Origin of the sequence: Asanoa iriomotensis (assembly GCF_016862515.1) — a bacterium.
GTDB lineage: Bacteria > Actinomycetota > Actinomycetes > Mycobacteriales > Micromonosporaceae > Asanoa > Asanoa iriomotensis.
In genome coordinates this window covers 55,799-111,647 of the sequence record NZ_BONC01000014.1, presented here as the reverse complement: position 1 = coordinate 111,647, position 55,849 = coordinate 55,799, and the positions used below count along the sequence as shown (strand labels likewise).

At 70.3% G+C, this 55,849-nt stretch carries 58 protein-coding genes (2 of these 58 cut by a window edge); 35 read left to right on the top strand and 23 right to left on the bottom strand.

Features of this window, described 5'->3' with window-relative positions; translation table 11 throughout:
• From Air01nite_RS12710 to Air01nite_RS12635, 16 genes are all read left to right on the top strand, one after another.
• Positions 1–913: the 3' portion of a peptide MFS transporter gene (locus Air01nite_RS12710; protein WP_203702220.1), read on the top strand. The gene continues 605 nt to the left of window position 1, outside the view; 913 of the gene's 1,518 nt are visible here — the last part of the coding sequence; its start codon lies beyond the left edge, outside the window; it ends in the stop codon at positions 911–913.
• A 111-nt stretch (positions 914–1,024) separates the two neighbouring features.
• On the top strand, positions 1,025–1,363 hold the full coding sequence (locus Air01nite_RS12705; protein WP_203702219.1) for a TcmI family type II polyketide cyclase: 339 nt from the start codon (positions 1,025–1,027) through the stop codon (positions 1,361–1,363).
• On the top strand, positions 1,356–1,781 hold the full coding sequence (locus Air01nite_RS12700; RefSeq protein WP_203702218.1) for a cupin domain-containing protein: 426 nt from the start codon (positions 1,356–1,358) through the stop codon (positions 1,779–1,781). Before Air01nite_RS12705 ends, Air01nite_RS12700 begins: the two co-directional genes overlap by 8 nt.
• Positions 1,778–3,049 carry a beta-ketoacyl-[acyl-carrier-protein] synthase family protein gene (locus tag Air01nite_RS12695; RefSeq protein WP_203702217.1) on the top strand — a complete coding sequence of 424 codons (1,272 nt, stop codon included), beginning with the start codon at positions 1,778–1,780 and terminating at the stop codon, positions 3,047–3,049. Before Air01nite_RS12700 ends, Air01nite_RS12695 begins: the two co-directional genes overlap by 4 nt.
• Entirely contained in the window at positions 3,049–4,320 is a 1,272-nt protein-coding gene (locus Air01nite_RS12690) for a ketosynthase chain-length factor (RefSeq protein ID WP_203702216.1), read from the top strand. Before Air01nite_RS12695 ends, Air01nite_RS12690 begins: the two co-directional genes overlap by 1 nt.
• The gene (locus Air01nite_RS12685) at positions 4,301–4,555 is read left to right on the top strand and encodes an acyl carrier protein (protein WP_203702215.1); all 255 of its coding nucleotides are present in this window, start codon (positions 4,301–4,303) and stop codon (positions 4,553–4,555) included. Before Air01nite_RS12690 ends, Air01nite_RS12685 begins: the two co-directional genes overlap by 20 nt.
• A 2-nt stretch (positions 4,556–4,557) precedes the next feature.
• Positions 4,558–5,031 carry an SRPBCC family protein gene (locus Air01nite_RS12680; RefSeq protein WP_203702214.1) on the top strand — a complete coding sequence of 158 codons (474 nt, stop codon included), beginning with the start codon at positions 4,558–4,560 and terminating at the stop codon, positions 5,029–5,031.
• A 6-nt stretch (positions 5,032–5,037) separates the two neighbouring features.
• The gene (locus Air01nite_RS12675; RefSeq protein ID WP_203702213.1) at positions 5,038–5,499 is read left to right on the top strand and encodes an anthrone oxygenase family protein; all 462 of its coding nucleotides are present in this window, start codon (positions 5,038–5,040) and stop codon (positions 5,497–5,499) included.
• A 58-nt stretch (positions 5,500–5,557) separates the two neighbouring features.
• A complete protein-coding gene (locus Air01nite_RS12670; protein ID WP_203702212.1) occupies positions 5,558–6,283 on the top strand; it encodes an SDR family NAD(P)-dependent oxidoreductase in 726 nt (241 codons plus the stop codon).
• Positions 6,283–6,630 carry an antibiotic biosynthesis monooxygenase family protein gene (locus Air01nite_RS12665; RefSeq protein ID WP_203702211.1) on the top strand — a complete coding sequence of 116 codons (348 nt, stop codon included), beginning with the start codon at positions 6,283–6,285 and terminating at the stop codon, positions 6,628–6,630. Before Air01nite_RS12670 ends, Air01nite_RS12665 begins: the two co-directional genes overlap by 1 nt.
• Positions 6,627–6,968 carry an antibiotic biosynthesis monooxygenase family protein gene (locus tag Air01nite_RS12660; protein ID WP_203702210.1) on the top strand — a complete coding sequence of 114 codons (342 nt, stop codon included), beginning with the start codon at positions 6,627–6,629 and terminating at the stop codon, positions 6,966–6,968. The genes Air01nite_RS12665 and Air01nite_RS12660 overlap by 4 nt, the downstream gene beginning before the upstream one ends.
• Positions 6,969–7,026: 58 nt before the next feature.
• Entirely contained in the window at positions 7,027–7,770 is a 744-nt protein-coding gene (locus Air01nite_RS12655) for an SDR family NAD(P)-dependent oxidoreductase (RefSeq protein ID WP_203702209.1), read from the top strand.
• On the top strand, positions 7,770–8,159 hold the full coding sequence (locus Air01nite_RS12650) for a SchA/CurD-like domain-containing protein (RefSeq protein WP_203702208.1): 390 nt from the start codon (positions 7,770–7,772) through the stop codon (positions 8,157–8,159). Before Air01nite_RS12655 ends, Air01nite_RS12650 begins: the two co-directional genes overlap by 1 nt.
• Positions 8,156–9,070 (top strand): NAD(P)-dependent oxidoreductase, encoded by a 915-nt coding sequence (locus Air01nite_RS12645; protein WP_239090669.1) that lies wholly within the window; start codon positions 8,156–8,158, stop codon positions 9,068–9,070. Before Air01nite_RS12650 ends, Air01nite_RS12645 begins: the two co-directional genes overlap by 4 nt.
• A gap of 18 nt (positions 9,071–9,088) precedes the next feature.
• Entirely contained in the window at positions 9,089–9,940 is an 852-nt protein-coding gene (locus tag Air01nite_RS12640) for an LLM class flavin-dependent oxidoreductase (protein ID WP_239090668.1), read from the top strand.
• Position 9,941: 1 nt separating this feature from the next.
• A complete protein-coding gene (locus tag Air01nite_RS12635) occupies positions 9,942–10,403 on the top strand; it encodes an anthrone oxygenase family protein (protein WP_203702207.1) in 462 nt (153 codons plus the stop codon).
• Positions 10,404–10,485: 82 nt separating this feature from the next.
• Here Air01nite_RS12635 and Air01nite_RS12630 read toward each other — a convergent pair whose 3' ends face one another.
• The 4 genes from Air01nite_RS12630 to Air01nite_RS12615 form a co-directional block, all read right to left on the bottom strand.
• Entirely contained in the window at positions 10,486–11,262 is a 777-nt protein-coding gene (locus Air01nite_RS12630; protein WP_203702206.1) for an ABC transporter permease, read from the bottom strand.
• Complete coding sequence (locus Air01nite_RS12625; RefSeq protein ID WP_203702205.1) at positions 11,259–12,245, bottom strand: ATP-binding cassette domain-containing protein; 987 nt, start codon at positions 12,243–12,245, stop codon at positions 11,259–11,261. Before Air01nite_RS12625 ends, Air01nite_RS12630 begins: the two co-directional genes overlap by 4 nt.
• 154 nt (positions 12,246–12,399) lie before the next feature.
• The gene (locus tag Air01nite_RS12620) at positions 12,400–13,071 is read right to left on the bottom strand and encodes a PadR family transcriptional regulator (RefSeq protein ID WP_203702204.1); all 672 of its coding nucleotides are present in this window, start codon (positions 13,069–13,071) and stop codon (positions 12,400–12,402) included.
• Between the two features lie 55 nt (positions 13,072–13,126).
• A complete protein-coding gene (locus Air01nite_RS12615) occupies positions 13,127–13,924 on the bottom strand; it encodes an SDR family NAD(P)-dependent oxidoreductase (protein WP_203702203.1) in 798 nt (265 codons plus the stop codon).
• Positions 13,925–14,100: 176 nt separating this feature from the next.
• On the opposite strand from Air01nite_RS12615, the gene Air01nite_RS12610 reads away from it, so the two are divergent.
• The 3 genes from Air01nite_RS12610 to Air01nite_RS12600 all read left to right on the top strand — a co-directional run bounded on the left by Air01nite_RS12610 (position 14,101) and on the right by Air01nite_RS12600 (position 18,396).
• Positions 14,101–15,165 (top strand): methyltransferase, encoded by a 1,065-nt coding sequence (locus Air01nite_RS12610; protein WP_203702202.1) that lies wholly within the window; start codon positions 14,101–14,103, stop codon positions 15,163–15,165.
• Positions 15,166–15,198: 33 nt separating this feature from the next.
• Entirely contained in the window at positions 15,199–16,227 is a 1,029-nt protein-coding gene (locus Air01nite_RS12605; RefSeq protein ID WP_203702201.1) for a methyltransferase, read from the top strand.
• A gap of 126 nt (positions 16,228–16,353) precedes the next feature.
• Positions 16,354–18,396: a multicopper oxidase family protein gene (locus Air01nite_RS12600; RefSeq protein ID WP_203702200.1), complete on the top strand. Its 2,043-nt coding sequence runs from the start codon at positions 16,354–16,356 to the stop codon at positions 18,394–18,396.
• A 16-nt stretch (positions 18,397–18,412) separates the two neighbouring features.
• Here the strand turns inward: Air01nite_RS12600 and Air01nite_RS12595 are convergent, their stop codons facing one another.
• From Air01nite_RS12595 to Air01nite_RS12585, 3 genes are all read right to left on the bottom strand, one after another.
• On the bottom strand, positions 18,413–19,204 hold the full coding sequence (locus Air01nite_RS12595; RefSeq protein ID WP_203702199.1) for a response regulator transcription factor: 792 nt from the start codon (positions 19,202–19,204) through the stop codon (positions 18,413–18,415).
• A gap of 187 nt (positions 19,205–19,391) precedes the next feature.
• The gene (locus Air01nite_RS12590; RefSeq protein ID WP_239090667.1) at positions 19,392–20,606 is read right to left on the bottom strand and encodes a cytochrome P450; all 1,215 of its coding nucleotides are present in this window, start codon (positions 20,604–20,606) and stop codon (positions 19,392–19,394) included.
• A gap of 172 nt (positions 20,607–20,778) precedes the next feature.
• Positions 20,779–22,893, bottom strand: coding sequence for an MMPL family transporter (locus tag Air01nite_RS12585; RefSeq protein ID WP_203702198.1), 2,115 nt, complete (start codon positions 22,891–22,893; stop codon positions 20,779–20,781).
• Positions 22,894–23,684: 791 nt separating this feature from the next.
• Here Air01nite_RS12585 and Air01nite_RS12580 point away from each other — a divergent pair.
• The 3 genes from Air01nite_RS12580 (at position 23,685) to Air01nite_RS12570 (ending at position 26,740) form a co-directional block, all read left to right on the top strand.
• Entirely contained in the window at positions 23,685–24,368 is a 684-nt protein-coding gene (locus Air01nite_RS12580) for an AfsR/SARP family transcriptional regulator (RefSeq protein WP_239090666.1), read from the top strand.
• A gap of 55 nt (positions 24,369–24,423) precedes the next feature.
• Positions 24,424–25,470: a methyltransferase gene (locus tag Air01nite_RS12575; RefSeq protein ID WP_203702196.1), complete on the top strand. Its 1,047-nt coding sequence runs from the start codon at positions 24,424–24,426 to the stop codon at positions 25,468–25,470.
• Between the two features lie 73 nt (positions 25,471–25,543).
• Entirely contained in the window at positions 25,544–26,740 is a 1,197-nt protein-coding gene (locus Air01nite_RS12570) for a glycosyltransferase (protein WP_203702195.1), read from the top strand.
• A gap of 75 nt (positions 26,741–26,815) precedes the next feature.
• Here Air01nite_RS12570 and Air01nite_RS12565 read toward each other — a convergent pair whose 3' ends face one another.
• Positions 26,816–28,777 carry a KedN5 family methylcobalamin-dependent radical SAM C-methyltransferase gene (locus Air01nite_RS12565; RefSeq protein ID WP_203702194.1) on the bottom strand — a complete coding sequence of 654 codons (1,962 nt, stop codon included), beginning with the start codon at positions 28,775–28,777 and terminating at the stop codon, positions 26,816–26,818.
• A 154-nt stretch (positions 28,778–28,931) separates the two neighbouring features.
• Here Air01nite_RS12565 and Air01nite_RS12560 point away from each other — a divergent pair, with 154 nt between their 5' ends.
• The 6 genes from Air01nite_RS12560 (at position 28,932) to Air01nite_RS12535 (ending at position 35,267) form a co-directional block, all read left to right on the top strand.
• Positions 28,932–30,035 carry an LLM class flavin-dependent oxidoreductase gene (locus Air01nite_RS12560; protein ID WP_203702193.1) on the top strand — a complete coding sequence of 368 codons (1,104 nt, stop codon included), beginning with the start codon at positions 28,932–28,934 and terminating at the stop codon, positions 30,033–30,035.
• A gap of 71 nt (positions 30,036–30,106) precedes the next feature.
• A complete protein-coding gene (locus tag Air01nite_RS12555; protein WP_203702192.1) occupies positions 30,107–31,213 on the top strand; it encodes a cytochrome P450 in 1,107 nt (368 codons plus the stop codon).
• The gene (locus Air01nite_RS12550; RefSeq protein ID WP_203702191.1) at positions 31,210–31,452 is read left to right on the top strand and encodes a ferredoxin; all 243 of its coding nucleotides are present in this window, start codon (positions 31,210–31,212) and stop codon (positions 31,450–31,452) included. Before Air01nite_RS12555 ends, Air01nite_RS12550 begins: the two co-directional genes overlap by 4 nt.
• 24 nt (positions 31,453–31,476) lie before the next feature.
• Positions 31,477–33,300 carry an asparagine synthase (glutamine-hydrolyzing) gene (asnB, locus tag Air01nite_RS12545; RefSeq protein ID WP_203702190.1) on the top strand — a complete coding sequence of 608 codons (1,824 nt, stop codon included), beginning with the start codon at positions 31,477–31,479 and terminating at the stop codon, positions 33,298–33,300.
• 10 nt (positions 33,301–33,310) lie between these two features.
• Positions 33,311–34,222 (top strand): NAD(P)-binding domain-containing protein, encoded by a 912-nt coding sequence (locus tag Air01nite_RS12540; RefSeq protein WP_203702189.1) that lies wholly within the window; start codon positions 33,311–33,313, stop codon positions 34,220–34,222.
• On the top strand, positions 34,197–35,267 hold the full coding sequence (locus Air01nite_RS12535; RefSeq protein ID WP_203702188.1) for a methyltransferase: 1,071 nt from the start codon (positions 34,197–34,199) through the stop codon (positions 35,265–35,267). Before Air01nite_RS12540 ends, Air01nite_RS12535 begins: the two co-directional genes overlap by 26 nt.
• A gap of 55 nt (positions 35,268–35,322) precedes the next feature.
• Here the strand turns inward: Air01nite_RS12535 and Air01nite_RS12530 are convergent, their stop codons facing one another.
• The 4 genes from Air01nite_RS12530 to Air01nite_RS12515 are packed head-to-tail and all read right to left on the bottom strand — an operon-like array spanning position 35,323 to position 40,668.
• A complete protein-coding gene (locus Air01nite_RS12530; protein WP_203702187.1) occupies positions 35,323–36,672 on the bottom strand; it encodes an acetyl-CoA carboxylase biotin carboxylase subunit in 1,350 nt (449 codons plus the stop codon).
• A 1-nt stretch (position 36,673) separates the two neighbouring features.
• Positions 36,674–37,135 (bottom strand): acetyl-CoA carboxylase biotin carboxyl carrier protein, encoded by a 462-nt coding sequence (locus Air01nite_RS12525; RefSeq protein WP_203702186.1) that lies wholly within the window; start codon positions 37,133–37,135, stop codon positions 36,674–36,676.
• Positions 37,132–38,991, bottom strand: coding sequence for an acetyl-CoA carboxylase carboxyltransferase subunit alpha (locus Air01nite_RS12520; protein ID WP_203702185.1), 1,860 nt, complete (start codon positions 38,989–38,991; stop codon positions 37,132–37,134). Before Air01nite_RS12520 ends, Air01nite_RS12525 begins: the two co-directional genes overlap by 4 nt.
• A gap of 57 nt (positions 38,992–39,048) precedes the next feature.
• Positions 39,049–40,668, bottom strand: coding sequence for an FAD-dependent monooxygenase (locus tag Air01nite_RS12515; RefSeq protein WP_203702184.1), 1,620 nt, complete (start codon positions 40,666–40,668; stop codon positions 39,049–39,051).
• A gap of 240 nt (positions 40,669–40,908) precedes the next feature.
• Between Air01nite_RS12515 and Air01nite_RS12510 the strand changes: the two genes are divergently transcribed.
• Positions 40,909–41,898, top strand: coding sequence for a hypothetical protein (locus Air01nite_RS12510; RefSeq protein WP_203702183.1), 990 nt, complete (start codon positions 40,909–40,911; stop codon positions 41,896–41,898).
• Here Air01nite_RS12510 and Air01nite_RS12505 read toward each other — a convergent pair.
• Together Air01nite_RS12505 and Air01nite_RS12500 are read right to left on the bottom strand one after the other, a co-directional pair.
• Complete coding sequence (locus Air01nite_RS12505) at positions 41,889–42,692, bottom strand: alpha/beta hydrolase (RefSeq protein WP_203702182.1); 804 nt, start codon at positions 42,690–42,692, stop codon at positions 41,889–41,891. The genes Air01nite_RS12510 and Air01nite_RS12505 overlap by 10 nt on opposite strands.
• Before the next feature lie 16 nt (positions 42,693–42,708).
• Positions 42,709–43,257 (bottom strand): TetR/AcrR family transcriptional regulator, encoded by a 549-nt coding sequence (locus Air01nite_RS12500; RefSeq protein WP_203702181.1) that lies wholly within the window; start codon positions 43,255–43,257, stop codon positions 42,709–42,711.
• A gap of 69 nt (positions 43,258–43,326) precedes the next feature.
• Here Air01nite_RS12500 and Air01nite_RS12495 point away from each other — a divergent pair, with 69 nt between their 5' ends.
• Complete coding sequence (locus Air01nite_RS12495) at positions 43,327–44,274, top strand: alpha/beta hydrolase (protein ID WP_203702180.1); 948 nt, start codon at positions 43,327–43,329, stop codon at positions 44,272–44,274.
• Here the strand turns inward: Air01nite_RS12495 and Air01nite_RS12490 are convergent.
• The 5 genes from Air01nite_RS12490 to Air01nite_RS12470 are packed head-to-tail and all read right to left on the bottom strand — an operon-like array spanning position 44,246 to position 47,663.
• Positions 44,246–45,193 carry a phosphatase PAP2 family protein gene (locus Air01nite_RS12490; RefSeq protein WP_203702179.1) on the bottom strand — a complete coding sequence of 316 codons (948 nt, stop codon included), beginning with the start codon at positions 45,191–45,193 and terminating at the stop codon, positions 44,246–44,248. The two genes, Air01nite_RS12495 and Air01nite_RS12490, sit on opposite strands and share 29 nt — an antisense overlap.
• A gap of 31 nt (positions 45,194–45,224) precedes the next feature.
• A complete protein-coding gene (locus Air01nite_RS12485) occupies positions 45,225–45,725 on the bottom strand; it encodes a DUF2716 domain-containing protein (RefSeq protein ID WP_203702178.1) in 501 nt (166 codons plus the stop codon).
• 31 nt (positions 45,726–45,756) lie between these two features.
• Positions 45,757–46,368 carry a DedA family protein gene (locus Air01nite_RS12480; protein WP_239090665.1) on the bottom strand — a complete coding sequence of 204 codons (612 nt, stop codon included), beginning with the start codon at positions 46,366–46,368 and terminating at the stop codon, positions 45,757–45,759.
• Positions 46,365–46,898 (bottom strand): phosphatase PAP2 family protein, encoded by a 534-nt coding sequence (locus Air01nite_RS12475; protein WP_203702177.1) that lies wholly within the window; start codon positions 46,896–46,898, stop codon positions 46,365–46,367. The genes Air01nite_RS12480 and Air01nite_RS12475 overlap by 4 nt, the downstream gene beginning before the upstream one ends.
• A 12-nt stretch (positions 46,899–46,910) precedes the next feature.
• On the bottom strand, positions 46,911–47,663 hold the full coding sequence (locus Air01nite_RS12470) for a class I SAM-dependent methyltransferase (protein ID WP_239090664.1): 753 nt from the start codon (positions 47,661–47,663) through the stop codon (positions 46,911–46,913).
• A gap of 77 nt (positions 47,664–47,740) precedes the next feature.
• Here Air01nite_RS12470 and Air01nite_RS12465 point away from each other — a divergent pair, with 77 nt between their 5' ends.
• Together Air01nite_RS12465 and Air01nite_RS12460 are read left to right on the top strand one after the other, a co-directional pair.
• Positions 47,741–48,112, top strand: a complete 372-nt coding sequence (locus Air01nite_RS12465; protein ID WP_203702176.1) for a BlaI/MecI/CopY family transcriptional regulator — start codon at positions 47,741–47,743, stop codon at positions 48,110–48,112.
• Positions 48,109–48,981: a M48 family metalloprotease gene (locus Air01nite_RS12460; protein ID WP_203702175.1), complete on the top strand. Its 873-nt coding sequence runs from the start codon at positions 48,109–48,111 to the stop codon at positions 48,979–48,981. Before Air01nite_RS12465 ends, Air01nite_RS12460 begins: the two co-directional genes overlap by 4 nt.
• Here Air01nite_RS12460 and Air01nite_RS12455 read toward each other — a convergent pair.
• Genes Air01nite_RS12455 through Air01nite_RS12445 form a run of 3 tightly spaced genes read right to left on the bottom strand, consistent with a single transcriptional unit; the run spans position 48,967 to position 52,549 of the window.
• Positions 48,967–49,980 carry an ABC transporter ATP-binding protein gene (locus Air01nite_RS12455; RefSeq protein ID WP_203702174.1) on the bottom strand — a complete coding sequence of 338 codons (1,014 nt, stop codon included), beginning with the start codon at positions 49,978–49,980 and terminating at the stop codon, positions 48,967–48,969. The genes Air01nite_RS12460 and Air01nite_RS12455 overlap by 15 nt on opposite strands.
• A complete protein-coding gene (locus Air01nite_RS12450) occupies positions 49,977–51,509 on the bottom strand; it encodes an ABC transporter permease (protein WP_203702173.1) in 1,533 nt (510 codons plus the stop codon). The genes Air01nite_RS12455 and Air01nite_RS12450 overlap by 4 nt, the downstream gene beginning before the upstream one ends.
• On the bottom strand, positions 51,506–52,549 hold the full coding sequence (locus tag Air01nite_RS12445) for an iron ABC transporter substrate-binding protein (RefSeq protein WP_203702172.1): 1,044 nt from the start codon (positions 52,547–52,549) through the stop codon (positions 51,506–51,508). Before Air01nite_RS12445 ends, Air01nite_RS12450 begins: the two co-directional genes overlap by 4 nt.
• Positions 52,550–52,612: 63 nt before the next feature.
• Here Air01nite_RS12445 and Air01nite_RS12440 point away from each other — a divergent pair, with 63 nt between their 5' ends.
• From Air01nite_RS12440 to Air01nite_RS12430, 3 genes are read left to right on the top strand one after another with little or no spacing between them, the layout of a single operon-like run.
• Complete coding sequence (locus Air01nite_RS12440; RefSeq protein ID WP_203702171.1) at positions 52,613–53,236, top strand: response regulator transcription factor; 624 nt, start codon at positions 52,613–52,615, stop codon at positions 53,234–53,236.
• Positions 53,237–53,238: 2 nt separating this feature from the next.
• Positions 53,239–54,450, top strand: a complete 1,212-nt coding sequence (locus Air01nite_RS12435) for a sensor histidine kinase (RefSeq protein WP_203702170.1) — start codon at positions 53,239–53,241, stop codon at positions 54,448–54,450.
• Position 54,451: 1 nt separating this feature from the next.
• Positions 54,452–55,384, top strand: coding sequence for an N-acetylglucosamine kinase (locus Air01nite_RS12430; RefSeq protein ID WP_203702169.1), 933 nt, complete (start codon positions 54,452–54,454; stop codon positions 55,382–55,384).
• Here Air01nite_RS12430 and Air01nite_RS12425 read toward each other — a convergent pair.
• Positions 55,362–55,849, bottom strand: the 3' portion of a protein-coding gene (locus Air01nite_RS12425) for a DUF4241 domain-containing protein (protein WP_203702168.1). The gene runs 151 nt beyond the window's last position; only the last 488 of its 639 coding nucleotides appear in the window; its start codon lies beyond the right edge, outside the window; it ends in the stop codon at positions 55,362–55,364. The genes Air01nite_RS12430 and Air01nite_RS12425 overlap by 23 nt on opposite strands.

The following is a 55,849-nucleotide window of genomic DNA, read 5'->3' as shown; positions in this document are numbered from 1 at the left end:
CGCGCGCGGCCTGCGGTCCTACGGTCGCGCCGGCGCCGGTCCGGCCCGGCCGCTGGCCCCTTCGCAGGGCCGCCGGGTCGCACGCCGGGTCGGCCTGCTCGTCGCCGCCGTGGTCGTGCTGGTCGTGGTGGGTCTGATCGGCGGGTTCCTGAACCCGCAGATCGCTCTGATGGTCGTCGGGCTGACGCTGATCTCCGCGCCGTGGGGCGCCTACGTCAAGCTACGCCGCGATCCGGGGCTCACCGCCGATGACCGGTGGCGACTGTCGATCATGCTCCGCCTGGTGCTGGCCGCGACGATCTTCTGGCTGCTCGCCGGTCAGGACGGTTCGGTGCTGACGCTGTTCGCCAAGGACTCGACCGACCGGACCGTCCTCGGCTTCACCTTCCCGGCGAGTTGGCTGCAGGCGGCGACGCCGTTGTTCATGCTCGTGCTCGCGCCGCTGTTCGCCTGGCAACTGCCGCGTCTGGGCGCCCGCTACAGCGTCCCGATGAAGTTCGCGTTCGCCCTGGTCGTCGTCGCGGTGAGCTTTCTGGTGATGGCGGTGGCCGCGGGAGCCGCCGCGGACGGCACGAAGGTGTCGCCGCTGTGGTTGCTCGCCGTCTACCTGATGCACGCCTGCGCCGAGATCGTGATCGCGGCGGTGAGCATCAGTTCGATGGCCGACCTGGTGCCATCGGCGTACCTCGGTCAGGGTCTCGGCCTCTACTGGCTCTTCGCCGCGCTGGGCGGTGGCCTGGCCAGTCAGGTCTCCGCGCTCGTCGACGTGCTTCCGGGGCCGGTCTACTTCGTGTCGCTCGCGGTGGTCGCCCTGGCCGTCGCCGCTGCCTTCGTCGCCGGCCGGCGTGGGCTCGCCGCACCCTTCGCGACCGCCAGGGGGGCCGGCGAGCCGGCCGACGGCACGCCGTACTGAACCCGGCCGGCCCGCCTCCATCGGCCTTCCAACGACATTCGAAACCCACCATGCACCTTTGACCCGAGGGTCGCCCAGCCCACTCGGGCCTCCCGCCGAGAGGAGACCGACGTGCACCGGACATTGATCGTCGCCCGGATGGATCCGGCCAACGCGGAGGCGGTGGCGAACATCTTCGCCGAGTCCGACGCGAGCGACCTGCCTCACCTGGTCGGCGTAACACGGCGCACCCTGTTCCGCTTCCACGAGCTCTACTTCCACCTCGTGGAGGCCGACGAGGACATCACCCCCAACCTGTACAAAGCCCGCAGCCACCCGCTCTACCAGGACATCAACTCCCGGCTCGCCGAGCAGGTCCGGCCGTACGACCCGGGGTGGAAAGAGCCCAAGGACGCAATGGCCTCGCCGTTCTACGTCTGGGACCACAATCTGGGGGTCAGCCGTGGCTGAGCTGCGAAAGGTCAAGGCGGACGACGTGGTCGCCAACCGCCGGCGCGGCGGGGACATCCGGGTGCTGTTGAGCCCGAAGACGGTCGCCTCCACCTCCGGCTTCATGGGCACGCTCACGCTGCAACCCGGCGAGTTCGTCTCAGAGCACTACCACCCGTACTCGGAAGAGTTCCTGTATGTCGTGAGTGGACGGATACTGGCGGTCGTCGAACAGGAGCAGAAGCTGACCCTGACCGCCGGCGAAGCGCTGATGATTCCGATCGGACTCCGGCACCGGGTGTCGTGCGAGGGCCCGGAGCCGGCGTTCTGCGTCTTCCATCTCAGCCCGCTGGCGCCCCGGCCGGATCTCGGACACGTCGACACGGAGGCGCTGCCCAACGCGACGGAGCCGGTGCCGGACGTCGGGCACACGTCGTGACCCCCAGCGGTCGCCGGGTCGTCGTCACCGGCATCGGGGTCGTCGCGCCCGGCGGCATCGGCGTCAAGGCGTTCTGGTCGTTGCTGACCGCCGGGCGCACCGCCACCCGCACCATCACGTTCTTCGATCCCGCTCCGTTCCGGTCCCGGATCGCCGCCGAGTGCGACTTCTCCCCGTTGGCCGAAGGCCTCAGCCCGCAACAGGTCCGGCGGATGGACCGTGCGGCGCAGTTCGCCGTGGTCGCCGCGCGGGAGGCCTGGATCGACAGTGGACTGGAGTCCGGCGACCTGGCGCCGGAGCGGCTCGGCGTGAGCATCGGCAGCGCCGTCGGCTGCACGATGGGCCTGGAGGAGGAGTACGTCGTCCTCAGCGACGGTGGCCAGGAATGGCTGGTGGACCCCGAATACCGGGTCCCGCAGCTGTACGGCTACATGGTGCCGACCACCATGGCCGTCGAGGTCGCCTGGGACCGGGGCGCGCAGGGACCGGTCGGACTGATTTCTACGGGCTGCACGGCCGGACTCGACGCGGTGGGCCACGCCGCGCAGCTCATCCGCGAAGGCTCGGCGGACGTCGTGGTCGCCGGCGCGACGGACGCGCCGATCTCGCCGATCACCGTCGCCTGTTTCGACGCCATCAAGGCGACCTCGCCGAACAACGGGGACCCCGGGCACGCCTCACGCCCGTTCGACCTCGACCGGGACGGATTCGTGCTGGGCGAGGGTTCGGCGGTGCTGATCCTCGAGGAGTACGAGTTCGCACGGCGCCGCGGCGGACGGGTCTACGCCGAGATCGCCGGTTTCGCCAGTCGTAGCAACGCGTTCCACATGACCGGCCTCAAGCCCGACGGACGCGAGATGGCGGAGGCGATCCGGGCGGCGATGGCGCAGGGCGGTGTCGCGCCGGAGGACATCGACTACATCAACGCACACGGCTCGGGCACCAAACAGAACGACCGCCACGAAACCGCCGCGTTCAAGCGCAGCCTCGGCGAGCGCGCGTACCAGGTGCCGGTCAGCTCGATCAAGTCGATGGTCGGGCACTCGCTGGGCGCGATCGGCTCGATCGAACTCGCGGCGTGCATGCTCGCGCTCGACAACCAGGTGGTGCCGCCCACCGCGAACCTGCACACGCCCGACCCCGAGTGCGACCTGGACTACACCCCGTTGGTGGCCAGAGCACACTCGATGGACACGGTGCTCAGCGTCGGCAGCGGCTTCGGTGGTTTCCAGTCGGCGATGCTGCTGACCCGTCGGGCGGGGGCGTGATGACCGCCGGCACCGCCACGGCGGCTCCCGTGGTGACCGGCGTCGGCATCGTCGCGCCCAACGGGCTCGGCACCGAGGCGTACTGGTCCGCGACGCTCGCCGGGCGCAGCGGAATCGGGCCGCTCACCCGGTTCGACCCCGGTCGGTACCCCAGCCGGCTGGCCGGCGAGGTGCGCGACTTCGACGCCGCCCAGCAGGTGCCGAGTCGACTGGCACCGCAGACCGATCGCTGGACCCACCTCGGTCTGGCGGCCGCGGCGATGGCGATCGACGACGCCGGAATCGAGCCGGCCGGTCTGCCGGAGTACGAGATGGCGGTGGTGACGGCCAGTTCGTCCGGCGGGACCGAGTTCGGCCAGCGCGAGATCGAACGGCTCTGGTCACGCGGGCCGCAGTTCGTCGGCGCGTACCAGTCGATCGCCTGGTTCTACGCGGCGACGACCGGGCAGATCTCGATCCGGCACGGCATGCGCGGACCGTGCGGGGTGATCTGCTCCGAGCAGGCCGGCGGGCTCGACGCGATCGGCCATGCCCGGCGCCTGATCCGCGACAACGCCCGGTTGGTGGTCACCGGCGGCACCGACGCCTCACTGTGCCCTTACGGACTGACCGCGCAGTTGTCCACCGGCCGGATCAGCGAGCGTGCCGACCCGGATCGGGCCTACCTGCCCTTCGACGCCGACGCCTGCGGTTACGTGCCGGGTGAGGGAGGCGCGATCCTTCTTCTGGAGCGGGCCGGCGCCGCGTCGGGGCGTCAGGCGCGCGGATACGGCTCCGTCGCCGGATACGCCGCCACATTTGATCCGCCGCCTGACTCGGGCGGGCAGCCGGGACTTCGCCGGGCGGCGGAACTGGCGCTGGCCGACGCCGGCGTCGCGCCGCACGACGTGGACGTGGTCTTCGCCGACGCGGCGGGCGTGCCCGAACTCGATCGGCAGGAGGCGGCGGCGATCACCGCGCTGTTCGGCGCGCGCGCCGTGCCGGTCACGGCGCCGAAGACGATGACCGGCCGGCTGTACGGCGGTGGGGCGGCGCTCGACGCCGCCACGGCCCTGTTGGCGATCCACCACTCGGTGATTCCGCCGACCACGGCGGTGCGCCAGTTGGCGGACGGCTGCGACCTCGACCTCGTACTGGGCGAGCCCAGGTTCCAGGCGGTGAAGTGCGCACTGGTGCTGGCGCGCGGCTGGGGCGGCTTCAACTCGGCGCTGGTACTCAAGGCGGTTGACCCGACACCGGATGGAGGAAGTGATGGACAAGATCAATCTTGACGACGTACGCCGGCTGCTGCGCGAGTGTGCGGGCGTCGACGACGCCGTCGACCTAGATGACGACATCGCGCATCGTGAGTTCACCGACCTGGGATACGACTCACTCGCCGTGCTGGAGGTGACCGCCCGCATCCAACAGGAATACGGCGTGAAGGTCCCCGAGGACGACGCGCACCTCCTGACGACGCCGATCAAGCTCGTCGAATTCGTCAACACCCGGGCGGTGACGGCGTAACCATGTCCGCACACACCGAGAACGCAGTCGTCATCAGCGCGCCGATGGAGCTGGTCTGGACGATGACCAACGACCTGGAGTCATGGACCGAACTGTTCAGCGAGTATGCGGCCGTGGAGATCCTCGAACGTCGCGAACAGACGGTCCGGTTCCGGCTCACGATGCACCCCGACGCCGCCGGAAACGCGTGGAGCTGGGTCTCCGAGCGGACCCCGGACCCGCAGACCCGCACGGTCCGTGCCTACCGCGTGGAACCCGGCTGGTTCAAGTACATGAACCTGTTCTGGGAGTACCGCGAGGTCGACGAGGGCGTGGAGATGCGCTGGGTCCAGGACTTCGAGATGAAGCCGGCCGCGCCACTGGACGACACCGCCATGGCCAACAACATCAACCGCAACAGCGTGGTGCAGATGGAGCGGATCCAGGGCCTGGTCGAGAAGGCGGCGGCGGAGTTCTCGTCCGGCACCGAGAGGTGAACCACCGTGGAACAGGGGCTCGTGCCGCTGATGCTGCTGGCGAACGGGATCGCCTCCGGCGTGATGGTCTCCACGGTGATCGGCCTGGCACCGATGAGCCTGGCGGTGCCGTACGAGACCTACGTGCGCACCATCCAGTTCCTCTGGAAGCGGTACGACCCGTTGATGCCCATCCTGAACGCGCTGGCCTGCGTTCTCGCCCTGCTACTCGCGTTCACCGCCACCGAGACCGTGGCCCGGCTGCTCTTCGGCGCCGGGGGCGTACTCCTCCTCGTGGTGATGGCGATCTCGGTCGTCAAGAACGTGCCCATCAACCGCTACGTGATGTCACTGGATCCGGGGGCGCGGCCGGCCGACTGGACGGCCGTCGACCCGCGGGTGCGGTGGCGGAACTGGAACCTGGTTCGCACCTCGCTGGCTCTGGTGGCGCTCGGCGCGAACCTCACCGGTGCCGGGACGCTGCTGTGAACGCGGCGGACGGACGGCGCCCGACCTCGACACCGTCGGTTCGCAGGAGGGAACAGGTATGAGCGTCGCTGGCAAGAAGATTCTGGTGACCGGTGGTACGCGTGGCATCGGCCGGGAGGTCGTCCGCTCCTTCGCGCTGGCCGGCGCGGAGGTGATCACCTGCTACCGCACCGAGGGCCCCGCGGTCGACACGCTCGTCGAGGAGCTCAAGGAGATCGACGGCGATCACAGCGTGGTGCGCGCCGACGTCACCAGCGCCGAAGACGTGGCGGCGCTCGTGGAGCAGTGCCGGGTCCGGTTCGGTCGCCTCGACGCGGTGGTGAACAACGCCGGCGTGATCAGCCACGTGCCGTTCGCGGACCTGCCGATCGACGAGTTCCGGCGGGTCATCGACAGCAACCTGACCGCCGCCGCGCGGGTCATCCAGGCGGCGCTGCCGCTGCTCGGCGAGGGTGCCTCGATCATCAACGTCGGATCCCGCGTGGCGACCGTCGGTATTCCGCTGCGGGCGCACTACACGGCCGCGAAGGCCGGGCTGACCGGCCTGACCCGCTCGCTGGCGAAGGAACTGGGGCCTCGGGGCATCCGGATCAACGTCGTAGCGCCGGGGCCGGTCGAGACCGAAACCGCGACGCCGCCGGCGGTGCTGGAGCGTTACCAGCGGCTCATCCCGCTCGGCCGGCTCGGCCGCGGCAGTGAGATAGCCGCCGTCGTGGTCTTTCTCGCCAGCGACCTGGCCAGCTTCGTCAACGGCGAGACCATCAACGTCGACGGAGGTATCTGATGTCGGGCGCGAACGGACCGAACGACGCTGAGGGCATCCCGTTCCGGGTGTTGCTGCGGATGGAGATCCACCCCGGGATGGAGCACGAGTTCGAGCAGACCTGGCACCGGGTCGGCAGCGCGATCGTCACCCATCCGGCCAACCTCGGCCACTGGCTGTCCCGCGGCGCCGAGGACAAGTCGGTGTACTACGTGGTCAGCGACTGGGTCGACGAGGCGCGGTTCCGCGAGTTCGAGAAGAGCGAGGCGCACGTCAAGCATCGCGAGCAACTGCACCCGTACCGCTCGAAGGGTTCGATGACCACGATGCGGGTGATCTACGGGATGACCGGCGCGGCATCGCGATGAGCGCGCGGGTACGGGTTCTCCTCTACGCCGTCGCACCGGACGGCGAGGCGGTCACGGCCACCTACCACCGGGTCTCGACGGAGCTCGCCGGCACCGCCGGCCTGCTCGGCAACGAACTGCTCCGCTCGGTCTACGAGCCGGAACGGTTCATCGTGATCAGCGAGTGGGAGAGCCTCGACGCGTTTCGCGCGTGGGAGCGCGGCTCCGCGCACCGCGCCACCACGGCGCCGTTGCGGGACTTCCACGACACGTCGCGGGGCAGCGCGTTCGGCCTCTACGAGGTGACGGCGGCGTACCGCGGCGACGACGTTCCACTCCAGCGCTCCTCGAGCACCTGACAACCCTGGTTCGCGACGATAGCAACGCCGACCACCCGGAGATCGGACGGATGAGGTCATGAACGGGCAACTCCCACTCGCAGGAAAACGTGTGCTCATCACCGGCGGCACCCGGGGCATCGGCCGCCGCACCGCCCTGGCCTGCGCAGGCGCGGGCGCCCAGCTGGTGGTGTGCTTTCGCCACGACGAGGAAAGCGCCGACGAACTGCGGCGCGAGCTGGACAAGGAGGGCGGCCCGCACCGGGTGGTCCGGGCCGACATCACCAGCCCAATCGATGTGGACGATTTGATCGAGGAGTGCCGCGACGCCTTGGGTGGCCTGGACGGCGTGGTCAACAACGCCGGCGTCGACGGTCACGCACCGATCGAGAAGCTCACCCCCGAGGAGTGGGCGCGGGTCCTCGACGCCAACCTGACCGGCGCCTTCCTGGTGAGCCAGGGGGCGCTCAAGCGCCTCACCGACAACGGGTCCATCGTCAACATCGGTGCTTCCGTCGCGTTGCGCGGCCGACCGGGCGGGGCACACTACGCCGCGTCCAAAGCCGCGCTGCTGGGACTGACCCGGTCGCTGTCGAAAGAGGTCGGCCGCCGCGGCATCCGGGTCAACACCGTGGCGCCGGGCGTCATCGAGACCGGGCCCGACGACGGCCCGCCGCCCGAGATGGTCGAACGCATCAAGGCGATGACCGCGCTCGGGCGCCTTGGCACGGCCGAGGACGTGGCGGCGGCGGTGCTGTTCCTGGTCAGCGATGCATCGAGGTACGTCACCGGTACGACGCTCAACGTCGATGGAGGAATGTAGTGCCTTACGCCGCGATCACCTATCACGTACAGCCGGGCCACGAAGACGAGATCGCCGAGATCTTCGCCAACTTCCGCCGGGTCGACACGCCCGTCATGCGCGACGACGACGGCAACGAAGTGGGCAAGTTGCTGGGCACCGCGGTTTTCATCAAGGACGACGTGATGGTCCGGATGATCCACTACTCTGGCGACTTCCGCGCGATCGGCCGCCACATGGCTACCCAGCGGGGCGTGCACCTCCTCGAGGAGAAGCTGGCCCCCTACCTCGCGATACCGCGCGACTCGCGTACCCCGGAAGGGTTTCAGCGGTACTTCCGCGACGCCACGATGCGGTGCATCTCACAACTGTCCATCGACACACACGTCGCCGAGGACCGGGTGCCGTGAGCGTCCCCCGGCTGGCGGTCATCGGGCTGGGCAACATGGGCGGTGGGATGGCCCGCCGCCTGCTCGGCGCCGGCTTCCCGATCGCCGTACACAACCGCACCCGGGCCAAGGCGGAGCCGCTGCGCAGTGCCGGCGCGACCGTGCTGGAAACGCCGACCGAGGCCGCCAGAGCAGCCGACGTGGTGCTGCTGAGCCTGAGCGACGAAGCGGCGGTGGATCAGATCCTGTTCGGCCAGCTGCTGGAGCACCTGCGGCCGGACACGATCGTGATCGACACCTCCACCGTGTCGCCCGCGTACGCCCGCGAGGCCGACGCCCGGCTACGGTCGCGCGGAATCCGCCGGGTCGAAGCGTGCGTGGTCGGCAACCCGCCCATGGCGCTCGCCGGCCAACTGCGTGTCTTCACCGCCGGCGAGGAGGGCGACGCGCACGAGGTGCGTGACGTCCTGGCCGCGATCGCACAGGAGATCCGGCACCTGGGCCCGGCCGGCCAGGCGAGCATGCTGAAGTTGGCGTTCAACCTGCTGCTCGGCGCGCAGACCGCCGCGCTGGCGGAGGCGGTCGCCTTCTGCGAGCAGCGTGGCCTCGACCGGGACCTGGTTCTCGCCGCGATCATGAACAGTGGCTGGCGATCGCCGGTGCTGCAGTTCCGGGCCGACTTCATGCGCAACCGCCGATACGACCCGGCTGGCTTCCGGGCCAGCCTGATGGCGAAGGATCTCGACCTCATCACCACGGAGGCAGCGCTGGGCGATCTGCGACTTCCGCTGACGGAAACAGCCGGTCGGCTGTTCCACGAGGCTGCGGAGCGTGGGCTCGGCGAGCAGGACGCCGCCGTCGTGGCGGAGATCGTGGCACCGGCGTCGCCGGTGCGGTCCACCGGAGACGTCGTGGTCGCTCCGGTCAACTGAGCATTGGCAGGAGGGGTCATGATGGAGGTCGGCATCGGTCTGCCGTCCACAGTGCCCGGTGTGACCGGCGCACGGTTGCTGGAGTGGGCCCGCCGCGCCGAGGAGACCGGCTTCGCCAGTCTGAGCGTGCTGGACCGCCTCGCGTACGACAACTACGAGCCGCTCATCACGCTCGCGGCGGCGGCCGCGGCGACCGAACGGATCCGGCTCACCACCACCGTGCTCCTCGGCGGATACCGGTCCAACGGCATCGCGGTGCTCGCCAAGCAGCTGGCCACGCTGGCCCATATCTCCGGCGGACGCCTCGTGCTCGGCGTGGGGGCGGGCGACCGCGCCGACGACTTCGAAGCGAACGGGGTGCCGTTCAGGGTGCGGGGCCGACGCCTCGATGCCCTGCTCACCGAGATGTCGCGGCTGTGGAACGGCGAGACGGCGTTGGGCCCGCGACCGCCGGGCGGTACGGTGCCGGTGCTGGTGGGCGGCCACTCGCCGTACGCGATGCACCGGGCGGCGACATACGGCAGCGGCTGGATCGCGGGCGGCAGCTCCGCGACCCCCTACCCGGAGCTGGTCCGCCGGCTGCACGCGATCTGGGCCCAGCACGGCCGCGACGATCGGCCCCGCCTGGTGAGCCTCGGTTACGCCTGCTTCGGGCCGGACGCGAGAGCCGAAGCCGAGGCGTACCTCAAGCCGTACTACGCGCACGCCGGTCCGCACGGCGCCCGGGTCCTGGCCGGCGTGCTGACCGAGCCGGCACAGCTGCGCGACCACCTCGCCAAGCTCGCCGAGTCGGGCTGTGACGAGACGATCCTGTTGCCCTGCACCACCGATCCCGCTCAGGTCGAGCTCATCGCCAAAGCGATCGGCTGACATGTCCGCCGCCGAACTGCTCGGCCTGACGGTGATCATCGGTAGCGGGCTGACCGCCGGTGTGCTGTTCGCCGTAGCGCTCAGCGTGGTGCCGGCGCTGCGCACCATGCCCCCGAGCACCTACGTGTACGTGCACCAGCGGATCGGTCGGCACTGGGATCCCACCATGCCGCTGATCGTGCTCGGCTCCACGGTCGTCGACCTGGTGCTCGCGTTCGTCGTGGCCGAACCGGCGGCCCGGCTCGGGTTCGTCGTCGCGGCCGTGCTGCTGCTCGCCGTCTCGGTTGTCTCGCACTTCTGCAACGTGCCGCTCAACCGGACGGTCAAGGTGCTCGACCCGGAGTCGATCCCGGTCGACTGGGAGGACCCGCGCCCGATCTGGCGGCGCTGGCACCTGCTGCGGACCGGGCTCGCAGTTCTCGCCCTCGCGGTCAACGCCTTCATGGTCATCCTGTTGCTCTGACGGCATGCGGCCCACCTGGCGCACCTCGTGGACCGCCGGGGCGGGTCTGGTCACCCCCCGTTCCAGACCCGCCCCGGTGCCGTCAGATCGACCGTTGGTAGCTGCGGAAAGCGCGGGCCGACAGGTAAGCGAGAACGCCGGCGAAGAGCGCGAGGTAGAGCATCCGGGTGCCGATGAGCGCCCAGTCCACATCGGCCTCGATCGTCTGCCGGCCGATCTCGACCGCCCAGTTGACCGGGTTGAAGCGGGCCGCCGCCTGCATCCAGCCCGGCATCAACGTCTCCGGGAGGAACATCGCTGACAGGAACGACAGCGGCAGGAGCAGGAAGTTGACCGCGGCGACCACCGACTCGTCGCGACGTACCAGCAGCGCGATGAGGTTCGACAGCGCCGCGAACGCCGCGCCCAGCACCACCGCGCCGAGCAGGAACACCAGCATGACCCCCAAGCCGCCCTCGAACCGGGCGCCGACCGCGAAGCCGAGCCCGATGATGATGACCGCCTGGATGATGGTGATCACCGCCTGGTAGCCGAGGCCGCCGGCGATCAGCGCGGCACGGCTGGCCGGCGAGACCAGGAACCGGTCCATGATGCCGCGGTCCATGTCCTGGATGTAGGTCATCCCACTCCAGCCGTTGGCGAACACGGCGGTCATCACCACGATGCCCGGCGTGAGGTAGGCGATGTAGGAGGCACCGGTGAAGCCGGGCAGGTCGGCGACCCGCTTGAACAACTCGCCGAACAGCAGCAGCCAGACGATCGGCTGAACCAGGGTGACCGCGATCCAGTACGGCTGGCGGGCGAGCGCGCGCAGGTGGCGGACGCTGATCTGCCGGGAGTTGGCGAGCGCGACGGTCATCGGGGAACCTCGTTTCCGGTGTTGTGGAAAGCGCGGCCGGTGTAGCGGAGGTAGACGTCGTCGAGGGAAGGCCGGGAAACGGTAGCGGCCGCGACCGTGGCGCCCGCGGCCGTCAGCGCGGCCAACGTCGCCGGCAGCGCGGTGGCACCGTTGCCCACCCGGGCACGCAGGACGCGCCCGTCGATCTTGATCTCGCTCATCGCGTCGTCCTGATCGGACAGCACCCGGTTGACCAGTTCCGCGTTCGGTGGCTCGGCGAACTCGAACTGCACCGTGTCGCCGCGCAGCTCGCCCTTGAGCTCCTCCGAGGTGCCCTCCACGACGACCTTGCCCGCGTCGACGATCGCGATCCGGTCGGCCAACCGGTCCGCCTCGTCGAGATAGTGGGTGGTCAGCAGGACGGTCAGCCCCTCGTCGGTGGCCAGCCGGGAGATCTCCTGCCATATCTCCGCCCGGGCCTCCGGATCGAGCCCGATGGTGGGTTCGTCGAGGAACAGCACCGACGGCCGGTGGAGCAGGCCCATCCCCACGTGCAGCTTGCGCTGCATGCCGCCGGAGTACGTCCGGACCAGCCGCCCGCCCTCGGCGGTGAGGTGGAACTGGTCCAGCAACTCGGCGACCCGCTGCTTGAGCGGGGCACCGCGCAGGCCGTAGAGCTGGCCCTGCAGGGTGAGGTTCTCGACGCCGGTCGCCTCCGGGTCGACGGCCGACTTCTGCGACACGTAGCCGATCGCGCGCCGGACCTTGTTCGGCTGACGCCCGACGTCGTGCCCGGCGACGGTCGCCCGGCCGGAGTCCGCGCGACTCAGCGTCGTGAGGATCTTCACGGTCGTCGACTTGCCTGCCCCGTTGGGTCCGAGCAGCGAGAAGATTCCCCCGGCGGGCACGGAGAAGGTCAACCCCTGCAGGGCGCGGACCTCACCGTACGACTTGACGAGGTCCTCGGCCTCGATGGCGAACCCGCCAGTGCTTTTCTGCTCCACGGAGCGTGCAGGCGCTTGGTGGATCGTCACGGTTCTCCATTCCTCTCGGGCTCGTCGCCCGCGAGGGGATTCCCGGGGCCGTCACCACAAGATTTCTCGGGCACACTGGCGTGAACTGAGAATGTGCGCGTGGACTCCGGTAGGCGCCGCGCCGTCAGCCGACTTCGGCCTGCGCAGCACCGTAGGGCAGCGGCATAACGTCGCTGACCGCGCTGTTCGCCGGCGCCGTTGCCAGCAACTCGTGCACCCGGGTCCACCATTCGGTGCCTTCCAGGGCGCCGGACTCGATGTCGTCGGCCAAGCCGGCGGAGAACTCCAGCTCGGCCCGGCGCAGCGCGATCCGGTATTCCCCTTCGATCGCGAACAGCCGCGCCCGCGATCGCTCCCTCGCGAGCCGACACCCCTCCTCCAGCCGGACGATCTCCTGCTCCAGCTGCTGGCACCGGGCACGGAGCAGGACCACCACATCGGACGGCGGTATCACCGGCATGAGGGACAGGCCGGCCTCGAACTGGGTGAACTCCTTCGCCGGCTTGCTGAGCAGCTCGGTGAGCCACTCGACGAGCTTCTGCCGGCCGGCGACGGTGATCCGGTACACGGTCCGCTCCGGCCGCCGACCCTCGCGCGACACTTCCTGCGCATCGATCAACTCCCGTTGCTGCAGGGTGTCGACGACGGTGTAGAGCGATCCGTAGTTGAGCTTGATGCTCTCGTCCGTGCCCCGCTCGCGAAGCGTCGTGGCCATCTCGTATGGATGCATCGGCCGCTCCGCGAGGCAGGCGAGGACGGCCAGGGCCAGCGGGTTGGTCAGCTTGGACGGCGGCATGGGTGTGGTGCTCCTCTAGGCGAATACTTTACACCGAGTACTCTACGTCGGAGAGTCAACGGCCACCAGCTACGTAGACCACGTCACCGGTGACGTTGCCGTTGGCCCAGGACCCGAAGAAGCACACCACGCGGGCGACCTCCTCCGGCGTGGAGAACCGCAGGTGCGGCAACTTCCGGTCGAGGATTTCACGCGCCCGGGCGGGTCCGGCGTGACGCACCTCCGCGGCGAGGTCGTCGGGCAGTTGCTCGCGCAGGAGGCGGTCGGTGACGGTGGGGCCTGGGGCGACGACGTTGCACAGGATGCCGTCGGTGACCAGTTCGGTGGCGAGTGTCCGGCTGAGCCCATGGATCGCGCTCTTCGCGGCGACGTATCCCTCGTTGCCCGCCCGGCCGTGCCGGACCAGGCTCGCCGAGAGCAGCACGATCCGGCCGCCGCCGCGCTCTTTCATGGTCGGCAGCACGTCCCGCACGGTGTGGAACTGCCCCTCGACCTCGTGCAGCTCCGTCCGCCACTTCTCTATCGGTACCTGCTGGAACGGGACGCCGTGCCGACCGGGCGCGCCGGCGGTAGAGGCACACGCGACGAGCACGTCGATTCCGCCCCAGTCGGTGATCACCTGCGAGACCGCGGCGCGGATCGACACGGGATCGGTCAGGTCGTACCGCACGACCATGGCCGTACCGCCGCCGCCTTCGATGTCGGCCGCGACCTTCTCCGCCGCGTCGCGCCCGTCGCGGTACGTCAGTGCCACGCGGGCGCCCTCTTCGCCGAGCATCCGGGCGGTCGTCGCGCCGATGCCGCCGCTGCCGCCGGTGAGGAACACGACCTTTCCGTTCAGCCCCAGATCCATCCGGTCCTCCGTCGTACGCCGCCCAAGTTGCGCCCATGCTGAGCCAACGGATTGGACGAGTCCTCGAGTCACAAGCAACACCGGAAGGGTTGAGCGGGTCTCCAACCGGCCACGACGCGGCATTGCCAACCTTCATGGCGGTATCGAGTTCTCGTCGCTTTCGGATTGGGTCGCCCATGAGTTTCGAGGAAACCTTCGCCCCCGTCCCGATCTGCGCCGGTGCCCCACAGGTGGGTCCACCGGAGGTCCAAGCCGTGATGGATCTCGGCTGGGCATGGTGGGGCAGCGGCGTCGTCCGTGCCGCCGCGATGTTGCGGATCGCCGACGCGGTCGGTGACGAACCAGCCGACGTCGCCGACATCGCCGAACAGGTCGGCGTCGACCGCGACGCACTCGCCCGGCTGATGCGCGCGCTCGTCGCGTACCGGATCTTCCGCCAGACGGCGCCCGGCCGCTACGAACACACCGCCGGATCCCGCGCCCTGCGCTCCGACCACCCGTCAAGGGTGCTGGACATCATGCTCACCGGCTCCACCTGGAGCTGGGAGATGTGGAACCTGCTGCCCGAGTCGGTGCGCACCGGCGAGGCGGCGTTCCAGAAGCGCTACGGCAAGGATCTCATCCGGTTCTTCGCCGAGGACGATCCCGAAGCCGGAAAGCTCACGCACCGCGGATATTCCGCCCAGGCGGGGGCGCTCAACCCGAAGCTCGTCGACGCCCTCGACGTCACGGGCGTGCGCACCGTGGTCGACGTGGGCGGCGGGTTCGGCACCCTGCTGCGCGCGGTGCTCGAGCGACACCCGCAGCTCAACGGCGTGCTCTACGACACCGAGAACATCCTCGCCAACGCCGACCCGGTGCTGCGCGAGGGCCCGATCGCCGCCCGCTGCCGCCGGGTCGCCGGCGACTGCACCGACTCGGTGCCGGCCGACGCCGACCTCTACCTGTTCCGCCAGGTCCTGCACATGTGGGACGACGACACGTGTGTACGGGTGCTGAGCAACTGTGCGAAGGCGGGCCAGCCCAACGGTCGGGTGGTGTTGTACGAGCACCTCGTCTCGGACCCGCCGGAGAACCCGTTCGACGCCCTGATGGACCTGCACATGCTGCTGGTCATGGGCGGGCGCGAACGGAGCCAGCAGGAGTACGCCGACCTGTTCGAGCGAGCCGGCCTCCGCTTCAAGGCGGTCACCCCCACCGGCACACCGTTGCGCATCGTCGAGGCGGTCATCCCGGCCTGAGTCACCCGACATCGTCCAGGAGGTCCAGGAAACATGAACGAAAACGTCGCCGTGCAGCCGGACGCGAGCAAGATCGTCGAGCTGGGCATGGCATTCTGCGGGTCGAAGGTAATGCTCAGCGCGGTCGAACTCGGGCTGTTCACCGTGCTGCACGAGGGTGCGCAGACGGAAGAACAGCTGCGGAGGCGCCTCGAACTGCACGGGCGCGGCGTCCGCGACTTCCTCAACGCGCTCGTACGGATGGGCCTGCTCGCGCACACCGGCGAGTCGTTCGCCAACACGGAACTGTCCGACCGCTACCTCGTCCGTGGCGCGTCGACCTACATGGGCAGCTTCCTCGACCGGGCCAACCGGGTCCTCTACGGAGCGTGGGGCAACTTCACCGACGCGCTGCGCACCGGCGAGGCCCAACTCGACCAGGTACGCGCGCGCGGCAACATGTTCAGCAACCTGTACGAGAACCCGGACGCGATGCGTGACTTCCTCGCGATGATGGACGGGCTCAACAGCATCCTCGGTCCCCTGCTGGCCCGGGCCTTCGACTGGTCCGGCCACCGGTCCGTGGTCGACATCGGCGGCGCGCGCGGCAACCTGGTGGCGTCCCTGATCAAGGCGCACCCGCACCTCGAGGCGACGGTCTTCGACCTCCCGCCGGTCGAGGCCGCGTTCACCGAGCACATGGCTGCGATCGGCTTGGCCGACCGCACCACATTCCGCGGCGGGGACTTCTTCTCCGACCCCCTTCCCGAGGGTGATGTGCTGATCATCGGTCACGTTCTGGAGGACTGGAACAACGAACAGCGCCAATTGCTGCTGAAGAATGCCTATGCGGCGGTACGACCTGGCGGCGCACTGCTGGTTTACGATCCGATGCTCGACGACGAGCTGAGCGGCCTGACGAACCTGCTGACCAGCCTCACCATGCTGGTGGCGACGCGCGGCGGTGGCGAATACACCTCGGTCGACTGCCAGCGCTGGCTGCGCGAGGCCGGTTTCCAGGACACCTCGGCCGCCGCGCTCGGCAGCAGCGACATCCTCGTGGTCGGACGCAAACAGCGCTAAGTGGAATCAGTGCGGTGGGAACCCCCGGCTCCCGGGGGTTGCCGCCGTATATAACATTGACCGTGACCGTAGCCGCGACGTCGTTGACCGCCGCCAATCGCCTGACGGGATCGGAAACCTCATCACATGTACGGAACACTGCTCCAGGTTGACTTCCAGGTTTCGATCTTTCTCTTTCTCGTCTGGCTGGCCACCACCGTCGCGACCAGGTTGCTGACCACCCGATCGACGCAGAGACGAATGCGCAGGTGGGCCCGAATAAGCCTGGTGCTGGCCGCGGTCGGGCTGCTGCTGACCGCGGCCCGGTGGGTGTTCACAGCAGTGCTGGCGAGCAGTTTCGGTTGGCAGATCATCGCCGACCGCAAACTCCTCACCGTCGTTCTCGCCACGGTTCCGGCGATCGTCGTCGCGCTGTTCACCGTGCCCCGGCTGTTGCGCATGGCGCGGACGGCGGCGCCGGACTCCGCACCGTCGGCGGAGGCACGGGCCGCAGCGACGTCACTGTGGACCCTGGTGCCCGTACGGGTGGCGTTGGTCGGCACGGCTCTCGGCCTCTTCGAGGTGTTTCTGCCCCCGGCCCGGCTCGGTCCCGTGTTCCTGCTGACGGTCAGCGTGCTGCTCGTGCTGGCCGTCACGCTCCTGTGGTGGGCACACCGACGGCGCGCGGCCGGCGTGCCCCGTGCACCGCGCGGCCGGCGGATCGCCGTGCGGGCCGCGGTCACGGCCGTCGTCCTGGCGGCCGGCGCCGCGGTGTTCGTCACGTCGATGCGCGCCAGCGCGTTCCCCGACACCTACAACATGATGCAGGGCGTCACCGAGTTCGGCGGTGGTTCCACCTTCCCGCAGACCCATGAAGGCGGCATCAGCGTCGAGACGCTCACGGGCCCGCGGGACCGCCAGCCGGACCGGTCGTTCACGCTCACCGCCCAGGCGGCCAAGGTTCCGCTCACCTCGGGGGCGACGGTCGAGGCGTGGACGTTCAACGGTCAGGTGCCGGGGCCCGAGCTGCGGGTTCGCGAAGGCGAACTGGTGGAGATCAAGCTCGTCAACAACATTCCCTCGGTGCCGGTCACCATCCACTGGCACGGCGTCGACGTGCCCAACGCCGAAGACGGCGTTCCGGGCATGACGCAGAACGCGGTGCGCACCGGCCAGACGCACACCTACCGGTTCGTCGCCGACGAGGTCGGCACCCGGTGGTACCACTCGCACCAACTAGCGTCGGAGCAGGTGGGACGCGGACTGTTCGGTGCACTGGTCATCGAGCCCCGCACGGTGCAGCGGCCGGTGGACGAGGACATCGCCGTTCCGTTCCACATCTGGGATGCGTCCAGCGGCGCCCGGCGGGCCTTCGGCGCGGCGGATGCACTCGAACGCCGGCAGATGGAGGCCGGCCGGCGGGTGCGGCTGCGCCTGATCAACACCAGCAACAAGCCGGCGACCTTCACGCTGACCGGCACGCCATACCGCGTCACCGCGCTCGACGGCACCGACGTCAACGGGCCCACCGAGGTGAACGGTTATCAGCTGCCTTTGAGCGCGGCGGGCCGTTACGACCTCGAGTTCGTGATGCCGTCACGACCGGTGCGCCTGGCCGAGCTGGGCGACGTCTCCCACGGCCTGCTCCTCCAACCGGACGGCGCCGGCGACGTCGCGCCCGACACCGAGGGACCGGTCTTCGATCCGACGGCGTACGGCAGCGCCAGCGACACACCGTTCAACGCCTCAAGTTCTTTCGACCGGACGTTCAACCTGGTGCTCGACGACTGGCTGGGTTTCTACAACGGCAAGTTCGCGCTGCGGCAGACGGTCAACGGGCGGGTCTTCCCGAACGCGCCGGTCCACATGGTCCGCGAAGGTGACCTGGTGAAGATGCGCTTCGTCAACCGTGGCACCGAGAACCACCCGATGCACCTCCACGGCCATCACATGCTCGTGCTGTCGCGCAACGGTCAGCCGGTCACCGGAAGCCCCATGGTGATGGACACGCTCAACGTCGCGCCGGGTGAGGCGTGGGAGGTCGGCTTCCGCGCCGACAACCCGGGACTGTGGATGGACCACTGCCACGACTTCGTGCACACCCAGCTCGGCATGGTGCTGCACCTCGCCTACGAGGGCGTCAGCACGCCGTACATGCTCGGGGAGCACGCGCACAACCATCCGGAGTGAACGGACGGTGCGGGCGTCAGTTCGGCTTGCCGCGTTCCGGAACGGCGCCCGCCATGCTGTTCGGTTGTCCGCTCGGCGACGCGATGAGGAACGCGGCGGCGGCCTTGTTGACCGCGTCGATGCGCGAGACGGCGCCGAGCTTGACGAAGATGTTGCGGAGGTGACGCTTGATGGTCGCCTCCGACACCCGCAGGTGCGAGGCGATCTGGACGTTGCTCAGGGCAAACGAGACGAGCTCCAGAACCTCCAGCTCGCGCGGTGACAGCAGATTCTCGTTGCGACTGGCTATGCGCGGGAAGGACTGTTGCGAAAGCAGTAACAAAATGTTGTCGTTCTGCACACATGTCTCGTGTATGGCAGAAATGAGCAGTGACCAGCCGACACTCTTCACGAGATAGGCCCTGATGCCGATCAACACCAGCACACCCAGGAGGTGCGGATTGTCGTTCGTCGTCAGCACGACGATCCGCGATTTCGGCGACATCTCACGGATCTTGCGCACGGTCGGCGTGACCCGGTCCTGCCACATGTCGATATCGAACAGCACCACGTCGGGTTGTTGCAGAGCCACCTCGGAGATCGCGCTGTCGCTGTCGCCGGCCTCGCCCACGACGCGCAGCGACGCCTGCGCCTCGAGCACGGCCCGCATGCCTTTGCGGACGAGCGCGTACCCGTCGACCAGCACAACCGTCTTCGCGACGTCGTGCGCCGGGACGGCACGCTTATCGGCCGGGCCCGAACCCCGATGTCCATCCGCCCGGGCATGGCCCGGCGTCTCCCCCATCGCCATTGCGTCCCCCCGCATCATCTGCGTGATTCGATATCATAGATCAGCGGAAGCCGCTGGGGCGGCGACGTAGGGTCACGCTCGGCCGGAGATGGCAAGCTCCGGGTCCGGAATCGGTCCCTTTCGGACCGAGCTGCGACGATACACCTCTGGCAGCGTGTCGGGTTCATCGCATGCGCAAGCGCGTACCCGTGCGGCAGATAGTGAGTCAGCTATCCACCGGTCGCCAGGCGATCGGCACCTCGACCGGGCGCGGGAAAGCCACGTGTACGTTCCACGTGATCTGTGCTTCCGGCAGGGTCAACCGCAGCTCCGGCAAGCGGTTGAGCAGGCCGTCGAGCGCGATCTCAAGCTCCATCCGGCCGAGCGGCATGCCGATGCAGTGGTGGATGCCGTAGCCGAATGCGATGTGTGGATTCGGTGCCCGGGTCGGGTCGAAGCCGTCCGCCGAAGCGAAGACGGACTCGTCCCGGTTGGCCGAATTGATCATCGGCAGCACGGCGTCACCAGCGTGAATCATGACGCCGGCGATCTCGACGGTCTCGGTGGCGATCCGTAGCGCCCCCAGTCCTCCGCCCGCCTGCGACCGGCGAAGGCACTCGTCGACGGCCGTGGTCAGCAGACTCGGGTTCTCACGTAGCCGGTGCCGCTCCTCGGGCCAGCGCATCAGGGCGAGCACGGCGTGCACGATCTGCGCGGTCGTGGCGTGGTATCCCGCTCCCAGCAGCGTGTATCCGAAGGCCAGCAGTTCCTCGGTGGTGAGCCGGTCGCCCTGGTCCTGCGCCAGGACGAGGGCGGTCAGCAGATCGTCGGCCGGTTGCGCCCGCTTCGCCTCGATGAGGGTGAGCAGATAGTCGCTGAGCTGCCGCCGTGCGTCCAGGACCTGTTGCTCGGCGCTGCGGTGGAAGCTGAGCATGACGTCGGTCCACTCGCGGAACTGCGGAACATCCGCTTCCGGGACACCGAGGATCGCGCAGATCACGGCGATCGGCAGCGGCTGGGCGTACGCGGAGATGAGGTCGGCCGACGACCCGTCCTTCACCATCGCGGTCAGCAGGTCGTCGGAAATGCGCTGGACGGTCGGCCGCAGTCCTTCCATCGCACGCAGCCCGAACGCCTTGGCCACCAGGCCGCGCAACCGGGTGTGCTCGGGTGGGTCCATGACGAAGATGGACTTCGAACCCTTGGCGATCGGCAGGACTCTCGGTGCGCCGGGCGCGGTGATGGCTTCCCTGCTGAACCGCCGGTCGGCGAGCACCTTCCGCACGTCCTCGTATCGGGTGACCAGCCAGGCGAGGTCGCCCGAGGGCAGGGTCACCCGCGCGACCGGCTCCTCTTGGCGCAGCTTCGCGTATTCGGCCGGTGGCTCGAGCGCATCGGCCGAGACGAACGGAAATGCGGGTGGCACGCTGTCGACAGACAAGGTCGCCTCCTCGTTGCAGGCCGGATGGCGGCCGCGCCCAGGTGAGTCACTGCGGCCAGGCCCCAGCCTCTCAACCCCGCCTCGAGGTAGGCCGAAGATCCGCTCGATACAGGCAACCGGCGGGCGACGCACGCGCGCCGCCCGCCGGTCTGATCCCTGCGGCTCCGAGGAATCAGTGCCTGCTCTGCTTCGCCAGGCGGCTGGGCCACCAGATTCGCCGACCCACGTCCAGCGACAGGGCCGGCACCAGCAGGGACCGGACGATGAAGGTGTCCAGCAGCACGCCGAGCGCGACCGCGAACCCGAGCTGGATCATCGACACCAGCGGCAGCGACGTGGCCGCGGCGAAGGTCGCCGCCAGGACGAGTCCCGCAGAGGTGATCACGCCTCCGGTCAGCACCAGTCCGCGGATCACGCCGGCCCGGGTGCCGACGTGGACGGCCTCTTCGCGTACCCGGGTGACGAGGAAGATGTTGTAGTCGACACCGAGCGCTACGAGGAAGACGAAGGCGAGCAACGGGAAGTTCGGATCGGAACCCGCGAAGTTGAACACCGTGTCGAACAGGAACGCGCTGATCCCGAGCGCCGCCGCGAACGACAGCACGACCGTCGCGATCAACAGCAGCGGGGCGACGAAAGCTCGCAACAGCACGATGAGCACCGCGAGCACCACGAGCAGCACGATGGGGATCAGCAGGTCGCGATCGCGTTCCGCGGCGTCGACCGTGTCCAGCCGGATGGCGGTGTAGCCGCCGACCTTGGCCGCGGCGTCCGGCACGCTGTCGACTGCGGTGCGCAGTCGCTCCACGGTGTCGAAAGCCGCTTGGCTGTATGGCTCGTCGGCAAGGGACACGTCGAACCGGACGAGCCCGTCCGCGGTGAGCGGTTCGCCGACCTGCGCGACGCCCTCAGTCGCCTGCAGGGTGCTGCGGAGCGGGCCGGCCGCCGCGGCCTCGCCGATCACGACGGTCGGGTCCGCCGAGCCAACCGCGAAGTGCCGACCGAGCGCCTCGGCGCCGGAAACCGACTCGGGCTTGGTGACGAAGCTGTCCTTGTCGGCGAGACCGGTGGCCTTCAGCGAGGTCAGTCCGAACGCCATCGCACCGAGCACGAGCGCCGTCACCACCCAGACCACCCGAGGCCGCGCGCCCACCACGCTGGCGATCCGACCCCAGGTCCGGTGACCCGAGGTGGCGTCGCTGCCGTCGAACGTCGGGTCGTAGCGCGGCACCGCCGGCCAGAACACACCCCGCGGCAACACCGTCATGAGCGCCGGCAGCAGGGTCATCAGGACGACGAACGCGCACGCCACACCGGCCGCCGCGACCGGGCCTAGCCCGCTGTTGGAGTTGAGGTCGGCCAGCAGCAGGAAGAGCAGCGCGATGATCACCGTCGCGGCGGACGCGAGGATCGCCGGACCGGCTCCCTTCACCGCCAGCGCCATCGCCTCGTGCTTGTCCTGGTGACTGCGCAGCTCCTCGCGGTACCGGGCGATGAGTAGCAGGGCGTAGTCGGTGCCCACGCCGAAGACGAGGACCAGCAGAATGCCGGAGCTCATCCCGTTGACGCTCACGTCGAAGTACTTGCCGAGCAGGTAGACCCCCGCCTGGGCCATCGACAGCGCCACCAGCGTGCAGGCCACCGGGACGAACCAGAGGAACGGACTCCGGTAGATGAGCAGAAGCAGGACGACGACCACGGCGAGTGCCGTGAGCAGCAGGGTGGTGTCGATGTCTCCGAACGCCTCGACCACGTCGGTCAGCGCACCCGCCGGTCCGGTGACGTATACGTCCAGACCGGACTCTCCACCGCCGACGATGTCTCTGACCTCGTTGACTTCCTTGTCGATCTCCTGCGTGTAGTGCAGCGGCAGGATCACCTGCAGCGCCTCGCCGTCCTCGGACCGGTTGGGTCCCACGATGTCACCGGCACGGTTGCCGAGTGCGCTGAGCCGGCCGATGTCCTCGCGCGCTTTGGCCTCGTCGGCGGCCGTGACGCCGCCATCGCGCTCGTAGACGATGACGGCGGGGGTCACGTCGCTCTCGAACCGGTTCTCCAGTTCGTGGACCTGCGTGGACTCCGCGTTGGCCGGAAGGAAGCTGATCGGATCGTCGTTCTGGATGCTCTCGAGCTTGCCGGCAACCGGACCCGCGACCGCGAGCAGGACCACCCACAGCCCCAGGACCAACCATTTGGTACGCCTGCCGCCGGGGAAGCGGGCCAGGCGGCCCGGATTCGGTCCGCGGGGAGCGGTGCCCGCCTCGTCCCGCGTTTCGGTCTGTACCATCCTGCGGCGTCCCTCCGTTTGCCAACCGGCGCGAATCGATTCTCAACCCCTTGCGCGGTCCTGACCGATGTGCCAGGCGCCAAGGCGGGCCATTTGTGACCTCCACCGACTCTCACAGTGTGTGACGATCGTGGCGGCCGATTCTGTTTTGAGATAAACCTTGCATTGATTCAAGTCGATTACTTTACGTCAACCAGCATGCCCACACACGCACATGCGAGCGCACCCCACTGGCCTCCGACGGCCCAGGGGTGGCCCCTTGCGAAGCATCCGGCACCATCCTTTTAAGATCATGCTCCGCGAAGAGTACTTGGTGACAAGTATTCTAGCTGGAGCAGTCATCTGTCCAGCCGCTCGACCCTCTCAATGCGCCGCCGTGTCGCCAACCAGCCCGTCCGCATCCGCATATTCCCTGTTCAGAGGGGGGCTTGCGCGCGCGGATCACCTGCGCTTCGATGCCGGCTCGGGCGAGGTCGGATCTTGGCGGCCACGACGAGGCGTCACCGTCAGTAACCATCCCGACCGTCTACGTCATGGCGCTGGAGATCGCGTCCAGAGGCCAGGGTGTCATGTGAGCCTTAAGTGCTAGCCCTAATGGGCCAACGGCCACCTCCTTGGGATAGCCCTCTTGAAGCCGATCTCAATGTGCCGTTAGCGTTTCGCTCGATCTCAGGCGGAGATCTATCCATACTCCGGCGCCGGGGGGAGTGGACATTGACATGACCCAATTCTATCTGTTAGGCGAGCTCACGGTTTTACATCGCGGGAGGAACTGCACGCCCAGCCCACCCATGGTCCGTAAGGTTCTCGCCGTACTCATGCTCGGCGCGAATCAGGTGATCCATGTCGACAGGCTCATCGAAGAGCTGTGGGACAACTCGCCACCGATGAGCGCGGTCACCACCGTGCAGACGTACATCTACCAACTGCGCCGGGCGTTCGAGGCGGCCGGCATCACCGGTCCGGCCGGCGAGGTGTTCGTCACCAAGCGGCCCGGCTACATCTTCGTCGTCGACCCGGAGCAGATCGACGTGCAGATGTTCCATCGCCTCGCCGCCGAAGGCAGCGCGCTCCTGGAGGCCAGAAAGCCGGAACGGGCCGCCGTGGTGCTACGTCAGGCGCTGGGCCTGTGGACCGGGCCGCCACTGGAAAACGTGGCGCTCGGCCGGCTTCTCGAGGCTCACGCGGTGCTCCTTGCCGAGGAGCGGCTGCGGGCGCTCGAACTCCGGATCCAGGCCGACGTGATGCTCAACCGGCACCGCGAGCTCATCGGCGAACTACGCTCGCTCACCACGGTGTACCCGCTCAACGAGTGGTTCCATGGGCAGCTCATGTCGGCGCTCAGCCGTTGCGGCCGGCGCGGCGAGGCGCTCGACGTGTACCGTCGGCTCCACGCGACCCTCAACAACGAGTTGGGACTCGATCCTTCCCCGGAGCTGCAACGCATGCAGCGCAACGTTCTCCGGGCGGCCTGAGTGGTGTCCAAGGGATCTCAAGGGGTTCACCAAACGCCCGTGAAAACGTCGGCGCATGGAATCGACATCCGCGGATACCCAGACCGGCCGTCCCTTCTCGCCACTACAGGCACTGGCCCAGCTCAACCCGTACGTCTGGTCGACTGGCCTGTTCATGCGCGGATTCGCGCTGATCAAGGCGGCGGATCACCTGGCCGACGGACCGCGCACCGCCGCCGAACTGGCGGAGGCCACGGGCACCCACGCACCAAGCCTCGCGCGTTTCCTGCGGGCGTGTGCGCTGCACGGCCTGGTGACGTGGGTCGGCAAGGACAGGTACGAACTCACCGAGCTGGGACAGCTGGTGCGCTCCGACGTGCCGTCGCTGCGCAGCTTCGTCATCGCGGTCAACGGCCCGGGCATGACCCGGGTCTGGGAGCACCTGGTCGACGTGTTGAAGACCGGCGAACCGGCGTCGAAGCAGGCGCTCGGCATGGACCACTGGGAGTGGTACGAGGCCAACCCGGAGGAAGGCCGCTACTACGCCGAGTGCAACGGCCTGCTCACCGTCGAAGCGGCGCACGTGATCGCCGCCAGCTACGACCTCTCCCAGGTGACCCGCATCGTCGACGTCGGCGGCTCACCCGGTGCGCTGCTGGCCGGAGCCCTCAAGGCGGCCCCGCAGGCGACCGGTGTGCTGTTCGACCTGCCGGCCGCCGTACGCAACGCCGAGAAGACGTTCGCCGAGCAGGGGCTCACCGACCGGCTGGAACTGGTCAGCGGCGACTTCATGACCAGCGTCCCCGAAGGCGGCGACCTCTACCTGGTCAAGAACATCCTCTGCGACCTCGACGACACGTCCGCTGCCACGCTTCTGCGCAACTGCCTGGCCGCCATGGCGCCCGGGGGACGACTGCTCCTGTTGGACTGGATCTACACCGACACCCCGTCGTTCGTGCACGCCACCGACGTCGAGTTCATGGTGCTCACCGGTGGCCGGGGACGCACCCTCGACGAGTACCGGCAGCTCCTCGTCGACGCCGGTTTCGCGCCGCCGGAGCGGGTGCAGCTGCGCGGCTTCGAGATGGCCCCGTTCATCGTGCTGGAGGCGGCACGACCCTGACAGACGTGACCGGACGCGCCCGCACGGACGCGCTACGGTCCGGCGGCCATCTGACGGACGGCGGGGACCAGCCATGCGCATCCTGTTCAGCACATGGGCCTGGCCTTCTCACCTGTATTCAATGGTGCCGTTGGCGCGGGCTTGCCAGGCCGTCGGGCACACTGTCGCGGTAGCCAGCCAGCCGGGGCTGTGCGAGGCGATCCGCCAGGCGGGGTTGCCGGCGGTCAGCGTCGGATCCGATGTGGACACCGTTTCGGTGTTTCGCGGCTTCGTGCTCGCGCCGGACCGTCCGGCCTGGACCACGGGACGTTCGTCGATCGATCCGCCCGCCGGTCCACGGCCGGCCGGTCCGGGGTCCAACGGCGGGTCGACGCGTCCACCCCGGGTGCTCGACCTGTTCGGCCGGCTCGCCGACGTGACCGCCGGCCCGTTGCTGCGGTTCGGTCGGCGTTGGCAACCGGACCTGGTGATCCACGACCCCACCGAGTTCGCGGGGCCGGTGGTCGCGTCGGCGCTGGGCGTACGCGCGATCCGCCACCTCTACGGTCTGGACCTCATGTATCAACTGCGGCGGTTCCTGCCCGCCGTGGTCGCGCCGGTGGCCGAGCGGCTCGGTGTGTCCAACGTAGACGTCGTTGACGCACCGACCATCGACCCCTGCCCGACCGACTTTCAGCTGCGGGTCGACTACCAACCAATTGTGATCCGCAACGAGCAGTACCACGGCCTGCCACAGCCGCCGTGCCGTCCACTCGACCCGCCGCGGCGACCGCGTGTCTGCATCACCTGGGGCACGACCATCGGTCGGCTCGGCGGCGCCTCGCTGCATCTGGCGGGTGACGTGGCGCGGGCGCTCGCCCCGCTCGACGCCGACCTGGTGGTCGCGGTCACCCCCGAACAGGCCAGCCTGCTCGGCGAGCTGCCGGCCGGAGTACGGGTGGTGGAGGGCACTCCCCTGAGCGCACTGCTGCCGGACTGCACGGCGGTCGTCCATCATGGCGGCGCCGGAACGACGTTGGCCTGCCTGCGCTACGGGCTCCCGCAGCTCGCCGTTCCGCAACTACCCGACCACGCTCTCCACTCGCGCCAGATGGTCGGCGCCGGGGCGGGGATCACGTTGAACCGTCAGCTCGCCACGGCCGACCGGCTCCGCGACGCGGTGGTTGCGCTGCTGTCCGAGCCGTCCCACCGGGACCGGGCCGAACAGATGGCCGACCAGATGCGCCTGCGGCCGCGGCCGCCGGACATCGCCGCACTGCTGGCGAGTTGACCGGCCGTCTCCACAGCGAAGGACGCCGGCGCCGAACTGACTCGGCGCCGGCGTCCTTTTGCCGCGTGTGTGCGGTCAGCAGTTGCTGTCCCGCAACAGTTGGTTGTACGGGCCGTCGCTCGTCGAACTCTCCTCGTGGACGTGCAGGCCGTCTTTCGGCACACCCATGAAATGGACGATCTCCTCGCTGTTCGTGGTCGTGGTGAACGCGCTGACGCCCATCCGGTAGTACAGGTCGACCAGGATCGGCTTCGGGGTGATCGCCGGCCGCTCGCCGGCACGCAGCGCCGCCATCAACACCGCGAGGTCGTAGTTGAACGGGACCGCGGGCCGTTGGTAGTACTCGTCGCTGCCCACCTGGACGACCTGAACCCCGTCGGGGACCGGGTCGGACTCCACGTGGTAGACCGGCTGGGTCAGCACGTCGTATCGGAACACGTCGTCGAGGAAGTCGGCGAACTCGGCGGGCACCTTCGGCCGGACGGCTTCGGCCCACCAGCGGTAGAGCATCCGCTTGGCGGCCGGGTCGCGGTAGAGATAGTCGATCGCCGCGCCCGGGGTGGCCGTTCCGATCGCCACGAGGTCACGCAGCGCCCCCGCGCCCGGCTCGTCGGTCTGCACCACCCACTCGTCCAACGAGAACAGCACCTGCGACTGGGTGATGCCGGCCAGTTCCCGTAGCGGCGCCCAGCTGTGCCGCAACACCGACGCGTCGGCGATCACCCGGCTCCAGAACAGGAACCGCTGCATCCGGTCGTTGTCCTCCGGGCTCATCGTGTTGTGTCTGATCACGTATTCGAAGTCGTCGTTGTCACCCCGTACCGAGATGATGCCGTACTCCTGCTTCTTGTCGGAGTAGTCGGTATTGGGCAGCAACAGCATCGGATACACGGCGATACGGGAGACGTACTTCGACAGCTTGTCGTAACCCTCCATGAAGGACTCGACCGTCTCGCCCGGCGCACCCCAGATGAGCTCGGCGTAGCATTCCAGGCCCTGCTGGTTGAGCCAGCCGACCAGGTCGTCCCATTCGTTGACTCGCATGTTCTTGCGGTTCATCTTCTCCAGCACGTTCTCGTCCAAGGACTGCAGCGCGAGAGTGAACGAACTCTTCAGCCCCGCCTGGGTCATCTTCTTGACGATGCTGTAGAACACTTTGGACTTGTTCTTGGCCCAGGAGCTCTCCAGCGCGCGCGGATAGCCGTACTGCGCGCGGATCTCGATGAGGTCGTCGATGAAGTCCTCGTCGGCTTTGAGCAGGCCGAAGTTCGCGTCGCACAGGCAGATCGTGTGCACCTGCAGCTTCGCGTAGAGCTCCACCTCCTGGCGCAGGCGTTCGCGGGAGAACGCCCGGACCCGCTGCCCGATGGCACCGCCCCAATAGCAGAACGCGCACTTGTACGGGCAGCCCCGGTTCGTCTCCATCAGCGCGACGTCGTAACGGAACCGCCCCTGGTCGTCGGTCAGGTCGATGGCGCCGGTGAGCACGGCGGAGGGAATGACGTCCAGGTCGTTGATCCGTTCCCGCGTCGCCGTCGTGACCGGCACGCCGTCTGCGCCGCGGTACGTGATTCCGGTGATGTGGCCCAGATCGTGTCGGGAATTGCCGTCCAGGTAGGCACGGAGGATGTCCGCGAAGACGAACTCGCCTTCGCCGTTGACGACCACGTCGACCTCCGGGAACATGCGGAAGATCCGCTCGCCCTGGTTCGCCACGTGGGTTCCCCCGAAGACCACCCAGCCGTCCGGCTTGAGCTGCTTGAAGGTTTCGGCGATCGCACCGAACGTGCGGAAGTTCCAGCCGAACACCGAGCAGGCCAGAACGTCCGGAACACCCTTGCGGACCAGGTCGTCCGCCATCTGCGTCTGGGTGACGCCACCGCGGTAGTTGAGGATCGTGAAGTCGGTCGCGCCCCGGATTCGCTCATCGGCAAGGGCCGTCGCCTTCAGCGATCCGGCCGCCAGCGGCATCGACTCCAGCGGCATGTCCCAGATGCCCTGTTGCAAGAAGTAAACCGATGTTTTGGCCTCGGACATGGCACACCCTTTCGGGAGATGGGCTTCCACGTACAGGCTCACAAGCGAATGTCAAGCACTGCTGAAGAATTGGTCGACGCCGCGCGTTGAGCGGTCCGCGAGCGGACCCTGCCACTCTGATCCGTGTCCGTTACCGGGACGGAGAGGACAACAGATGCGGCTCGCGGTGAATCTCAGCCACGTCGACGCGGTGGAGCAGGCCCAGGAGGCCGAGCAGCTCGGCTACGACGTCGCGTTCGCACCCGAGGGATACGTGACCGACGCGGTCTCAGTACTCGGCTACGTCGCTGCCCGAACCACCCGGATCCATCTCGCCGCGGGCGTGTGCGAGATACCGGCGCGCAGCCCGGCGATGACCGCGACCACGGCGGCGACGCTCGACCTGCTGTCCGGCGGACGGTTCCGGCTCGGCCTCGGCGTGGCCAACAGCTACTTCTCCGAGTCGTGGCACGGCACGCCGTTCACCGCGCCGCTGGCCCGCACGCGGGAGTACTTCGAGGTCGTACGGCTCGCGCTGCGCCGGGAACCGGTGCGCTACCAGGGAAACCACTTCTCGCTGCCGCGTCCCGGCGACGAGCCGTTCCGGATACACCTTCCGGGCGGTGACCGAGAGATACCCATCTACCTGGCCGCGGTCGGCCCGCGCAACCTCGAACTCGCCGGCGAGATCGCCGACGGCTGGATCGGTGTCTTCTGCACCGCGCCGTTCGTGGCCGATGCCGTGCGGCTCATCGGCAAGGGTCGCGCGAACGCCGGCCGGGACATGAACGGGTTCGACGTGGTCGTGTCCGTGCCCGTGCTCGTGGCGGACGACCCGCGCGCCGCGGCGGACCCGATCCGGGGCTACGTCGCCCGCTTCATCGGGCTCGGCGCACCCGAGCAGAACGTGTACTACGCGCACCTTCGGCGGCTCGGATACCAGACGGACGCCGACGAGGTGCTGGCCCGCGTGCGCGCCGGCGACCTCCGGGGCGCGGCCGCGCGGGTGCCGTTCGAGTTCGTCGACGAGATCTCACTCATCGGCCCGCCGCAGCGGATCGCGCGCCGCATGGCGGCGTACGCCGAGGCCGGGGTGACCACGCTCGCGCTGTCACCCTTCGCCGCGGACCCGATGGCCCGCAGGATCGCCCTGCGCGTCGCGGCCACCGTTGTCGACCAGCGTCCCGACCCGGGTCTCGAGGCCCAACCACCCGCCGCCGCAACAGAATCCCACCGAAAGGAGACACCAGGATGGCCGGTGCCGACCAGCGTAAGTTGAGCTTTCCGTTCCCTGACACGAGCGGTTCCGAGCTCCCATCGGAGTTCGCGAGGCTGCGCGAGGAGCAGCCGGTGGCGCGCGTCGTGCTGCCCACCGGCGACGAGGCCTGGCTGGTCACCCGCTACGCCGACGTGCGTGGCGTGCTGACCAACCCGCTGTTCAGCCGGGCCGCGGCGGAGGCGCCGGGCGCGCCGCGGATCGGCCACAGCGGCCCCGGCCCGCACACGATCCTGGGCATGGACCCGCCGGACCACACGCGGCTGCGCAGGCTGGTGGCACAGGCGTTCACGGCGCGGCGGGTGGAAGAGCTGCGGCCGTGGATCGAGAAGATCGCCAACTCGCTGTTGTTCGCCGTCAACGTGGCGCCCCGGCCGGTCGACCTGATCGCCACGTACACCCTCGCATTGCCGCTCAAAGTGATCTTCGAACTGTTGGGCGTCGACTACGAAGACCGCGACAAGCTGCACGCCTGGGCGGAGGTCATCTTCAGCCTCAACGCGCACAGCGCCGAGGCCGTGGCCAAGGCGCGCGGGGACCTCAACGAATACCTGCGCACGATGATCGACGCACGGCGTCGGAAGCCGACCGACGACCTCGTGTCCGCGCTCATCGCGGCGCGGGACGAGGGCGACAAGCTGTCCGAGGACGAGCTCGTCGACTTCGTGCTGATCCTTCTCACCGTCGGCCACATGAGTACGGCGAACAACCTCACCAGCGCGATCTTCAGCCTGCTACGGCACCCGGACCAGTTGGCGCGGCTGTACGAGAACCCGGAGCTCGTGCCGGACGCGGTCGAGGAACTGCTCCGCTACAACCCGTTCACCCTGACCGGCACCCAGCTGCGGGTGGCCGTCGCCGACGTCGAGGTCGGCGGTGTCCAGGTGCACGCGGGCGATGCCGTGGTGGCGGCGCTCGGCGCGGCCAACCATGACCCGTCGGTGTTCGCCGACGCCGGCACGCTCGACCTCGCCCGCGATCCCAACCCACATGTGGCGTTCGGTTACGGGGCACACCACTGCCTCGGCGCGCAGCTGGCCCGGGCGGAGATGCAGATCGGCATCTCCGCGCTGATCCGGCGGCTGCCCAACACCCTGCGCCTGGCCGTACCCGAGGACTGGCTGACCTGGCGGCTCGGGCTGACCGCCCGTTCGCTGGCCAGCCTGCCAGTGGTGTGGTGACCGGCGGGTGGCGGCTCGAGCTCGACCGGGCCGCGTGCCGTAACGCCGGCGTGTGCGTCGGCATCGCCGGCGCGTACTTCGAGCTGGACGCGGACGGGCGATCGCGTCCCCGGGCCGAGTTGGTGTCCCCGGACGACGCTGTGGTCGACGCCGCGTTCGCCTGCCCGATGGAGGCGATCAGCGTGCTGGACACGCGAACCGGACGGGTCGTCGCGCCCGGCTCACTCCACCAGACGTGACGAAAGCGAAGGAGTGCACGGCGTATGTGCGGCATCACCGGATGGGTGGACTTCCACCGAGACCTGCGCGGCGAAAGCGAGACGACGCAGGCGATGACAGACACCATGGCCTGTCGCGGGCCGGACGACGAAGGCACCTGGATCGACGTTCACGTGGCGTTCGGCCACCGTCGGCTCGCCGTCATCGACATCGAGGGCGGCCGGCAGCCGATGGTCTCCCCCGACGGCCGGGTGGCGCTGACGTTCAGCGGCGAGATCTACAACTTCCGCGAGCTGCGCACCGAGCTCGAAGGCCGGGGGCACAAGTTCCGGACCCGCAGTGACACCGAAGTGGTCCTGCACGCCTATCTGGAGTGGGGCGAGCACCTGGCCGAACGGCTCAACGGCATGTTCGCGCTGGGCATCTGGGACGGCCACCGCGAGGAGCTCGTGCTGGTCCGTGACCGGGTGGGTGTCAAGCCGCTCTACTACTTCCCCACGATGGACGGCCTCCTGTTCGCCTCGGAACCCAAAGCCATCCTCGCGCACCCGCTGGCCGACCGGACGGTCGACGCGGACGGACTGCGGGAGATCTTCGGCGGGGTGAAGAACCCCGGCGCCAGCGTGCTGCGCGGCATGCCGGAGGTGGTGCCCGGGCACGTCCTGCGGGTGTCCCGGAACGGGATCGTCGATCGCACGTACTGGCAGCTGACGGCCCGCGAGCACACCGACGACCTGGAGACGACGGTCGCGACCGTCCGGGAACTGCTGACCGACATCGTGGACCGCCAGCTCATCTCCGACGTTCCACTGTGCACACTGCTGTCCGGCGGGTTGGACTCCAGCACCATCACCGCGCTCGCCGCCAGGGCGATCGGCGAGCGCGACGCGGTTCGCTCGTTCGCCGTGGACTTCGTCGACAACATCGAGGACTTCCAACCCGACGTGGTGCACCCGACGCACGACGCGCCGTACGCACAGGAGGTGGCCGATCTCGTCGGCGCCGACCACACGCACGTCGTGCTCGGCAGCGCGGAGATGACCCAGCCGGCCGTACGCGAGGCGGTGGTGCGGGCCCTCGACTGGCCGATCCTGATCGCCGGCTCCGGCAGCATGGACATCTCGCTGTATCTGCTGTTCCAGGCGATCCGGCAACGGTCGACGGTGACCCTGACCGGTGAGGCCGCCGACGAGCTGTTCGGCGGATATCCCTGGTTCCACTTCAAGGAATACACCCAGACCGGCACGCTGCCCTGGACCCTGGCGCACAACCTGGGCTTCCACTCGCTGTTCGGGCCGCTGCTCGCCCGGATCGACCTGCCGGGCTTCCAGCGCGAGGCGTACCGGAAGGCGGTCGAGGAGGTGCCGCGGCTACCCGGGGAGACCGGCCAGGAAATGCGGATGCGCGAGTTCACGTACTACTTCATCACCCGCTTCATGCGCACGCTGCTCGACCGCAAGGACCGGCTGTCGATGGCGGTCGGCCTCGAGGTGCGGGTGCCCTACTGCGACCACCGGCTGATCGAGTACGTCTACAACACGCCCTGGGAGATGAAGAGCACCGGCGGACGCGAGAAGGGCCTACTCCGCTCGGCGGTCACCGACCTGCTGCCCAAGAGCGTGCTGGAGCGTCCGAAGACCGGCTACCCGGTGTCGAAGGATCCGGCGTACGGCCGCATCGTGCGCGAGGAGTTCTGCAAGCTGCTCGCCCGCGACGACGCGGCGGTGCGCCCACTGCTCAACCCGGCAGTGGTACGCGCGGTGCGGCAGGACCCGTCCAGCGCGGCCATGCTGACCGGCACCGAGGTGGATTTCGCCTTGCACCTCAACACCTGGATCGAGATGTACGACCTGAAACTCGACATCTGAGGGAGCCGATGTGGGAGTTGCACCATGGGCCGGACGGCGCGTCGCCGTCGTCGGCCAGGAGGGTGTCGGCCACGGCGTCACGCGGCGCATTCAGAGCGCCGGTGCCACGCTCACCGTGGTGGGCGGGGAGTCGGCCGGCGCGCGGTCCGCGCCCGACGTCGACGGTGCCGAGGTCGTAGTGGTGAGCCTGCGCGACGAACTGGCCGTCGAGGAGACGTTCCTCGACGGCGTCGCGCCGGCGCTCGGGCCCGGGACCGTGGTCGTCGACCTGACCCCGGTCTCGGCCGAGTACGCCGAGGAGGTGACCCAGCGGCTGGCCGAACGGAAGATCAGCCGGGTCGAGGCGTGTGTCGTCGGTGACGATTCCATGGCCGAGGCGGGCGACCTGGCCGTGTTCGCCGCCGGCGCCGAGGACGACGTGGCGGCGGCCGCGGACGTACTGGCGCTACTGACCCGTCGCGGCCATCAGTACCTCGGCCCGATGGGGCGGGCCAGCGCCCTGCGGGTGGCGATCAGCATCGTGGTCGGGGCGCAGGCCTCGGCCCTTGTCGAGGCGGTGACCTTCGCCGAGGCGGCCGGCCTCGGCCGGGAGCCGTTGCTGTCCGGCATCGCCGAGTGCGGAAGCGTCTGGCCGGCGGTCGACCGCCAGGCCCAGATGATGGGGGCCGGCCGGTACCACCCGGCCCGCCTACCGGTCGGCGGGGTAGCCGACGACCTGCGGCTCGCCGTGGAAACGGCGGCACGCCGCAACCGTCAGCTGCCTCTCACCCAGGCGGTGGGCTGGCAGTTCGCCCAGGCGGTGGCGGCCGGTCACGGCGCGGCCGACGCCGCCGCGGTTCTGCAGACCATGAAACGTTCGACCGTCGAGCTGACGCTCGCGAGAGGGAGTGGTGGCAATGGCTGTGCGTGCGGCGGACACTGAGGCACGGACGTCCGGCGATCCGGCCGGCAACGGAGCCGCGCCCGGTGACCATCCTGGCCGGTTCCTTCAGCTCGGCACCGCGTTCTGCGGAGCGAAGATCCTCCTCGGCGCGCTGGAACTCGGCCTCTTCCCGCTGTTGCGGAAGGCCGCGCTGACCGAACCGGAGATCCGCGAGCAGCTCGGCCTGCACCCGCGGGGCACCCGGGACTGGCTGAACGCGTTGGTGGGCTTCGGCGTGCTGGAATACGACGGTCAGCGCTACCACAACGCCGCGGGCACCAGTCGGTACCTCATCAAAGGCCAGCCGGGCTACGTCGGCGGTTTCCTCGAGCGAGCCGACCGGATGCTCTACCCCGCCTGGGGCCGCTTCACCGACGCGTTGCGCACCGGTGAACCGCAGAGCACCGATGAGGAGGGCGAGCCGTACGACACGATGATCACCGATGCCGACCAGCTGCGCGAGTTCCTCGGCATGATGGACGCGATGAACGGCCAGTTGGGCCCGCAGCTCGCCGAGACCTTCGACTGGTCGGCATACGGGTCCGTGGTGGACGTCGGCGGAGCCCGTGGCAACCTGATCGCCCCGGTGGCCAAGGCTTTCCCGCACCTGGACGCCGGCGTGTTCGACCTGCCGCACGTCGAGCCGTTCTTCCACGAGCACATGGCTACCCTCGGGCTCGACGGCCGGGTGCACTTCACGGCCGGCAGTTTCTTCACCGACCCACTGCCGCGGGCAGACGTCATCGTCATCGGGCACGTGCTGCACGACTGGTCGCCGGAGCAACGTGAGGCGCTGGTGGCCAAGGCATACGAGGCGGTCAACGAGGGCGGAGTGCTCCTGGTCTACGACCCGATGCTCGACGAGGAACAGCCCAACCTGATCAACCTCGTGATCAGCCTCGACATGCTGCTCACCACGCGGGGCGGTGCCGAGTACGCCCCCGGTGAGGCGCGGTCCTGGTTCGAGAAAGCCGGATTCACCGTCGTCGACCAGCGCCCGCTGGGCTTCAGCGACACGCTGATCGTGGGACGCAAGGACGGCTGAGGGTCGGCCTTCGGGCCGGGGATTTGGAAGGGGCGGGCGCGAAGCGCCCGCCCCTTCACAGTGTTCTGCCGCCGATCTCGTCGACGAGGGAGGTGGTGTGCTTGGCGTGCGCGAACAACGGGTGGGCCAGGACGTCGCGGAGGTACCGGGTGGTCGTGCTCACGCCCTCGACGCGGAACTCCTGTAGCGCGCGGTCCATCCGGGCGATCGCCTGGTCCCGCTCCGGCGCCCAGACGATCACCTTGGCCAGCAGCGAGTCGTAGTGCGGGCTGATCCGCATGCCCGGGTATCCGTGGGTGTCCACCCGGACGAACGGCCCCGCCGGCGGCTCGAACTCGTGGACCGTTCCGGCGGTCGGCAGGAAGTCGCGGGTCGGATCCTCGGAGTTGACCCGGCACTCGATGGCCACGCCGGTTCGCCGCACGTCTTGCTGCCGAAGGGTGAGCCGGTGCCCCGCCGCGGCGAGGATCTGCTCACGCACCAGATCCACCCCGGTCACCATCTCAGTGACCGGGTGCTCCACCTGTATCCGGCAGTTGATCTCCATGAAGGTGAAGTTGTGGTCCTCGTCCACGACGAACTCGTAGGTGCCGGCTCCCGTATAGCCGAGTTGGGCGGCGCTGCGCACGCTGCCGGCGCCCATCGCCTCCACCACACTGGCGGGCAGTGCCGGGGGCGGGGTCTCCTCGATGAGCTTCTGCCGCCGGCGCTGCACGGAACAGTCGCGGGCGCCGAGGTGCACGACGTTGCCGTGGTTGTCGGCGAGCACCTGCACCTCGATGTGGCGGGCGCCTTCGAGGTACTTCTCGACGTAGACCCGCCCGTCACCGAAGACCGCCTGTGCCGTGGCGCGGGTGTGCGCGTACTGGCGGAGGAAGTCGCGGGGCTCACGGACCACGGTCATGCCCCGGCCACCGCCGCCCGCGACGGCCTTGATGATGACCGGATAGCCGATCTCGTCCGCAGCCTCCTTCGCCTCGGTGCCGCTCTCCAGCGCGCCCGTGCTGCCCGGCAGCACCGGCAGCCCGGAGGCGACCGCGGCGGACCGGGCCTGCGCCTTGTCGCCGAGCCTCGCCAGCACCGAGGGAGGGGGTCCGATGAAGGTCAGGCCGTACGCCGCGCACATCTCGGCGAAGTCGCGGTCCTCGGACAGGAACCCGTACCCCGGATGAACGGCTTCCGCACCGGTCTGTAACGCGGCGGTGATGAGCGCGGCGGCGTTGAGATAGCTGTGTCGCGCGGCCGGCGGCCCGATCTGCACCGCCTGGTCGGCATGGCGTACGGCGAGGGAGTCGGCGTCGGCGGTGGAGTGCGCGACGACCGTGCGGATGCCGAGTTCCCGGCAGGTGCGGATGACGCGCAGCGCGATCTCGCCGCGGTTGGCGATGAGGATGGTTTCGAACATGTCAGCACGGTTCCAGGACGAACAGCGCCTGCCCGTATTCGACCGGGGCCGCGTCCGGTACCAGGATCCGTGCCACCCGCCCGGGCCGGTCCGCGTCGATCGGATTCATCAACTTCATCGCCTCCAGGATCGCGAGCTGTTGACCCTCGGACACGATGTCGCCCAATTGGACGAACGGGGGCGCACCGGGCTCGGGTGCGGCGTACAACACGCCGACCGTTGGCGCGCACACCGTGAAGGAGCCGTCGGGCAGCGTCGATTCCGGGTCCTCGGGTGGTGCGACCGCGGCGGGCGCCGACACGGGCGCCGCGGCGTGGCCGTTGGCTCCCGCGGGGTCCCAGACCACCTCCAGGGCGACGTCGCCGGCCTGGATCTTCACCTGGGTGAGCGGGAACGTGCTCGCTCTGCCGAGCCGGACCAGGTGGTCGGTCAGCGCCGCGAGCAGGTGTTCGGCGTCGGTCATCGGCCCCTCCGTTCAATGGTCACGTGCTCACCGACCCGCGCCAGCGGCACCGTCGGTAGGGAAAAGCCGTTGGCGGCCGGCGTCGAACCGAACCGCCGGAACCGTTCGCGACGGCGACTCACCAGTCGGTCCGGCGGAAGGCCGGCCAGCGAACGCAGGGCCGCGCTGACGGCCGCCCGCACCGAATCGGCGGTGGCGGCGGCATCGGTGTGCGCGCCCTGCCCCGGCTCGGGAATCACGCCGTCGACGATGCCCAACCGCAGCAGCTCCCGGGAGTCGAGATGCAGCGCCGCCGCGGCCTGCGGCGCCGCGGCGGCGTCGCGCCAGAGGATCGAGGCGCACCCCTCGGGGCTGATCACCGAATACACCGCGTTGCCGAGCGCGTACACCCGATCGGCGACCGCGAGCGCCAGTGCACCGCCGGAGCCGCCCTCGCCGGTGATCACCGACACGAGCGGGACCGGGAGCGTGGTCATCAGTCGCAGGTTCTCCGCGATCGCGACCGCCTGCCCCCGCTCCTCGGCCTCGATGCCGGGGTAAGCGCCGGATGTGTCGACCAGGGTCACCACGGGTAGGCCGAGCTTGGCCGCGAGCCGCATCAGGCGGGCGGCTTTGCGGTATCCGGCCGGCGTCGGCATGCCGAAGTTGTGCGCGAGGAGCTCGCGCATGTCGTGGCCTTTCTGGTGCCCTATCAGCACCAGCGGCTCGCCGTCCAGCCGGCCGATTCCGCCGACGATGGCGCTGCATTCGCCACTCATCCGGTCGCCGCGCAGCTCCACGAACCCGTCGCAGACATAGCTGAGGTAGTCCATTGTGGTTGGTCGGCCGGAGTGGCGGGCCAGTTGGACCGTCGCCCACGCGTCCAGCGCCGGCAGCTCGTCGGGCTCGGTGACGACGGAGCCGTCCGGGGAAGCCTTGGCCGGCGGCGGGTCGATACCCGGGCTGACCGGCAACCCAGCGAGCCGGTGGCTCAACCAAGCCGTCGACAGATGACCCAGCTCCCGGTTGTGGCCGGGCCAACCCAACGGTCCGACGGTTGCCGGGGGGCGCGGTCGACCGGCGGCGAGCAGCCTGGTCAGCACGGCACGCAGGGCCGCCCGCGGGTGGATCGCGTCGATCAGGCCGTGCGTGAGCAGGAACTCGGCGGTCTGGAATCCGTCAGGAAGCCGCTGCCGGATCGTCTGTTCGATGACCCGGGGACCGGCGAAACCCAGGTGCGCGCCCGGTTCGGCGATGATGACGTCGGCCAGGGTGACGAACGAGGCGGCCACTCCCCCGTACGTCGGATCGGTGACCAGGCAGACGGTGAGGATGCCGGCCTCGTCCAGGGCGGCCATCGCGGCGCTGGTCTTCGCCATCTGCATCAAAGACAGCAGACCCTCCTGCATCCGCGCGCCGCCCGAGGCCGACACGATCAGCAGCGGGGTCCGGGTTCGGCGCGCCGTGTCGGCCGCCGCGCAGATCCGCTCCCCGACCCCGGCGCCCATGCTGCCGCCGAGGAAGGCGAACTCCATGACCGCGGCGACGACGGGATGGCCTTCGATCGATCCGGTCGCGCAGAGCACCGCCTCGTCGAGACCGGTCCGCGCGCGGGCTTCCCGGAGGCGCTCGGCGTACGGACGCCGGTCGTGGAAGGAAAGGGGGTCGTCCTCGGTGTCCGGCTCCGGCAGCGCGACGATCGAGTCAGGGTCGAGCAGTTGCGCCAACCGCTGCCGGGCGCCCAGCCGCACGTGCTCCCCGCAGTCCGAGCAGACGCAGAGGTTCCTGACGAACTTGCGGGCCGGAGTGAGGGAACGGCAGCGTGGACAGACCTGCCACAGCGCATCGTCGGTGAGCGGCGCCGTCGATCGGGTCACAGAACCTCCAGCCCTCGGTTCGAACAGGTGTGAGCGGGCGGGGCGGAGTTGATCGGGCTACCCCCGGCCCGCCCGGCCGAGCACCCGGTGCAGCGCGTCCGCGAGTCGCGCCGGTTCGTCGTCCGTCGGCGCGCGCCACGCGACGATGCCGTCCGGCCGGACCAGCGCTACACCGGTCGGCGTCAGGCCGTATGCGGCGAGGAACCGGTTGCCAGGGTCGTCGAAATCTCCGCCGGTGCCGATGTGGTGGACGTCCACCTCGATGTCGAGCGCGGCGGCGGCGTCCTGCCAGGCCTTGCGCCACACGCCGTTGCCATCGGCGGTGAGCAGGACGAACCGGCGGCCGAAGAGGTCGATCGTGGACAGTGCCGCACCGTCGCGGGACAGTTCGACATGCGGCGCCCGGGTCCCCGGTGCCCCGATGTCGGCCAGGTCCGGACGGTCGCCGGGACCGCCTTCGTCGACGACGGCGGCGGAACGGTAGCGGTGGCCGAAGACGGTCGCCGCGTAGCCCGGTGCGTCGCCGTCGGGCGCGCCCATGCCCATGCGCAGCGCGAGCTCGGCCAACGCCTGGTCCATCGTGGACTTCGCGACCGGCCGCCGCTCGTCCTCGTAGCTGTCGAGCACGGCCGGATCCGCGGCACCCTTGAGCACCGCGCTGATCTTCCACGCCAGGTTGTGCGCGTCCTGGATCCCGGTGCTCGCGCCGAACGCGCCGGTGGGCGGAATGGCGTGCGCGGAGTCGCCGACCAGGAACACCCGGCCGTCCTGGAACCGGTCCGCGACCTGGGCGGCAAGCTCGAACCCGAGGACCTTCGCGCCGGTCTTCGGAATCTGGACCTCCAGCTCAACCGACAGGTCGGGCACCCCGATGGCGGCACGGATCCGCTGCACGCATCGCTCGTCGTCGAAGCCGTCCAGGGTCTCGCCGGCCTCCGGGTGGTAGGGCGTGAAGAACACCCAGCGGTTGCCGTCCAGCGGGGTCAGCAGCGTCCCGTGCTCCGGCTTGTTCAGGTATGCCAGGCCGACGTCACGGCCACGCAGCGGACCGGTGAGATCCGCCTTGAAGATGAGGCTGAGCACCCACACGAGCGTCCCGGCACCGGTCCGCGGAATGCCGAGCGCCTGCCGTACGCCACTGCCGTGCCCGTCGGCCGCGATCAGATACCGCGCGTGGATCTCACGTCGCACACCGGTCGCGTCGTCGGTGACCACCGCGACCACGCCGTCGTCGGTCTGCTCGAAGCTCGTCAGCTCATGGGAGTACCGGAGATCGGCGCCCAACTTGACGGCCTGCTCCCGGACGATCTCCTCCAGCCGATCCTGGTCGATGGAGAAGAATTCGCACGGCGTCAGGTCCCCGGTAATCTCGGGCACCTCGTCGGCCAGCGGGGTGAGCATCCGCGCCGGCCCGGCGAGGGTGTCGGCCTGAAGCATGGACTTCTCGGACATGTCGGCCGTGAGCGACCGTACGGCGTGCATCCGGCCCACGAGCCCGGACTGCCGGAGGACCTCCACCGCGCGCGGGTTGATCACCCGGGCTCGAGGGTGGAGCAGAGCGCTGGGTTGGCGCTCGACGACGATCGCTGACACCTCCTGCTCGGCGAGGAAGAGGGCAGCGGAAAGGCCAACCAGGGCACCGCCGACGATCAAGACCTCGGTACGCTCGACATCCAACGCTCGTCTCCTGTCAGGCTGGCGCGGCTCGATCGCGGTCCACACTGCCCCGACTGGTTGGAAGGCGGGTCGAGCGTCGCTCAACCGGCCGACCACCACGGTGCCTGCGGCCATCAACGTTGCGTAATGGGTGCGTCAGGCCGTGGTCGATGACGGGGCCCGTCCGGGCGGCGTGCGCCGTCGCGCCCACGGAGTCGACGTTACGACATCGACATCGGACGGTTCGGCGTGGAGACTGGCGTGACAGTTGAGCGCTGGGAGCCGTCGATGGACCTGAGCCGCATGCGTACCCTCCTCTGCGTCCTTGTCCTGGCGATCGTCGGCGGCCTCGCCGTGGCGTCGCCGGCCGCGGCGGGCGGGCGCTGCATCAGCACGCCGCGCGAATACCAGGCGGCCTGGGAGGCGCGGCAGGTCCGCTGCGTCGCGGACACGCTGTTCGCGACGACGCACGGCCGCGGTGACCGCTTCCTCTACCCCGAGGGCTTCGCGTACGCGTGGGCGGGGTCGAGCGTCAACCTCGAGGCGTACCTGCGACTGCGCCACCGCTACGGCGACGAGCCCGCGAAGGTCGGGGTCGGGATCCTGTCGTACGTCGGCTACCCGGGCCTCGACACCTGGTCGTTCCCGACGGACCTGGCGGTCTACACCCTCCCGCGCGGCGTCCAGGCGCGGGTGCCGACGTTCGCGGAATGGTTCCGGCTGGTCGACCTGGGTGTGCCGCGGGCGGCCTTGCGCGACCTGGAGCGGTCCTACGACCGGCTCGGCCGGACCGAGGACGTGGTCGACGCGTTCGAGGACGTCACCGGCTGCCGGCGTGCGGCGCTCCTCGACGGTGCCTTCCCGTCGGCGGAGATCGGCTGCGATGCCGACTTCATGGGCGCGCTGACCGCCGCGGGGCCTTCGCCTTACGAGGGCGCCCGGTCGACGCAGTGCTTCGCCAACTTCAAGGCTGGCTATGCGGGTCCCCGCAACGCTTCGGCGCTGAGAGCGGTGCTCTACCAGTGCCAGGACGCGGGTTTCCTCAACACCGGTGCCGGCCGGGGCTACAACACGTACGCGCATCCGTTCGTCTGCGAGCCAGCCGCCGCACAGTCTGTGGCGCAGCGATACACGGGCCGCGAGTTCGTCCTGCCGAACACGACCCTCGACGAGCTACCGAGCTATGTGGACATCACGCTCGACATCGGCGAGCCCGGCCAGCGACCGTTCCTGCACCAGGGCTACTGCTGACGAGCGCGGAGCAGGGCGGCCGCCGCGGCCAGGTACCGATCCTCGGCAGCCGCCGCCGCGGGTGAGGTGTCGCGCAGCGTCGGGAAGTTGTGTTCCGCGCCCTCTTCACGCCAGTGGCGGACCTCGACGCCGGCGTCCGTGAGGCGCGCCGCCAACGCCTCGCCCTCGTCACGCAGGGCGTCGTTCTCCGCGGTGACCAGCAGCGTCGGTGGCAGGCCGCTGAGGTTCGCGGCCAGCAGGTTGACCTCAGGTGACGGGTGGAGCGCCGGGTCCGGCAGCCACATGTCGATCCACTGCCGGAGCGTTTCGGCGCCGAACTCCGTCGCGCTCGGTGAGGACAGGGTTGGGTCGGCGTTCGGGCACATCAGCAGTTGGGCGCGCAGCGGGATCGTGGGCACGCGCAGTGCGGCCAGGACCGCGAGCATGCCGCCGGCGGAGTCGCCGGCCACCGCGAGCGGCACCACATCGCGGGCCAGCGCGGTCAGGACCGCTACCGCGTCGTCGACCGCGGCCGGGAACGGGTGCTCCGGGGCTCGGCGGTAGTCGACCGCCACCACGCATGCGCCTGTCGCCGCCGCGAGACGGCGTACCAGCGGGTCGTGGGTTTCCAGGTCGCAGATGACGAAGCCGCCGCCGTGCAGGTAGACCACCACCGGGCTGGCGTCCGGCTGGTAGACGCGCACCGGGACGCCGCCGACCTCCCGGTCCTCGGTGTGCATCGGTGGGCCTGGCCTGCGGGCCGCGGCGCGGGAGCGGGAGCCTGCTCGCAGCGCGACGATGTCGTCGATCAGCACACCGCAGGATAGATCGTCACAGCGCGCACAGGACCAGCTCGACGAGGGCGTCGACGTCGGACTCGGCCATCGGCTCGCCGGTCATGCCCATCCGGTGGAGCAGGGTGCCGGTGACGACGTCGATGAAGAACAGGACCCGTTGCGAGGGTTCGTGCAACGCCTCCTGGAGCGCCAGCCGGTAGGGCTCCTGGAACTGCGAAGACAGGATCTCGCGCAGGGCCGGGTCGTTGATCGCGTCGGTGAACACGCCCGCGAAGGCCCCGCCGACGCCGGGTTCGCTGATCTTCGCGGCACCCCAGCGGATGGCCGACGTCATGATCTCCGCGCGGGTGTCGCCGGCCAGTGGCGGCGCACCGAACGCGTCCAGGAGGCAGGCGGCGATCAGCGCGCCCTTCGACGGCCAGCGGCGGTAGATCGTGGTCTTCGCGACCCCGGCCGCGGCGGCGATCCGGTCCACGGTCGCGTGCGTGTAGCCGAGCTCGTCGATCGTGCGCAGCGTCGCCGCAAAGACCGTGGCGTCGACGCTGGAACGGGGACGGCCCGGCGGCCGGGCGGTGAAGGCCATGGTCACACGATACCGAATTATGCTACCGTCGGTATCGATACTGGCAGTATCGAAACCTGAGGAGGAGCCATGACCACGCTCGCGATCCGGTTGCTCAGCGCCGTGCGCAAGGAGCCCGACTGGCTGGCGATGCCGGCCGAGGCGCTGGACGCCTTCCGCGACGCGGAGAACCGGCGGCGGTCCTCGCCGCTGATGCGGGTCGTCACCGGGTTCCCCGACCGCGGCACCACGATCGAATGGCAGGACCTGAGCCCGACCCTTCGGGTCCGGGTCTACCGCCCTTCGCCGGCCCGCGTCGAGGCGGCAGCCCTGCCGCTCGTGCTGCACGTGCACGGCGGCGGCTTCGTGGGCACCGCCGTGCAGAGCGACTGGATCAACAGCCACCTGGCCGGGCGCCTCCCCGCGGTGGTCGTCTCGGTCGAGCACCGGCTCGTCGCGTCCGGGGTGCCGATGTCCGCCGCGGTCGACGACGGCTGGCAAGCCCTGAGCCGGATCGTGCGCGACGCCGCGCCGTGGGGCATCGATCCGGCCCGGGTCGCGGTGTTCGGCGAGAGTGCCGGCTCGATCGTCACCGCTCTGGCCGCGCTCCGGGCACGGGAGTCCAATCTGGACCTGCGGGCCCAGGTGCTGGTCAACCCGTGCGTCGACCTGACCGCCACGGCCCTGGACTATCCGTCGATGACCGCGCACGGCGACAGCCCGACGCTGACCGTCGCGCAGATGAAGCTGTTCCGCCGGCTGGCCGCTCCGGAGGGCACCGATCCGCGCGCGCTGTCGCCGCTCTACGCCGACGACCTCAGCGGGCTGGCACCGGCGCTCGTCGTCGTGCCGACGCTCGACCCGTTGGCCGACCAGGGGCACGCCTACGCGGCGCGGCTACGCGCGGCCGGCACACCCGTGCGGCTCACCGAGCACCCGGGCGCGGGCCACGCGTTCCTCAGCATGCCCGGCATGGTGCCCACGCAGGCCAAGGCCGCCCGCGCCGAGATCACGGCGTTTCTGCAGGCCCGTCTTTGACCTCCTCCGGGATGCCCCCCGAGCGGGCCGAGTGCACCGGGGGCGGCACGGCCTGCGGCACGACCCGGTGCGCGGTCAACAACACGGCGCCGACGACGAGGCTGGCCGTGCCGGCGATGCCGAGCGCGCCGCCGCCGTACGCGGTCAGCAACCGGTTCCGGCTCAAGTCGTCGGTCGGGGTCGTCAGCACCTGGTCGGTCAGCTTCATCGCGATGGCCGCGCCGGCGAGCAGGACGAGCCCGGCCAGGCCGAGCACGGCCACCGCGTACTTGTTGGTCATGCCGTACACGACCGCGCCGTGTGTCCGTTGGGCCACGAGGATGAACAGCCCGGCGATGTTCGCCCACACGCCGACGACGAGGAACGCCGCAGCCACGTCGCTGGGCCGGTGCCAGCCGGCCGACAGCGTGGCGACCCCGACGAGCGCGGCCGCCGCGGCGCCGATCACGGCGACCACGCCGCGCACCCGCGCCGGCAGCACCAGCACGAGCGCGACGACGACGGCCGCGGCCACCGTGGCGTGCCCGCTCGGCAGGCTGTTGCCGGCCGCCGCCCGCTCGACGTCGACCCCGAGCTGCGGGCGCTCGATAAGTCTCTTGAGCACCTGCGTGGTCACGGTCGCGCCGGCGATGAGCACGATCGCGCCGAGGGCGACCGCGGCCCGCCGCCGGATCAGGGCGATGAACCCGATCGTGGCGGTCGCGCCGACCAGCGACACCACCGACACGGTGTTCAACGCCGCGTCGACGATGCCCTCGATCCGGTTCTGGCCGATCCAGTTGCCCGCCAACGCCACGGTGTCGAGCAGCTGCCCGTGCCGCGAGCGCACGAAGAATCGCCAGACGGCTACCAGGCAGGCGCCCTCGGCGGTCGCCAACACCAGGAACCAGAGGCCAAGACCGATCGGCCACCTACGCATGCGGAGCAACCTAGCGGACGCACCCCCGGGTTCACGCGATCACGGGGGTACGGCGCATCGGGTCGCCGAGCAGCTCGTGCAGATCGACCTCGGTCAGACGCAGAAGCTCAGCCCCGAATACGCACAGCGACAGCTCCCACGGGTGGCCGAACGTGCCGAACCGGAAGTCCTCGGCGAGGTAGATGAAGTAGTCGCCATCGGGATACGGCGACAGCGGCCAACCCGGGCTGGCGGGCGGATCGACGGTGTCCGGGCCGATGCGACTCGGCCAGACGCGGTAGCAGGGATGCTGCCAATCCAGGGCCAGGACAGACCCGCTCCCGGCCAGAGTCGCCAACGCCTCATGCACGACCTCGGCCAGCCGATCCACGGCGCTGTCGTCGACGCTCGCCAGTGACCACGTCACCGACGGCGCCGGCTCCTTGATCGCTGGAAACTCACGCACGCGGGGTCGGAACGCGAACTCCGCGTAGAACCGATCCCACACGGCCGCCTCGTCGGCCCGCAGTTCGTCGTACGCCCTAGCCGCCACCGGCGCAGGCTAGCCGACCGCCGCCTGCGGGTCAGCCGACTTTCGAGTGGTGACGGGAGCGGAGGAACTGGATCGCGATCGGGAGCAGGGAGATCGCGACGATGGCCACGAGGATCAGTTCGACGTTGTTGTGCACGAAGGCGATCTGGCCCAGGAAGTAGCCCGCGATGGTCACGCCGCAGCCCCAGAGGACGCCGCCGAGGATGTTGAACCAGACGAACGTCCGGTAGGGCATCCGGCTCGCGCCCGCGACGATCGGTGTGAAGGTCCGGACCACCGGGACGAACCGGGCCAGCACGATCGAGCGGCCGCCGTGCCGGCGGAAGAAGTCCTCCGCGCGCACGAGGTTCTCGCGCTTGAAGAAGCGCGAGTCGGGGCGGCTGAATATCCGCGGACCGACGCGCTTGCCGAACAGGTAGCCCACCTGGTCGCCGGCCACCGCCGCGATGGAGATCAGCAGGCAGGCGAGCCAGAGCGGCACGTGCACGTAACGGCCGTCGGCGATCAACAGGCCGACCGTGAACAGCAGCGAGTCGCCCGGCAGGAAGAAGCCGATCAGCAGGCCGGACTCGGCGAACACGACCGCCAGGACACCGGCGATGCCGAGTGTCGAGATCAACGACTGCGGGTCGACGACGTTCACGATCCGCCCACCGCCAGGCGACCGCGCAGCAGCCGCGCGGCGAACGCGACGACCCCGACCGCGATCACCGCGATCAGCAGGCTGGCCAGCACGTCGGCCGGGTAGTGCACGCCGACCCAGACGCGGGCGAACCCGACGAGCACGGCGCCGGCCAGCAGCACGAGCCCCCAGGACCGGTCCAGGAACCAGCCGACCGCCAGAGCCAGGGTGAACGCCGCGGTGGCGTGGTCGCTCGGCAACGACGTGCCCGGGGCGTGCGCGAGCAACTGGTGCACGTGGTGCGACTGGAACGGCCGTTGCTCGATGCCGAACGCGCCCACCAGGGACCCGAGCAGGAACGCCACCGCCAGCGTCGCGGCGACCTCCGCGAGCTGCCGATACTGTCGGCGCCGGAGCGCCAGCGCGGCTCTGGCGGCGGCGACCACGAACAGCACCACGATCAGCCAGACGGCGGCGAGTTCGAAGGGGTCGTCGACGGCGTCGACCCGGCCGGCGAGCCCGTTGATCGCCTGGAAGATCGCGTAGTTCACCCTTCCAAACTCCTACAAGTTGTAGGTGCTGTCAAACCGACGCGCGACGTAGACCACGTCCGTCGCGATCGCGGCGTGCGGCACCCGGTCGGACACCGCGTCCAGCACCTGGGCCAGCGGGCGGGACCATCCACGGGAGTACGTGCCCGCAGGTGCCAGCGCGAAACCGAACCGGTCCACGATCGCGAAGCCGTGCCGCCCGAGCAGGTCGGCCACCTCGCCGTGCGACAGTTCGGCGAACCACCGCTGCCCGCGATGCCGCCGCCGGCCCACCGCCCGCAACGAGCCACGCGGGCCGTGGTTCTCGACCAGCAGATAGCCGGAGGACGGGTCGGGCAGCGCAAGCGCGGCGAACGACAGGGCCGCCACTCTGGCCTCCGCAGGCGCGTTGAGCAGGAAGCGAAACGCCGTCACCAGCACCGGCGCGCCGGCCCGGACCGGCTCCGCCGGCACGCCTTCCTCGATCAGGTGCAACGCCGCGCCGGGCAGGCGGCGCCGGGCCCGGGCCAGCATCGTCGCCGAGGTGTCGTAGCCGTGCGCGCCGGCCACCAGCCCCTCGAACATCGCCAGCGTGCGCCCGGAGCCGCAGGCGAAGTCGTGCTGCACCGGCCGGCTGCCCGGCGGGAACGCCTCACCGACCCACCGCCGCAGGCGGGCCCGCTGCCGCCGGTCGACCTCGGCCGCCCAACCCCCCGCCGCGAACACCTCCTCGTCGTAGCGGGCCGCCGCGGCGGCGTCGCGGAACACACTCGCGTAGTCACTCATGATTTACACCCTTTCGACGACTTCCTCCTACAACGTGTAGGTGCTAGGTTCGTAACGAAAGGAACGGAGGTGGGCGGATGGCGGTGACGCCGAGTGCCGGGCGCCGGCCGCACGGCGCGCTCGAGGCCGAGGTGCTGGCCACGCTGGCCGCGGCCGGCGAGCCGATGAGCGCCGCCGACGTGCAGCGGGCGCTGCCGCACGACCTCGCCTACAACACGGTCCAGACGATCCTCATCCGGCTCCTGGAGAAAGACGCCGTGCAGCGCCGGCCGCTCGGTCGCGGCCACGTCTACTGGCCGCGCCACGCCGAAGCCGCCGAGGCGGCCCGCCGGATGCGCGCGACCCTCGCCGGCCGTCCCGACCGTGCCGTGGTGCTCCAGCAGTTCGCCGAGGGCCTCGACGACGCCGACGCCGAGGTGCTGCGCGCCCTGCTGAAAGAGACGCCGTGACCTTCGCCGTCTACCTGCCCGCGCTGCTGTCCGTGCTGCTCGTCGCGGTCTCGAAAGCGGCCGCCCGGCACACCTCCCCCGCCGCGGTCACCCGCGGCCTCACCCTGGCCGCCGTCGGCGCCGCCACCGCGTACGCCGCGTGCCTGAGCTTTCTGGCCCTGACCCTGCTCGACGACCTGCCGCCGCTGGCCGCCTTCGACCATCTGCCCGGCCTGCCGAAGCCCGTGCCGGGGCCGGTCGCGCTGGTGGCCGCCGCCCTGCTCGGCTGGGGCGCCTGGCGGCTGTTCCGGGACGTGCGCACGCGCCGCGACACCCACCGCGAGCTGCGGTCGGCCGGCTCACCCGGCGCGGCCGGGCTGGTCGTCGCCGACTGGGAGGCGCCGCACGCGGTCGCGGTGCCCGGCAACCCGGGCCACATCCTGATCACCACCGGGCTGCTGCGCACCCTCGACGGCCGCGAACGCCAGGTGGTGCTCGCCCACGAGCACGCGCACCTCCGGCACCGCCACCACCGGCTGACCGCGCTGGCGGCGGCGGCCGCGGCGGTCAACCCCCTGCTCGTCCCGCTGCGGGACGCGGTTGCCCACCACGCCGAGCGGTGGGCCGACGAGGAGGCCGCCCGGCAGGTCGGCGACCGCGGCCTCGTCGCCCGGTGCGTCGCCAAGGCCGCGCTGGCGACCAGGCCTCAGCTCGCCCTCGGCGGTGCGAGCGTGATCGGTCGGGTCAGCGCCCTGCGGCGGCCTGCGCCGCACGGCCGCTGGACCCGCCTCGCCGGCCCGGCCGCCATCGTGGTCGCCATCGCCGCCGTCACCGCGACCGCCGCGTTCGAGTTCGTCGCCGTCGCGACCGCCTGGCTACACCTCGCCTGACGCGAGCACCGCCGCCCCGCGCACGCGCACCCGGACCACCGAGCCCGGCTGCGGCAGCAGGTGGGTCGGCCAGCGGGCGGTCACCTGGACCGGCCCGCATTTGGCGCGGACGACGCCGAAGCCACCGTGCAACTCGACGTCGGTGACCTCGGCCTCGGTGCCGTCCTCGGCCGGCTCGATCTGCTCGGGCCGGACGTGCGCGAGCCCGCTGCCGACCGCATGCTCCCGCAGCGCCACCGGCCCCAGCGGCGTGGCCGCGGTCGCGCCGGCGAAGGTGGCCGGCAGGTCGACGATTTCGCCGACGAAGCCGGCGACGTCGAGGTCGACCGGGTGCAGGTAGACGTCCCGCGCCGTGCCCTCCTGCCGGACCACACCGTCGCGCAGCACCGCCACCCGGTCGGCCAGCGACATCGCCTCGCTCTGGTCGTGGGTGACGAGCAACGCGGTGGTACGGGTTGCCCGCAGCGTCGCCGCGACCGCCCGGCGGGTGCTGGACCGCAGCTCCGCGTCGAGCGCCGAGAACGGCTCGTCGAGCAGCAGGATGTCCGGCTCCGGCGCGAGCGCCCGGGCCAGCGCGACCCGCTGCTGCTCGCCGCCGGAGAGCGAGTGCGGCAACCGGCCCGCGTACGACGGGTCGAGGCCGACCAGCTCCAGCAGCTCCTCGACCCGGTGCCGGCGCCTGCGGGCCCGCCAGGGCAGGCCGAACGTGACGTTGCCGGCCACGGTCAGGTGCGGGAACAGGTTGCCGTCCTGGGTGACGTACCCGATCCGGCGCCGCTCCGACGGCATGCCGGTCACGTCCCGGTCGCCGACGCGCACCTCGCCGGCGTCGGCCCGCCCGAAACCGGCGATGATCCGCAGCAGCGTCGTCTTCCCCGAGCCGGACCGGCCGAGCAGCGCGGTCAACCCACCCGCCGGCACCTCGAGGTCGATGCCGGTGAGCACCGGGACGGCGCCGAACGCCTTGCTCAACCCGGACACCCGCAACCGGTCGCTCATGCCCGCGCCTCCCGGGTCAACAGATAGGCCATCGGTGCCGAGACGAGGATCATCAGCAGCGCGTACGGAGCCGCCGCGCCGTAGTGGATCGCCGTCGACTCGCTCCAGAACTGCGTGGCCAGCGTGCGGGTGCCGGTCGGCGCCAGCAGGAGGGTCGAGGTCAGCTCGGTGACCACGGCGAGGAACACGAGCGCCGCGCCGGCCCCCGCGCCCCTGGCCACCAGCGGGACCGTGACCCGCAGCAGGATGCCGCCCGGGCCGACGCCGAGCGTGCGGCCCACCTCGTCGAGCTCCGGCGGGCTCTGCGCCAGCGCGGACCGCAGCCCGACCAGCGCGAGCGGGAGGAAGAGCGTGACGTAGGCGACGACCAGCATCGTCGTCGACTGGTAGAGGGCCGGCACGTAGCGGATCCCGACGGTGATGAGGGCGAGCGCGACGACGATGCCGGGCAGGGCGTGGCCGATGTACGTGCCGCGCTCGACGAGCCGGCTCGCCCAGCCCGGGCGGCGCACGACGAGCCACGCGACCGGCAGGGCGGCGGCCGTCGTGGCCGCGGCGCCGACGAGGCCCAGGACGACCGTGCTGGCGGTGGCCCGCGCGAGCTCGGCGGCCGGGAACGCGGTCGACGTGCTCACCACCAGCCAGTAGCCGATGCGGCCGAGCGGGACGCCGAGCGCCGCGACCGCGAGCAGCAGCAGCGCGGCGGCCGCGAGGAGGCGACCTCGGCCGAGCCGGTGCGGCACCGGGCGCCGGCGGCTGCCCGAGCCGACCCGGGCCAGCCGGGCGCGGCCGGCCAGGCGCAGCTCCGCGACCAGCAGGACGAGGCAGAGCAGCACGAGGACGCTCGCGAGCGCCGTGGCCCCCGTACCCCCGAAATAGGCCTGGTACTGGTCGTAGATGGCCGTGGTGAACGTGTCGAACCGCAGCGACTGGATGGCGCCGAACTCGGCCAGCAGGTGCAAACCGACCAGCAGCCCGCCGCCCAGCGCCGCCGGTCGCAGCCGGGGCAGGGTGATCCGGGCGAAGGCCCGCCACGGCCCGCAACCGAGCGACCGGGCCGCTTCGTCGAACGCGGGGTCGGTGTCCCGCAGCGCCGCGGCCGCCGGCAGGTAGACCAGCGGATAGTACGACAGCGTGGTGACGAGGAAGGCCGCGCCGAAGCCGGCGAACCGGGGGCTCAGCGACGACCACCCGAAGCTGTTGACGAACGCGGGGATCGCCAGCGGCGCCGCGTTCAGCACCGTCCACAATGGGCGCAACGGCAGGTCGGTGCGCTCGACCAGCCAGGCGGCGCCCACGCCGATGACGAGGCAGGCGGCGGTGACCGCGACCACGAGCGACACGGTGTTGACGAGCAGCTCGCCGACCCGCGGCCGCCAGACGAGGTCGACGAAGCCCCCGCCGGCCGTGGCGAGCCCGGATCCCACGTACCACAGTGGAATGACGGACAACCCGGCGACGGCGAGGGCGACGGCCGCGCGCAGCGGCGGGAGCCGGAGACCGGCCCCCGCCACACCGCGTTCGGTCACAGCAGTCCGACCCGTTGCATCTCCTCAACGATCTTCGGGCCGTTGAGCGTGTTGAGGTCGACGGTCGGCGCGCCCAGCTCGGCGAGCGGCTTGAGCGCCGGGTTGGCCGCGACGCCGTTGCCGACCGTGTATTCCAGCGCCTTGCTGTCGGCGAGCATCTTCTGGCCCTCGGCGCCGGTCATGTAGGCCAGCAGCTGCTGCGCCTCCGCCTGGTGCCTGCTCGACTTCAGCACGCCGCCGCCGGAGACGCTGACGAACGCGCCCGGGTCCTGGTTGCCGAGGAACGCGAGCTTCGTCTTGGCGCTGTTGGCACCGCCGTCGGCCTGGTCGCCGTACCAGTAGTAGTGGTAGATGACGCCACCCGGCACCTCACCGGAGTTGGCCGCCTTCATGATCGTGCTGTTGCCGCGGTAGATCTTCGCGTTGTCCTTGACGCCCTGCAGCCACGCGGCACCTTCCGCGTCACCCTTCAGCGCGTACACGGCGCTGACGATCGCCTGGAAGTCGGCCCCGCTCGGCGAGATGCCGAACCGGCCCTTCCACTCGGGCTTGGCCAGGTCGAGGATCGACGTCGGCAGCTGCGCCTCGGTCACCTGGTCGGTGTTGTAGACGAACACGGTGGCCCGGGCGGCGACGCCGACCCAGTCGCCCTTGCTCGACGCGTACTGCGCGGGCACCTGGCCCTTGGTCGCGGCGTCGACCGGCGAGAAGAGGTCCTTGCTCGAGACGAGCGACATCGCCGGCGAGTTCTCGGTGATGAAGACGTCCGCCGGCGAGGCGGCACCCTCGGCGACGATCTGGTTGGCCAGCTCGAAGTCGCTGCCGTTGCGGACCTCGACCTTGATGCCGGTCGTGGCGGTGAAGCCGTCGGCCCAGGCCTGACCGACCTCCTCGTGCTGCGCGTTGTAAAGCACGAGCGTAGGGTCGCCGGCGGAGTCGGAGCTGGCATCGGAGCCGCAGGCGGCGAGAGCGGCCGCGGCGGTGAACGCGACGGTGACAGCGAGTAGGCGGCGCACGGCGGAGATACTCCCCTTGGTCATCGGTGGTCGGTCAAGGGAAGGTTAGGCTTTGCTAACTGGTAGCGGACTCCCTAAATTTAGGGGGTGCGCACAGCCTCCCTCGTCACCTCGGTGCTGCTCATCGACGACCACCGGGTGTTCACCGACTCGCTGGCGCTGAGCCTCGACCTCGAACCCGACGTCCGTTGCGTCGCGACCGCGCGGACCGGCAGCGACGGCCTGGCCAGGGCCGCGGCCGTCGAGGCCGACGTCGCGCTGGTCGACCTGCAGCTTCCCGACACCGACGGCATCGACGTGGTGCGGCAGCTGCGCGCCCTGCGGCCCGCGACGAAGGTGATCGTGCTGACCGCGCATCCGCGGGCCGATCTGGCCGACCGGGCGGTCGCCGCCGGCGCGGCCGGGTTCCTGTCGAAGGACACCGGCCTGCGCCGCATCCTGACCGCGATCCGCACGGCTTCCGTCGACCGGCCCCTCGTCGATCCTGTGCACCAGCCCGACGTGGCGCTGACCCACCGCGAGTTCGACGTGCTGCGCCAGCTCGCACAGGGCCACGACGCCGCCCGCTGCGCGACCGCGCTGGGGCTCTCGCTGCACACCACCCGCGACCACATCAAGGCGGTGCTCGGCAAGCTCGACGCGCACACCCAGCTCGAAGCGGTCGTCACCGCCGGGCGGCTCGGCCTGATCACGCTCGGCTCGCGGTACTGAGCGTGCGCCGCGTCGTCGCCCGCCACCTGGCCGCCGCCGCGGCGCTCGGGGTGGTGTTCAGCGCGCTGGTCACGCTCGGCGTGTGGCGATACGCCGCCGCGGACGCCCGCCACACCGCGGAGCGGGTCGGGCGTCAGGTCGCGGCGGCCGTGCTCGCGCCGATGTCGGCCCACGACATCGCCGACCCGGGCGCGATGTTCGGCTACCTCGACCCGTTCCTGCGGTCCGGCACGGTACAGCGGGCGAAGCTGTTCACGGTCCGCGACGGCCAGGCGACGGTGGTCTACTCCGACGAACCCCGCGACGAGCGCCTGGTCGAAGGCTTGAGCCCGGCGCTGCGACCCGGTGACATGCGTGTCCAGGCGGTGCCGGTCAACGCGGTGCACCAGCGCGAGAACAGCCTCCGGGGCACGCGCATGGAGGTGTTCTTCGGGTTCGACGACTCCCTCGGGCGCCCGGCGGCGTTGGAGCTGTACGTGCCGGTCGACGTCGCCGGCACCACCGCGCGGGGCGTCGCCGTCCTGCTGCCCGTCGCGATCGGCGGCTTCGCGGTCGTGGCGCTGCTCATGCTGCCGGGCTCGGTCTTCGCCGCGCGCCGGTCCGCGCTGCGGCACGGTCACGCGGCCGCCGAGTTGACCCGCCGCGACCTGGCCAGGCGCCTGCACGACCAGGTCATCCCCGACCTCGCCGCCGCGGGCCTGCTCCTCGAACGCGCCGACGGCTCCACACTGGTGCGCCGCGCCCACCGGCTCGTCACCACCGACGTGGCCAGGTTGCGCGGGCTGCTCACCGACCTGTTGCCGGAGACCGCGGTGCGCGATCCCGCGGTCGCTCTCCGCCAGGCGGTCGAGCGCGCCGACACCGGGTCGGCGCCGCCGGTCGAGGTGCGCGTCGACCCGGGGCTCTCGGTCGCGCCGCCGACGGTCCTGGCTCTGCAGCAGATCGCCACCGAACTGCTGCGCAACGCGTTCCGCCACGCCGCGGCCAGCCAGATCGTGGTCGCGCTCGCGCCGGCGGGCCGGGGTGCGGTGGCGCTGTCCGTCACCGACGACGGGACGGGCTTCGACCCGGGCGCGGCGGTGCCGGCGGGCCATGTGGGGCTGCGCCTCGTCGGCCGCCTCGTCGCCGATCTGCACGGACGCCTGGATATCGCCACCCGGCCTGGCGGCGGCACAATGGTCGGCGTGGTGATCCCGTCCCGGCCTCGGCGTTGACGTGTTCCTCGGCGTCGACGGTGGCGGCACCAAGACCGCGTTCTGCCTGTTGCGGCCCGACGGCTCGGTGGCGGCCGAGGCCACGACCGCGAGCAGCTACTACTTCGGTGCCGGCATCGACCTGGTGACCCAGGTCCTCGTCGACGGCGTCGGCACCGTCTGCGCGACGGCCGGGATCACACCGGGCGACATCGCGTACGCGTTCGTCGGCATCCCGACGTACGGCGAGGTCAGCGACGACGTCCCGACCCTCGACGCGGCGCCGCGTCCGGTGCTAGGCCACGACCGCTACCGGGTCGACAACGACATGGTCTGTGCGTGGGCCGGCTCGCTGGGCGCGGTGGACGGCATCAACGTCATCAGCGGAACCGGCTCGATGGCGTACGGCGAACGCGCCGGCCACGGCCTGCGGGTCGGCGGCTGGAGCGAACTGTTCGGCGACGAGGGCTCGGCGCACTGGATCGCCGTGCGCGGCTTGCGGCTGTTCTCGCGCATGAGCGACGGCCGGGCGCCGGCGGGCCCGCTGCTGGAGGTGCTGCGCCAACACCTGTCGCTGTCCGCGGACCTGGATCTGATCGACGTGGTGCTCAACCGATGGCAGGGTGACCGCGGCCGCGTGGCCGCGCTGTGCCCGGTCGTCGTCCGCGCGGCGGACGCGGGCGACGAGGCCGCCGCCGGAATCCTCACCGAGGCAGCGCGGGAGCTGGCGGTGTTGGTGGACACGACCCGCCGCCGCCTCGGCTTCGACGCGTCCGAGCGGGTCCCGGTCTCGTACTCCGGCGGCACGTTCAACGCCGCGCGGGTACGCGACGCCTTCCGCGCCCACCTCCAGAACGGTTACGACGTCCGCGAGCCGCGCCACCCACCGTCGGTCGGCGCGGCCCTCTACGCGGCGAAACTGGCCGGGACGATCATTCGGTCGGCAGCACGCTGAAATCGGTGACGAAGCTGGTGATGCGCCCGTCCGCGGTGCGACCGACGTAGGTCGCGTAGGCGCCGTCACCCCAACCGGAACCGACGACGTACACGTTCGCGCCGGTGTCCTCGTCGGCGACCACGACGATGACGGCCTCGACCGGATCGTCCGGAATCTGCGCGGGGATGAGCGCGTCCTCGACCCGTTCGTAGTCCCACTGCGCGAGCGCCTCGACCGCGACCCGGTCGGCCAGGGTGCCGGTGCCCGCGTCGACCCCGTAGCCGAAGAACTCGTCGTCGCCGAGCGTGGCCGGGTCCTGCTCGGGCAGCAACGCCATGCTCCACGACGCCGCGGGCTCGTCGAGAACGACGAGTTGAAGAGCGGCCATCCGCCGCTGCCATTCGGCGTCGTCCTTGTGCAACACCGCGACCCAGGCCCGCATCGGGTATTTCCCGGGCTCCACCGTGTCGACGAACGGCGTGG

Excerpts from the sequence above, each read along its gene's own strand:
- Air01nite_RS12690 (WP_203702216.1), top strand. The coding sequence starts at position 3,049 with ATGACCGCCGGCACCGCCACGGCGGCTCCCGTGGTGACCGGCGTCGGC.
- Air01nite_RS12685 (WP_203702215.1), top strand. The coding sequence starts at position 4,301 with ATGGACAAGATCAATCTTGACGACGTACGCCGGCTGCTGCGCGAGTGT.
- Air01nite_RS12680 (WP_203702214.1), top strand. The coding sequence starts at position 4,558 with ATGTCCGCACACACCGAGAACGCAGTCGTCATCAGCGCGCCGATGGAG.
- Air01nite_RS12670 (WP_203702212.1), top strand. The coding sequence starts at position 5,558 with ATGAGCGTCGCTGGCAAGAAGATTCTGGTGACCGGTGGTACGCGTGGC.
- Air01nite_RS12665 (WP_203702211.1), top strand. The coding sequence starts at position 6,283 with ATGTCGGGCGCGAACGGACCGAACGACGCTGAGGGCATCCCGTTCCGG.
- Air01nite_RS12660 (WP_203702210.1), top strand. The coding sequence starts at position 6,627 with ATGAGCGCGCGGGTACGGGTTCTCCTCTACGCCGTCGCACCGGACGGC.
- Air01nite_RS12655 (WP_203702209.1), top strand. The coding sequence starts at position 7,027 with ATGAACGGGCAACTCCCACTCGCAGGAAAACGTGTGCTCATCACCGGC.
- Air01nite_RS12640 (WP_239090668.1), top strand. The coding sequence starts at position 9,089 with ATGATGGAGGTCGGCATCGGTCTGCCGTCCACAGTGCCCGGTGTGACC.
- Air01nite_RS12635 (WP_203702207.1), top strand. The coding sequence starts at position 9,942 with ATGTCCGCCGCCGAACTGCTCGGCCTGACGGTGATCATCGGTAGCGGG.
- Air01nite_RS12630 (WP_203702206.1), bottom strand. The coding sequence starts at position 11,262 with ATGACCGTCGCGCTCGCCAACTCCCGGCAGATCAGCGTCCGCCACCTG.
- Air01nite_RS12620 (WP_203702204.1), bottom strand. The coding sequence starts at position 13,071 with ATGCCGCCGTCCAAGCTGACCAACCCGCTGGCCCTGGCCGTCCTCGCC.
- Air01nite_RS12615 (WP_203702203.1), bottom strand. The coding sequence starts at position 13,924 with ATGGATCTGGGGCTGAACGGAAAGGTCGTGTTCCTCACCGGCGGCAGC.
- Air01nite_RS12610 (WP_203702202.1), top strand. The coding sequence starts at position 14,101 with ATGAGTTTCGAGGAAACCTTCGCCCCCGTCCCGATCTGCGCCGGTGCC.
- Air01nite_RS12605 (WP_203702201.1), top strand. The coding sequence starts at position 15,199 with ATGAACGAAAACGTCGCCGTGCAGCCGGACGCGAGCAAGATCGTCGAG.
- Air01nite_RS12600 (WP_203702200.1), top strand. The coding sequence starts at position 16,354 with ATGTACGGAACACTGCTCCAGGTTGACTTCCAGGTTTCGATCTTTCTC.
- Air01nite_RS12595 (WP_203702199.1), bottom strand. The coding sequence starts at position 19,204 with ATGATGCGGGGGGACGCAATGGCGATGGGGGAGACGCCGGGCCATGCC.
- Air01nite_RS12585 (WP_203702198.1), bottom strand. The coding sequence starts at position 22,893 with ATGGTACAGACCGAAACGCGGGACGAGGCGGGCACCGCTCCCCGCGGA.
- Air01nite_RS12580 (WP_239090666.1), top strand. The coding sequence starts at position 23,685 with ATGGTCCGTAAGGTTCTCGCCGTACTCATGCTCGGCGCGAATCAGGTG.
- Air01nite_RS12575 (WP_203702196.1), top strand. The coding sequence starts at position 24,424 with ATGGAATCGACATCCGCGGATACCCAGACCGGCCGTCCCTTCTCGCCA.
- Air01nite_RS12570 (WP_203702195.1), top strand. The coding sequence starts at position 25,544 with ATGCGCATCCTGTTCAGCACATGGGCCTGGCCTTCTCACCTGTATTCA.
- Air01nite_RS12565 (WP_203702194.1), bottom strand. The coding sequence starts at position 28,777 with ATGTCCGAGGCCAAAACATCGGTTTACTTCTTGCAACAGGGCATCTGG.
- Air01nite_RS12560 (WP_203702193.1), top strand. The coding sequence starts at position 28,932 with ATGCGGCTCGCGGTGAATCTCAGCCACGTCGACGCGGTGGAGCAGGCC.
- asnB (WP_203702190.1), top strand. The coding sequence starts at position 31,477 with ATGTGCGGCATCACCGGATGGGTGGACTTCCACCGAGACCTGCGCGGC.
- Air01nite_RS12535 (WP_203702188.1), top strand. The coding sequence starts at position 34,197 with ATGGCTGTGCGTGCGGCGGACACTGAGGCACGGACGTCCGGCGATCCG.
- Air01nite_RS12530 (WP_203702187.1), bottom strand. The coding sequence starts at position 36,672 with ATGTTCGAAACCATCCTCATCGCCAACCGCGGCGAGATCGCGCTGCGC.
- Air01nite_RS12525 (WP_203702186.1), bottom strand. The coding sequence starts at position 37,135 with ATGACCGACGCCGAACACCTGCTCGCGGCGCTGACCGACCACCTGGTC.
- Air01nite_RS12500 (WP_203702181.1), bottom strand. The coding sequence starts at position 43,257 with ATGGCCTTCACCGCCCGGCCGCCGGGCCGTCCCCGTTCCAGCGTCGAC.
- Air01nite_RS12495 (WP_203702180.1), top strand. The coding sequence starts at position 43,327 with ATGACCACGCTCGCGATCCGGTTGCTCAGCGCCGTGCGCAAGGAGCCC.
- Air01nite_RS12490 (WP_203702179.1), bottom strand. The coding sequence starts at position 45,193 with ATGCGTAGGTGGCCGATCGGTCTTGGCCTCTGGTTCCTGGTGTTGGCG.
- Air01nite_RS12470 (WP_239090664.1), bottom strand. The coding sequence starts at position 47,663 with ATGAGTGACTACGCGAGTGTGTTCCGCGACGCCGCCGCGGCGGCCCGC.
- Air01nite_RS12465 (WP_203702176.1), top strand. The coding sequence starts at position 47,741 with ATGGCGGTGACGCCGAGTGCCGGGCGCCGGCCGCACGGCGCGCTCGAG.
- Air01nite_RS12455 (WP_203702174.1), bottom strand. The coding sequence starts at position 49,980 with ATGAGCGACCGGTTGCGGGTGTCCGGGTTGAGCAAGGCGTTCGGCGCC.
- Air01nite_RS12445 (WP_203702172.1), bottom strand. The coding sequence starts at position 52,549 with ATGACCAAGGGGAGTATCTCCGCCGTGCGCCGCCTACTCGCTGTCACC.